Origin of the sequence: Streptomyces showdoensis (assembly GCF_039535475.1) — a bacterium.
Taxonomy (GTDB): Bacteria; Actinomycetota; Actinomycetes; order Streptomycetales; family Streptomycetaceae; genus Streptomyces; species Streptomyces showdoensis.
This window is the reverse complement of the sequence record NZ_BAAAXG010000026.1, coordinates 1,357,243-1,414,913: the sequence shown is the minus strand read 5'-3', so window position 1 is coordinate 1,414,913 and position 57,671 is coordinate 1,357,243. Positions and strand designations below refer to the sequence as shown.

At 71.9% G+C, this 57,671-nt stretch carries 42 protein-coding genes, 1 tRNA gene, 3 rRNA genes, 3 pseudogenes and 1 riboswitch (1 of these 50 running past the window's edge); of the genes and pseudogenes, 24 read left to right on the top strand and 25 right to left on the bottom strand.

What is annotated here, in order from left to right; translation table 11 throughout:
- The 6 genes from ABD981_RS19200 to ABD981_RS19175 all read right to left on the bottom strand — a co-directional run.
- Window positions 1–333: the 5' portion of a hypothetical protein gene (locus ABD981_RS19200; RefSeq protein WP_131723890.1), read on the bottom strand. Its footprint begins 144 nt before the window's first position; only the first 333 of its 477 coding nucleotides appear in the window; the start codon lies at window positions 331–333; its stop codon lies beyond the left edge, outside the window.
- Window positions 334–418: 85 nt separating this feature from the next.
- A complete protein-coding gene (locus ABD981_RS19195; RefSeq protein ID WP_123954672.1) occupies window positions 419–916 on the bottom strand; it encodes a hypothetical protein in 498 nt (165 codons plus the stop codon).
- Window positions 917–1,279: 363 nt separating this feature from the next.
- The gene (locus ABD981_RS19190; RefSeq protein WP_123954673.1) at window positions 1,280–3,934 is read right to left on the bottom strand and encodes a bifunctional DNA primase/polymerase; all 2,655 of its coding nucleotides are present in this window, start codon (window positions 3,932–3,934) and stop codon (window positions 1,280–1,282) included.
- A complete protein-coding gene (locus ABD981_RS19185; RefSeq protein ID WP_046909063.1) occupies window positions 3,931–4,230 on the bottom strand; it encodes a hypothetical protein in 300 nt (99 codons plus the stop codon). The genes ABD981_RS19190 and ABD981_RS19185 overlap by 4 nt, the downstream gene beginning before the upstream one ends.
- Window positions 4,227–4,514 (bottom strand): hypothetical protein, encoded by a 288-nt coding sequence (locus ABD981_RS19180; RefSeq protein WP_123954674.1) that lies wholly within the window; start codon window positions 4,512–4,514, stop codon window positions 4,227–4,229. The genes ABD981_RS19185 and ABD981_RS19180 overlap by 4 nt, the downstream gene beginning before the upstream one ends.
- Entirely contained in the window at window positions 4,511–4,798 is a 288-nt protein-coding gene (locus ABD981_RS19175; protein WP_046909064.1) for a helix-turn-helix domain-containing protein, read from the bottom strand. The genes ABD981_RS19180 and ABD981_RS19175 overlap by 4 nt, the downstream gene beginning before the upstream one ends.
- 283 nt (window positions 4,799–5,081) lie before the next feature.
- Between ABD981_RS19175 and ABD981_RS19170 the strand changes: the two genes are divergently transcribed.
- The 3 genes from ABD981_RS19170 (at window position 5,082) to ABD981_RS19160 (ending at window position 7,562) form a co-directional block, all read left to right on the top strand.
- Window positions 5,082–5,516: a hypothetical protein gene (locus tag ABD981_RS19170; RefSeq protein ID WP_131723891.1), complete on the top strand. Its 435-nt coding sequence runs from the start codon at window positions 5,082–5,084 to the stop codon at window positions 5,514–5,516.
- 155 nt (window positions 5,517–5,671) lie between these two features.
- The gene (locus ABD981_RS19165; RefSeq protein WP_131723892.1) at window positions 5,672–5,923 is read left to right on the top strand and encodes a hypothetical protein; all 252 of its coding nucleotides are present in this window, start codon (window positions 5,672–5,674) and stop codon (window positions 5,921–5,923) included.
- A gap of 16 nt (window positions 5,924–5,939) precedes the next feature.
- A complete protein-coding gene (locus ABD981_RS19160; RefSeq protein ID WP_046909066.1) occupies window positions 5,940–7,562 on the top strand; it encodes a site-specific integrase in 1,623 nt (540 codons plus the stop codon).
- 323 nt (window positions 7,563–7,885) lie between these two features.
- Here ABD981_RS19160 and sigJ read toward each other — a convergent pair whose 3' ends face one another.
- Window positions 7,886–8,758, bottom strand: coding sequence for an RNA polymerase sigma factor SigJ (gene sigJ / locus ABD981_RS19155; RefSeq protein WP_046909067.1), 873 nt, complete (start codon window positions 8,756–8,758; stop codon window positions 7,886–7,888).
- Between the two features lie 186 nt (window positions 8,759–8,944).
- Between sigJ and ABD981_RS19150 the strand changes: the two genes are divergently transcribed.
- The 8 genes and pseudogenes from ABD981_RS19150 (at window position 8,945) to ABD981_RS19115 (ending at window position 16,414) form a co-directional block, all read left to right on the top strand.
- On the top strand, window positions 8,945–9,448 hold the full coding sequence (locus ABD981_RS19150) for a rhodanese-like domain-containing protein (protein ID WP_382748427.1): 504 nt from the start codon (window positions 8,945–8,947) through the stop codon (window positions 9,446–9,448).
- Between the two features lie 75 nt (window positions 9,449–9,523).
- Window positions 9,524–9,597, top strand: a tRNA-Met gene (locus ABD981_RS19145).
- 164 nt (window positions 9,598–9,761) lie between these two features.
- Window positions 9,762–10,211: a hypothetical protein gene (locus ABD981_RS19140; protein ID WP_131723893.1), complete on the top strand. Its 450-nt coding sequence runs from the start codon at window positions 9,762–9,764 to the stop codon at window positions 10,209–10,211.
- 83 nt (window positions 10,212–10,294) lie between these two features.
- Window positions 10,295–11,329: a PLP-dependent cysteine synthase family protein gene (locus tag ABD981_RS19135; RefSeq protein WP_046909070.1), complete on the top strand. Its 1,035-nt coding sequence runs from the start codon at window positions 10,295–10,297 to the stop codon at window positions 11,327–11,329.
- Window positions 11,326–12,597: an MFS transporter gene (locus ABD981_RS19130; protein ID WP_046909071.1), complete on the top strand. Its 1,272-nt coding sequence runs from the start codon at window positions 11,326–11,328 to the stop codon at window positions 12,595–12,597. Before ABD981_RS19135 ends, ABD981_RS19130 begins: the two co-directional genes overlap by 4 nt.
- 103 nt (window positions 12,598–12,700) lie before the next feature.
- Window positions 12,701–13,991, top strand: a pseudogene (locus ABD981_RS19125) (PP2C family protein-serine/threonine phosphatase).
- 179 nt (window positions 13,992–14,170) lie between these two features.
- Window positions 14,171–14,317, top strand: a riboswitch (cyclic di-AMP (ydaO/yuaA leader).
- Window positions 14,318–14,328: 11 nt separating this feature from the next.
- The gene (locus tag ABD981_RS19120) at window positions 14,329–15,405 is read left to right on the top strand and encodes a M23 family metallopeptidase (RefSeq protein ID WP_046909072.1); all 1,077 of its coding nucleotides are present in this window, start codon (window positions 14,329–14,331) and stop codon (window positions 15,403–15,405) included.
- A 61-nt stretch (window positions 15,406–15,466) separates the two neighbouring features.
- The gene (locus ABD981_RS19115; protein ID WP_046909073.1) at window positions 15,467–16,414 is read left to right on the top strand and encodes an aldo/keto reductase; all 948 of its coding nucleotides are present in this window, start codon (window positions 15,467–15,469) and stop codon (window positions 16,412–16,414) included.
- 19 nt (window positions 16,415–16,433) lie between these two features.
- Here ABD981_RS19115 and ABD981_RS19110 read toward each other — a convergent pair whose 3' ends face one another.
- The 4 genes and pseudogenes from ABD981_RS19110 to ABD981_RS19095 form a co-directional block, all read right to left on the bottom strand.
- Entirely contained in the window at window positions 16,434–17,729 is a 1,296-nt protein-coding gene (locus ABD981_RS19110) for a PrsW family intramembrane metalloprotease (protein ID WP_046909103.1), read from the bottom strand.
- Window positions 17,730–17,892: 163 nt separating this feature from the next.
- On the bottom strand, window positions 17,893–18,612 hold the full coding sequence (gene trmB / locus ABD981_RS19105; RefSeq protein ID WP_123954681.1) for a tRNA (guanosine(46)-N7)-methyltransferase TrmB: 720 nt from the start codon (window positions 18,610–18,612) through the stop codon (window positions 17,893–17,895).
- A gap of 128 nt (window positions 18,613–18,740) precedes the next feature.
- Window positions 18,741–19,943 (bottom strand): L-2-hydroxyglutarate oxidase, encoded by a 1,203-nt coding sequence (lhgO, locus tag ABD981_RS19100; RefSeq protein ID WP_046909104.1) that lies wholly within the window; start codon window positions 19,941–19,943, stop codon window positions 18,741–18,743.
- 73 nt (window positions 19,944–20,016) lie between these two features.
- Window positions 20,017–21,448, bottom strand: a pseudogene (locus ABD981_RS19095) (NsdA family TPR-like regulatory protein).
- A 616-nt stretch (window positions 21,449–22,064) separates the two neighbouring features.
- Here ABD981_RS19095 and ABD981_RS19090 point away from each other — a divergent pair.
- Window positions 22,065–24,173: an asparagine synthase-related protein gene (locus ABD981_RS19090; RefSeq protein WP_046909076.1), complete on the top strand. Its 2,109-nt coding sequence runs from the start codon at window positions 22,065–22,067 to the stop codon at window positions 24,171–24,173.
- Between the two features lie 130 nt (window positions 24,174–24,303).
- Window positions 24,304–27,504 carry an ATP-binding protein gene (locus ABD981_RS19085; RefSeq protein ID WP_046909077.1) on the top strand — a complete coding sequence of 1,067 codons (3,201 nt, stop codon included), beginning with the start codon at window positions 24,304–24,306 and terminating at the stop codon, window positions 27,502–27,504.
- Window positions 27,505–27,586: 82 nt separating this feature from the next.
- Here ABD981_RS19085 and ABD981_RS19080 read toward each other — a convergent pair whose 3' ends face one another.
- Both ABD981_RS19080 and ABD981_RS19075 read right to left on the bottom strand, forming a co-directional pair.
- Window positions 27,587–29,602: a sigma-70 family RNA polymerase sigma factor gene (locus ABD981_RS19080; RefSeq protein WP_046909078.1), complete on the bottom strand. Its 2,016-nt coding sequence runs from the start codon at window positions 29,600–29,602 to the stop codon at window positions 27,587–27,589.
- A 221-nt stretch (window positions 29,603–29,823) separates the two neighbouring features.
- Entirely contained in the window at window positions 29,824–30,600 is a 777-nt protein-coding gene (locus tag ABD981_RS19075) for a TetR/AcrR family transcriptional regulator (protein ID WP_240495305.1), read from the bottom strand.
- Between the two features lie 353 nt (window positions 30,601–30,953).
- On the opposite strand from ABD981_RS19075, the gene ABD981_RS19070 reads away from it, so the two are divergent.
- Together ABD981_RS19070 and ABD981_RS19065 are read left to right on the top strand one after the other, a co-directional pair.
- Complete coding sequence (locus ABD981_RS19070) at window positions 30,954–32,330, top strand: NAD(P)/FAD-dependent oxidoreductase (protein ID WP_123954677.1); 1,377 nt, start codon at window positions 30,954–30,956, stop codon at window positions 32,328–32,330.
- Window positions 32,331–32,436: 106 nt separating this feature from the next.
- Window positions 32,437–34,101, top strand: a complete 1,665-nt coding sequence (locus ABD981_RS19065; protein WP_046909081.1) for an ATP-binding SpoIIE family protein phosphatase — start codon at window positions 32,437–32,439, stop codon at window positions 34,099–34,101.
- Between the two features lie 8 nt (window positions 34,102–34,109).
- On the opposite strand, the gene ABD981_RS19060 is transcribed toward ABD981_RS19065, so the two are convergent.
- The gene (locus tag ABD981_RS19060; protein WP_205628213.1) at window positions 34,110–35,387 is read right to left on the bottom strand and encodes an MFS transporter; all 1,278 of its coding nucleotides are present in this window, start codon (window positions 35,385–35,387) and stop codon (window positions 34,110–34,112) included.
- 142 nt (window positions 35,388–35,529) lie between these two features.
- Here ABD981_RS19060 and ABD981_RS19055 point away from each other — a divergent pair, with 142 nt between their 5' ends.
- The 4 genes from ABD981_RS19055 (at window position 35,530) to rrf (ending at window position 41,806) form a co-directional block, all read left to right on the top strand.
- The gene (locus ABD981_RS19055) at window positions 35,530–36,096 is read left to right on the top strand and encodes a MarR family winged helix-turn-helix transcriptional regulator (protein WP_046909083.1); all 567 of its coding nucleotides are present in this window, start codon (window positions 35,530–35,532) and stop codon (window positions 36,094–36,096) included.
- A gap of 576 nt (window positions 36,097–36,672) precedes the next feature.
- Window positions 36,673–38,198 (top strand): 16S ribosomal RNA (locus ABD981_RS19050).
- A gap of 283 nt (window positions 38,199–38,481) precedes the next feature.
- Window positions 38,482–41,603: ribosomal RNA gene (locus ABD981_RS19045) — 23S ribosomal RNA — on the top strand.
- An 86-nt stretch (window positions 41,604–41,689) separates the two neighbouring features.
- A 5S ribosomal RNA gene (gene rrf / locus ABD981_RS19040) occupies window positions 41,690–41,806 on the top strand.
- The 16S, 23S and 5S rRNA genes sit together here, the layout of an rRNA operon.
- An 82-nt stretch (window positions 41,807–41,888) precedes the next feature.
- On the opposite strand, the gene ABD981_RS19035 is transcribed toward rrf, so the two are convergent.
- Genes ABD981_RS19035 through ABD981_RS19020 form a run of 4 tightly spaced genes read right to left on the bottom strand, consistent with a single transcriptional unit; the run spans window position 41,889 to window position 45,502 of the window.
- Window positions 41,889–42,560 (bottom strand): response regulator, encoded by a 672-nt coding sequence (locus tag ABD981_RS19035; protein ID WP_345529927.1) that lies wholly within the window; start codon window positions 42,558–42,560, stop codon window positions 41,889–41,891.
- Window positions 42,557–43,780: a sensor histidine kinase gene (locus ABD981_RS19030; RefSeq protein ID WP_345529925.1), complete on the bottom strand. Its 1,224-nt coding sequence runs from the start codon at window positions 43,778–43,780 to the stop codon at window positions 42,557–42,559. Before ABD981_RS19030 ends, ABD981_RS19035 begins: the two co-directional genes overlap by 4 nt.
- Window positions 43,781–43,790: 10 nt before the next feature.
- Complete coding sequence (locus ABD981_RS19025) at window positions 43,791–44,591, bottom strand: ABC transporter permease (protein ID WP_345529923.1); 801 nt, start codon at window positions 44,589–44,591, stop codon at window positions 43,791–43,793.
- The gene (locus tag ABD981_RS19020; protein WP_345529921.1) at window positions 44,588–45,502 is read right to left on the bottom strand and encodes an ATP-binding cassette domain-containing protein; all 915 of its coding nucleotides are present in this window, start codon (window positions 45,500–45,502) and stop codon (window positions 44,588–44,590) included. The genes ABD981_RS19025 and ABD981_RS19020 overlap by 4 nt, the downstream gene beginning before the upstream one ends.
- Window positions 45,503–45,711: 209 nt before the next feature.
- Here ABD981_RS19020 and ABD981_RS19015 point away from each other — a divergent pair, with 209 nt between their 5' ends.
- Entirely contained in the window at window positions 45,712–46,269 is a 558-nt protein-coding gene (locus ABD981_RS19015; RefSeq protein WP_046912524.1) for a GNAT family N-acetyltransferase, read from the top strand.
- Here the strand turns inward: ABD981_RS19015 and ABD981_RS19010 are convergent.
- The 6 genes and pseudogenes from ABD981_RS19010 to ABD981_RS18985 form a co-directional block, all read right to left on the bottom strand.
- Window positions 46,266–47,624 (bottom strand): P-loop NTPase family protein, encoded by a 1,359-nt coding sequence (locus ABD981_RS19010; RefSeq protein WP_425586419.1) that lies wholly within the window; start codon window positions 47,622–47,624, stop codon window positions 46,266–46,268. The genes ABD981_RS19015 and ABD981_RS19010 overlap by 4 nt on opposite strands.
- 187 nt (window positions 47,625–47,811) lie before the next feature.
- Window positions 47,812–49,204: pseudogene (locus ABD981_RS19005) on the bottom strand (ATP-binding protein).
- A gap of 20 nt (window positions 49,205–49,224) precedes the next feature.
- On the bottom strand, window positions 49,225–50,778 hold the full coding sequence (locus ABD981_RS19000) for an SCO6880 family protein (RefSeq protein WP_046908542.1): 1,554 nt from the start codon (window positions 50,776–50,778) through the stop codon (window positions 49,225–49,227).
- A complete protein-coding gene (locus tag ABD981_RS18995; RefSeq protein ID WP_046908543.1) occupies window positions 50,775–52,127 on the bottom strand; it encodes a membrane protein in 1,353 nt (450 codons plus the stop codon). Before ABD981_RS18995 ends, ABD981_RS19000 begins: the two co-directional genes overlap by 4 nt.
- Entirely contained in the window at window positions 52,117–52,914 is a 798-nt protein-coding gene (locus ABD981_RS18990) for a hypothetical protein (protein ID WP_046908544.1), read from the bottom strand. The genes ABD981_RS18995 and ABD981_RS18990 overlap by 11 nt, the downstream gene beginning before the upstream one ends.
- Window positions 52,915–53,029: 115 nt before the next feature.
- Complete coding sequence (locus ABD981_RS18985; protein ID WP_046908545.1) at window positions 53,030–53,338, bottom strand: hypothetical protein; 309 nt, start codon at window positions 53,336–53,338, stop codon at window positions 53,030–53,032.
- A gap of 346 nt (window positions 53,339–53,684) precedes the next feature.
- Here ABD981_RS18985 and ABD981_RS18980 point away from each other — a divergent pair, with 346 nt between their 5' ends.
- From ABD981_RS18980 to ABD981_RS18965, 4 genes are all read left to right on the top strand, one after another.
- Entirely contained in the window at window positions 53,685–54,707 is a 1,023-nt protein-coding gene (locus ABD981_RS18980) for a C40 family peptidase (protein ID WP_382747318.1), read from the top strand.
- Between the two features lie 194 nt (window positions 54,708–54,901).
- Window positions 54,902–55,612 carry a phosphatase PAP2 family protein gene (locus tag ABD981_RS18975; protein ID WP_046908547.1) on the top strand — a complete coding sequence of 237 codons (711 nt, stop codon included), beginning with the start codon at window positions 54,902–54,904 and terminating at the stop codon, window positions 55,610–55,612.
- A 284-nt stretch (window positions 55,613–55,896) separates the two neighbouring features.
- A complete protein-coding gene (locus ABD981_RS18970; RefSeq protein WP_046908548.1) occupies window positions 55,897–56,715 on the top strand; it encodes an SCO4651 family lipoprotein in 819 nt (272 codons plus the stop codon).
- A gap of 129 nt (window positions 56,716–56,844) precedes the next feature.
- Window positions 56,845–57,030: a hypothetical protein gene (locus tag ABD981_RS18965; RefSeq protein WP_382747305.1), complete on the top strand. Its 186-nt coding sequence runs from the start codon at window positions 56,845–56,847 to the stop codon at window positions 57,028–57,030.
- 244 nt (window positions 57,031–57,274) lie between these two features.
- Here the strand turns inward: ABD981_RS18965 and ABD981_RS18960 are convergent, their stop codons facing one another.
- A complete protein-coding gene (locus ABD981_RS18960) occupies window positions 57,275–57,655 on the bottom strand; it encodes a metal-sensitive transcriptional regulator (RefSeq protein ID WP_046908550.1) in 381 nt (126 codons plus the stop codon).
- Window positions 57,656–57,671 lie beyond the last annotated feature (16 nt).

Sequence of the window (57,671 nt, the reverse complement as noted above, 5' to 3'; positions counted from 1 at the left end):
GACGCCGTTGAGCTCGCGCCGGATGGCGTTGAGGTAGTGGCCGAGGACCGCCACCTGCGCGAGCGCCTCGTCCCGGTCGTGCTCGGCCTCTCGGATGGCGTCCTCGGCCGCGCGTAGTTGCTCTGCGCGGTCCTGGAGTGCGCGCTGCTGGCCCTGGGTGGTGCTGCGCAGATGGTCGCTGGCGGCGAGTTCGTCGTGGGTGTACTCGGCGAGCAGGGCGCCCTCGGTGGAGCTCAGGCGGTCGACGCGGGCGAGGAGGATGAGGAGTGTGTCGCGCTGCTCGGCACGGGCGCGAGCTCGCGCAGCGCGCTCGGCCATGGTCCGAGGGGTCATCGGTTGGGTCCCTTCTGCCAGCAGGTGAACAGGTGCCAGAGGACTGCGAGGGGGATCTGCACGGCGAGCCACGCCTGCCACCAGGTCACGACTCGGCCCCGGTGGCGTCGCCCGCGGTCCTGCACTCCGGGTACTCGCGGCCGAGGTGGTAGCGCGGCACGGTGCACTCCGGCTGGCCCGGCATCGGCACGGGGCCGTACCAGGTGTGCTGGCCCTCGGTCTGAGGGATCGGCTGCCCGCAGTGGGCGCAGATCATCGAGTGCGGGCGGTTGTCGATGTCCCAGATCCAGGCGGCGCAGACGGCGGCGACCTGGAGCAGCTCGGTCCGGATTTTCGCGGGGTCCCGCTCGGCCTTCGCCTCGGCGACCTCCTCGTCGAGGATGTCCGCCCAGGTGCCGTAGCCCGCGCCGAAGGCGTCCTGGCACAACTGGCGGGCGCGGTCGGCATCGTCGCGCTGGCTCTCGTTGCCGGTGCCGTCGGGGTGCTTCTGGTCGCCGAACCTTGCGAGCTGGGCCTGGCGCTCGGCGTCGATGGCCTCGGCGAAGGACTTCAGGCCGGCGGTGATGAAGAGGGTGGGGTACATGCGAGTCTCCTTGCTTCGGCTGCTCGGGTTCTGCGGGTAGTGCGGGGAGTTGCGGGAGTTGCTGCGGGGAGATCGTCGGTGCGCTGTACCGGGGTTGAGCTGCGATGTAGCGGGAAGTGCGGGAAGTTGCGGGAAGTTCCCCTTCACCCCTCATGCCGGAGCCACTCCAGCCGTCGTGATCGACACGACGTGGTCGTGATACGCAGTACGTGTGTGGTGCGCGTGCGGTAGAAGGAGCGGCGGGAACTCCCCGCAACTCCCCGCCTCCCCGCGTGTGCGCTGGTGGCGGCCGGTACGGGGGGCTTGCGGAAGTACCCGCAGGCCCGGCAGGACTTCCCGCACTACCCGCACCGGCCGTCACGGTCAGCCCTCGTGCGTGCCGGTGCCGCGGTCGGCGTGGGCCTCGACCCGCCACAGGTTCTGCTTCTTGTGGGAGTCGTAGACCCGGACCACCTTGCGGGTGCCGAAGAACCGGCCCGCCCGGGACTTGAGCCAGAGCCCGAGCTGCTTGGCCGAGGGCACCTCGCCCTCGCGCAGGCGCGGGACGTGATCGGGGAGCCCCGCGATCACCTTGCCGACCGGGATCGAGTCGCGGCCGAGCTGCTCGTCCCACATCTCTAGGAAGGCAGTCCACTCGGCGAGCTCGTCGTCCTGGTCAAGGGCGGCGTCGCCCTGGTCGGCGTTGAAGCCGCCGATGCCGAGGTACCCGAGGAGGCCGGCGAGCATGGTGGCCCACTCGGAGTAGTCGCCTTTCCGGGTGCGGATGAGCGGGGCCCCGGCGGCGAGCCAGGACCGGACAAGCGTGACGAGTGCGGCGACGAGCGTGGACGCGTTGGCGCGGAGCCACGGGCGCAGGTCGCCGACGGTGAAGCCGTCGCGCTGGTCGGGGTCCGGGCAGTTGGGGTCGAGCCGGACCCACATGACCCTGCGGCCATTGTCGGCACTCGTCCGGAGGCCGTTGCCGGTCGCCACCCACACGCGGTCGTTGCGCATGACCACCTTGCCGGTGGCGCCGAGGATGCGGTCGCCCCATGTTTCGCCGGTGAGCAGCGCGGAGAGGACCGAGCTCCGCATCACGTAGCCGTTGGGCAGGTTGTCGAATGCGACGACCGGTGACCCGGTGGTGTAGAGCTGCGTGGTGATGCTCTTCCGGAGCTCGGTGTCGTTCTCCGGCCACGCCGTGTCGGCCACCCCGTAGCAGTGCGCGAGCAAGTCCTTGAGGAGCGACTTGCCGGACCCCGGGGACGTCGCGGAGATGACGAACATCGGGGTAGGCCCGTGGAAGTGCGGGCGCAGGATCGGCGTCAGGAGCGCGGCCATGTAGTGCGCCCGGTCGGACGGCGCCACCCAAGGGAAGTCGGCCAGGACCTGCCCGAGGACGATCTCCTTCGCCCGCTCCAGACTCTCCATCGTGACGGTCTGCTGGAGGCGGCGCACCGGCACGCGCGGAGCCAGGAAGAGGCCAGTTGCCCGGTCGTATCCGGGGGCGGTGACGAGGGTGCCGTCCGGCCGGACGACGGGGGAGGTGATGATGCCCCGGAGCAGAGGCAGCGGCCAGTCCTTCCGGCCGAGCAGGGTGCCGCAGCTCTTCGGCATGAGGAGCTCGCGTTCCTCGGTCGGCGTGCCCTCGGCGTCCCGCCTCACCATGTAGGTGGTGACGTGGTCCGCGAGGTATGCGCGCAGGTTGTCGGTGGCCAGCTGATGGACGACCGGGTCGCCGAGGTCGTCCCGGTGCACCCAGCAGGGGCCCGTGGACCTCTTGTAGAGGTCGGGCAGGCGGCCGGCCGCCATGAGCGCGAGGACGCCGTCGAGGCCGTCGGCCTCGTTGGTGATGTCCAGCTCGGGCCGGTCCGGGACAGCCTGCAGGTGCCGGTCCGGCGCCTCGCCCTCCTCCGGCTCGTATGCCGGGTCGAGGGCGGCCGAGCCGTCGGAATACGTCTCTACCGGTCGTGCCGGAGTGAGGCGCCGGCGCTCCGGCACGGAGCCGAACCCCTGGCGGCGGAGCTCGGCCGCCGCTGCCTTGTGGTCGCCGCCGTGCCGCAGCAGCGCGTAGGCGCCGAACTTGGTGTAGGGCACCTCGGCCTGGAACTCCGAGGACGTCGTGAAGACGTACAGCCGGTCGGCGGCCGGGTCGCGGCCGGTCGTCGCCTTCGGCCCGCGGGCGCCGTCGGCCCACCCCCAGTAGGTGGTGCCGCCGACGGACCGGATCGGCCGGAACACCCCGTCGAGGATCTCCTCCCAGGTGGCGCGCTGCTCAAAGTCCTCGCCGGGGCGCAAGCCGCCGCCGGGTAGCGGAGGCCGGTTGCTCTTCGGCGCGCTCTTCTGCGTCTCGGCCTTCGGCAGGGCGTCGAACATCCGGCAGACGGAGCGGACGGCGTCCAGCTCGTCGGCGGGGATGGTCGGGATGGTGCCCGGACCCCCGGCTGCGCGCAGGTACGGCCGGCCGGAGGCATGCACGGTCCCGCCGGACGGCTCGACGAGGCCGTAGCCGCCCTCGCCTCGCGTCTCGACGAGCACGCGGACAATGCGGGTGCCGGGCTTCTCGGCGACGCGCTGCCGCTCCTCGGGGGTGTACTCGTCCTCGCGGGCGAGGCGGCTGGCGAGCTTGGTGTTCGGGGGGACCGGGGCGCCGTCCACGTGGACGCGGTAGTGGATCCCGCCGGACGGCGACTCGGTGGCCCACCCGTTCTGGATGGTGGCCCAGACGTCGCCGAGGCCGGACGCGTCCATGACCTCGGTGACCTCGTCGAGGACACCCTCTCGGACGGCCAGGCCCTCGAACTCGATCATCTCGACGTGTCCGGAGACGGCGCCGTAGACGACGGCGATGCCGCCGGGGCGGCCCCCGCCGAACCACTGGTCGTGGTCGGCGGGGGTGCTGCGCTGGACCTTGAACGGCATCCAGCTGCGGACGGACGGGGACTTGGTCCCGTCGGCCTTGATCGGGAGGACGCACAGACCTGCGGCGTGCAGCTCGGCCGCAGTGGCCCGCAGGTCTGTGGTCTGCTCGTCACTCACTGGGCGGTCTCTCCAGGGTGGTACTGGGTGAGGTGGTACTTCTTGACGCGCTCGATGAACCCGGCGACCCGGGCGGCCCCGGCCCGGACGGGGGAGCCGTCCGGGCCCGGGACACGGTCGGTGGCGCAGACGGGGCCCTCGACGCGGTGGGTGCAGTCGGGGCGCAGGCACTCGTACCGGGCGCGCTGCCCCTCCATGTCGACCCACAGGGCGCCGTCGAACGGGCCGCTGCTGGCCGGATTCGTCTGTCCCGCGTTGGTCTTCGCGTTGTCAGTGGCGCGTGCGATGCTGTTCACGCTGCGGCCCCTTCGGGAGCCTGCGCCGATTCCGCCCCCGGCTGAGACCCGGGGGCGGCGTCGTTTGCAGCCTCGGTGAGGCGAAGGAAGGCGAGAAGGTCCGCCTTGCGGACGCGGAACGCACGGCCGAAGCTCAGGACCTCGACAGGGAACTCGTCGTTCTTGATCAACTCGTAGCCGAGCGCCTCGCCGATGTTCAGTGCGCCGAATGCCTGCTGCACGGACGGCATGGCGGGGAGCGCCAGCACCTGGGCGGGGCTGAGAGCGGCGATCTTGCGGCTCATGCGGTCACCTGCGCAGGGATGTACGTGCGGCCCGAGCGTTCCACCGGGACCCAGAGGACCAGCGTGTCGACGCCGAGGACGTCGGCGATCGCCCGGGCCTTGACCTCGGGAACGGTGCGCTGGGTGCCGGCCATCAGGCCGCCGATGGTGCCGTGAGCCACGTGGGCGGCCTTTGCCAGCTGGCGGCTGTTGATCGACTCCCCGGTGCCGGTGCGCTCCATGAGCATGCGGAGCCGTTCGGGGCTGAACACTGCATAGGTGGTGGGAGGCGGGTTCTTGCGCATAGGCGTCCTCCAGACAGTCGGAGCGTTCAACGAGTTGAACGCCAGTGAGTGCAGCGTTCCATGAGTTGAACGGGATGTCCAGCTGGTTGAACGCTCAGCCTGTTGTGGGGGAAACGCGAAGGAACCGGCCAAACAAGGGGTGCCACCTAGCGGCCCGTGGTCGCCGTGCTGAACAATCCGTTCAGTGAGTAGAACGGAGACCCTGGTACGTCGAACGCATGACAGTGCAAGGGATGAACGGCGCTCTGTAGCTTCACCCCACAGGAGTGGCAGGATGTGCCCCATGGCGGCGTACGAAGATCAATCGGCTCCGGGTCCTCGGGAGCCTGAACAGAGGCGGCAGCTGGCGGACCTAGTCCACACCCGGCGCCTAGAGCTGGGGGAAGGGCTAACCCCCTTCGCCCAAAAGGCAGTTGACCCGATCAGCGGGGAGCGGGTGACGCGCGGCTGGATTCATCGCCTGGAGAAGGGCGAGCCGATCATTCCGCCGCAAGTTGAGCAGCTCCGCGCCCTGGCGGCGGCATGCGAGCTGGAGCTCTGGCACCTCCAGGATGCGGCGTCCGCCCAGTTCCACGGCGTCGAGGCCCTTAAGGGCGGGTCATCCGAGAGCCGGGCCTACGTTCACAAGTTGGACCAGATTCCCGCCGACCAGCGGCAGAGGCTTCTCGACTTGATCGACTCGCTTGTGCCGCCCGAGGAAGGGGGGTTGCCCCACTGACCACGCATGTTTCGCGCGCGCACCGGTGGGTGCATATGCCTAACGCATGGAGTTTCCGATTCCGGGGTGCGATCATGTCGCGACGCACGGCAACCGTCAGTGCGTAGGTCTAAGGTGGCAATCGAACGCTTGAGCGAGAGAAGGGGACCGATCGCATGACGACACCCACGGGGGAAGCGACTGGTTCCTCGTCTGCGGTACGCGCCTGGTACTTCTTCAGCGAAGCTGTGCCCGAGACCGAAATCATCGTGCCGATCGTCACCCCCAGCGGTATCGCCTTCGCGGTTCGACCCGGAGCCATGCCCGAGCAGACGCTCGACCGGCTGAACGAGGCGGCAGACCACCTGCTGTCCGTCGGCCTCGCAGCGATCCGGCTGCCGCGCCAGACCCCGCCGCCCGAGCCGTGACCGAAGGAGGACCCCCATGCCAGCTGCACGCCGGTCAGGTTCGATCGCGCGACGCTGTGAGTGCCGAGGAGCCGATGGGAAGCTCCTCAGTCAGGCATGCCCCAAGCTGAAGCGGAAGAACCACGGCAGCTACCTCGTCCGCCTGGAACTGCCGGCAGCCGCGGACTCGAACAAGCGGCGAGCCTTCCGGCGAGGCGGGTTCACCCGGGTCGACGACGCGAACGACGTCCTGTCCCGCGTCCAGTCCATCCTCAATCTCGCCGGCGACGACGAGGCCGACCTCGTCCGCGTCGCCGACTTCCTCGCCGGCCTATCTGCCAGCCGTGCGGACATCCCCGACATCGCCGAGGTGCAGCGACGCCTCGGCGTCGGCGTACCCCTGGACGGTAAGTCCACGGTGGAAGCGTGGCTCGACCGCTGGCTGATGAGCAAGAAGACCCGAGCGAACACGACCGCCGGCTATTCGTCACACGTTCGCGTCCACCTCAAGCCCCGCATCGGCCACATCCGGCTCGACCGTCTCAGCGTCGGGCACCTCCGGGAGATGTTCGACGCCATCGCGGACGAGGCCGACGTGGTCGCGGCCGAGAACGCGGCCCGCCGCGAACAGGTCGAACGGGCCAAGTGGCACCGCCCCGGCCGGCCTCCCGCGAAGGAACGCGAGCGCCTGGCGGCCGAGCGCGCCAAGCTCGAAGAGATGCCACCGTTCCGGAAGGTCACGGGCCTCGGGAGCCGCCACGCCATCCGGCGAACACTGCGCTCCGCGCTGAACGCGGCGATCGCCGAGCAGCTCCTCACCTTCAACCCGGCCCGTCACGTCGAGCTGGACAGCTACAGCCGCCCCAAGGGCCTCCTCTGGACCGACGAGCGGGTGGCCCGGTGGCTGGCGACGGGCTTCATCCCGAGCCCCGTCATGGTCTGGACGCTGCAGCAGCTCGGCCAGTTCCTCGATGAGGCAGAGGCGGAGCGGCTCTACTCGATCTTCCACGTGATCGCCTACCACGGGCTGCGCCGCGGGGAAGGGGTCGGCTCCGGCTGGGAGGACACCTTCCTTGACGCCGAGCCGCCGAGAATCGAGGTCCTCAAGGAGATCGTCCTCTACGACGGTACGCCGACCGAGACCGCGCCCAAGACGGACAGCAGCACCGCTGCGGTCATGCTCGACAGCGGAACGGTTGCAGTCCTGCGGGAGCGCCGCCGCCAGCAGCTCGCCGAGCGCGATGCGTGGAACGAGCAGGCCGCCCGTCTCCGGGCCGAGGGCAAGGAGGCACACGACTGGATCGACACCGGCAAGATCTGGACGGGCCTTGACGGCTCCTGGCTGCACCCGGACGACGTATCCGCCGAGTTCCAGCGGATCCGCGAGCGGGCAGGCCTGCCGCCGATCAACCTTCGCGACCTCCGGCACGTGGCCGCGGGCATCGTCAAGGCCGGCGGCGGAGACATCGACGACGCCAAGCGGAAGTTGAGGCACTCCACGATCGTCCTGACCAGCGACACGTACATGGAGCTGTTCACGGAGTACGAGAAGGACCTCACGGAGCGCTCGGCCGCGGCGGTCCCGCGGGCGCGGAAGGCGGCCCCCGAGGAGTCGCTTGAGGAGGCGTCAGGGGCTGACGAGGAGGGGCATCTCCCGTAGACTTGGGGGAGTAGTGGAAGGGCCTCTGACCTGCGGGTCAGGGGCCCTTCTTGCTGGCGCGCTGCTGGCGCGAACGCCACGCAAGTCCCCGGGGCGAGCCGGGGTGAAACGGGGTGAGGCTTCGTCAGGCGAGCCGCCGGAGCCCGCGCTGACCAGGTACAACGGGTCTACGAAAGGTGGGCCGGGGTGGGCCGGGGTGAAATCCGTTGGGGAGGGTTCAGACTTTTAATCCATTGGTTGTGGGTTCGAGTCCCACACGGCCTACCGAAACGAAACGCCCCGCCCGGTTCCCACCGGGCGGGGCGTTTCGTCGTGACGGGGCGTCAGCCGGTCAGGCCGAGGGAGGCCAGGCGTTCCGGGTCCGCCACGATGTCGATCTCGACGATGCGGTCGCCGGCGATCGTGAAGGCCATGAGGCCGACCGGGCGGCCGTCGGCGAGGGAGACCAGGCCGGCCGCGCCGTTGACCACGACCGGGCGGGAGGCGTGGCGGAAGCGGGCGAAGGTGAGGGCCTGCGCGGTGACCGTCTCGGCGCCGCGGACCAGCTTGGAGGCGGCCCCGAGCCGGGTGCCGCCGTCCGCGCGGAGGACCACGTCGGGGTCGAGGACCGCCAGCAGGCCCTCGAAGTCGCCGCCCCGGGAGGCCGCCAGGAAGGCGTCGACGACCTCGCGCTGGCGGGCCAGGCCGGGGCCGGGGGCCGGGGCGGCGCCCCGGACGCGGCGGCGGGCGCGGCTGGCGAGCTGGCGGGCGGCGGCGGGGGTGCGGTCGACGAGGGGTGCGATCTCGTCGAAGGAGACCGCGAACATGTCGTGCAGCACGAAGGCGAGGCGCTCGGCCGGGGTGAGGGTCTCCAGGACGACGAGGAGGGCGAGCCCGACCGAGTCGGCGCGCAGCGCCTCCTTCTCGGGGTCGGCGACGCCCTCCTCCCGTACGACCGGGTCGGGCACGTAGTGCTCCAGCGGGTCCTCGCGGCGGGCGGCGCGGGAGCGGAGCAGGTCGAGGCAGACCCGGCCGACGACGGTGGTCAGCCAGCCGCTGAGGTTCCGCACGTCGCTCGTGTCGGAGCGGCTCAGCCTGAACCAGGCCTCCTGGACGGCGTCCTCCGCCTCGCTGAGCGAGCCGAGCATCCGGTAGGCCACCGCGCGCAGATGGCCCCGGTCCGCGTCGAAGCGTGCGGCCAGCAGGTCCTCGTCCATCGGTGCCTCTTCCCCTTCGCGTCCGGTCACACGGGTATGACGGACGGGACGCCGCGGATGTGACAGGTCCCGGTACGTGAGATCCCCGCCGGGACCGGCCGAACGGCCGGGATTCCCCGGGCGAAGCCTCCGAGCGCCGTGGATCGGCCCTTCAGCGGGGTGATCGTCTTCCTTAGATTTATGGCCATGACGACGACATCGACGCAGGTCAGCCCCGTGAACGCAGTCCTCCGCACGCCGCCGGCCAGCCCCGCCGCCGCGGCCGCCTACTTCTCGGCGAGCCTCGCTTTCCACGCCGACGTCTCCGATGTGGCCGGCGCCCTCGCCGACGCCCGCGCCACCGGCACGGACCCCGGCTTCGTCGTGATCGACTCGCGTTCCACGGCCTCCTGGGACCAGGGGCACGTGCCGGGCGCGGTGCACCTGCCGACCGCCCTCATCGCGGAGCAGGCCGAGCAGCTCCTCGACAGGGCCGTCCCGGTCGTCACGTACTGCTGGGGCCCCGGCTGCAACGGCGCCACGCGCGCCGCGCTCGCCCTCGCCGAGCTGGGCTTCCAGGTGAAGGAGATGCTGGGCGGCTTCGAGTACTGGGTGCGCGAGGGCTTCGCCTACGAGACCTGGGAGGGCGGCGAGCAGAAGGCCGCGGACCCGCTCACCGCGCCGGTCGACTCGGACGACTGCGGCTGCTGAGCGGGCCGTGGCGGCACCCCGCGGACCATGGATTTCGTGACCTGGGCATTCATGCCGTAAGGTTGGGTTCACCGACGCGGGGTGGAGCAGCTCGGTAGCTCGCTGGGCTCATAACCCAGAGGTCGCAGGTTCAAATCCTGTCCCCGCTACTCAGTAGCACGAAGGCCCGGATCCGGAAGCGGATCCGGGCCTTCGTCGTTCCCGCGCATGCCCGGGGCGGCCGGGAAGGCAATATGCCTGCAAGTAAACGGTGGCCAAAACCGGGTCCGTGTCTTTGCGCGCGGTGCGTGCGCCACGTAACCTCACGCGCACCATGAGTGACCAGAGCGTGACGGAGCTGCGACATGCGGGACGGCGGGCACCCGCCGTGCTGCTGCTGTTCGCGCTCGTCGCGCTGATCGCGGGCGTCTGCCACGGCACGCACGGGCACTCGCTGGCGGCTCCCGCGGCCGCGGTGGCCGTGCCCCCCGCGGCCCTCACGCCCGTCGGCGGAGCCGTGGCGCCCGCCGCCGCGGCCGCCTTCTCCGCTCCCGGGCTCCCGCACGGCTGCGAGCGGTCCGGGGACGGGTGGTCCTTCGACGCGCACCTGCCCGCGCAGTCCGCCGGGGCGCAGTTCCCCGCGCCGGACGCCGGGGGCGCCGTCCTCCTCGCGTACGACGAGGTGTTCCCCGAGGCCCCGCACACGCGCTGCGTCCGGGGCCGGGCCGGGCCCGGTCCTCAGCCGGGCCGGCTGCTGATCGCCCTCGGGGTGGACCGGAACTGAGCCGGGTCGCACGACTTCGCGACCCCGCTCCTTCCGCACGCCCCGCAGGCCGGGGCTGCCCCACCCCGAGGACGTAACCCCCCATGAGCAATCCCGCCAACCTGCTCTCCGTCGCCCGGCAGACCGTCGGCAACACCCCCGTCCTGTGGATGGACGACGGCTACTGGGCCAAGCTCGAAGGCTTCAACTTCGGCGGCATCAAGGACCGCGCCGCCCTCCACATGGTCGAGCAGGCCCGCCGCCGCGGGGAGCTGCGGCCGGGCGCCCCCATCGTCGAGTCGACCTCCGGGACCCTGGGTCTCGGGCTCGCGCTCGCCGGGATCCTGCACGGCCACCCCGTCCACGTCGTCACCGACCCCGGTCTCGAACCGATCGTCGAGCGGATGCTCACCGCGCACGGCGCCCACGTGCACGTGGTGCCCGAACCCAGCCCGCACGGCGGCTGGCAGCAGGCCCGGATGGACCGGGTCGCCGAGCTGCTGCTCGCCCTCGACGGGGCCTGGTGGCCCAACCAGTACGGCAACCCCGACAACCCGCAGGCCTACGGCGGGCTCGCCGCCGAGCTCGGCGAGCAGCTGGACCGGGTCGACGTGCTGGTCTGCGCGGTCGGCACCGGCGGCCACTCGGCCGGCATCTCCCGCGCGCTGCGCGCCACCACCAGCCCCGCGCTCGAACTGGTCGGGGTGGACTCCATCAACTCCACCGTCTTCGGCCTCCCGGCCGGCGAGCGGCTGATGCGCGGGCTCGGCTCGTCCATCCACCCGGGCAACGTCGACCACGAGGCCTTCGACGAGATCCACTGGGTGGCCCCCGCGGAGGCGGTACGGGCCGCCCGGCGGCTCGCGTCCCGGCAGTTCGCCACCGGCGGCTGGAGCGTGGGCGCGGTCGCGCTGGTCGCGGGCTGGCTGGCCCGCACCCGGCCGCGCGGCACCCGGATCGCGGCGGTCTTCCCGGACGGGCCGCAGCGCTACTTCGACACCGTCTTCAACGACGAGTTCTGCGCGAAGCACGGGCTGCTCGACGGTCCCGTGCGGGAGGACCCCGCCGGGTACGCCGAGGGCGAGCCGGTCAGCGGCTGGACCCGCCGGGTGCTGGAGCGGGCGGAGCGGGTCCGTTGAGCACGACGACCGCGCCCTCCCCGGGAGGGATCTGGAAGCAGAGCCGCAGCTTCGACCCGGCGGTGCGGCTGCTCTTCCTCAACCAGCTCACCATCAACCTCGGCTTCTACATGCTGATGCCGTACCTGGCCGCCCACCTGGCCGACGGCCTGGGCATGGCGGCCTGGGCGGTCGGTCTGGTCCTCGGCGCGCGGAACCTGTCCCAGCAGGGCATGTTCCTGGTCGGCGGGGCGCTCGCCGACCGGCTCGGCTTCAAGCCGCTGATCGTGGCCGGGTGCGCGCTGCGGACGGTCGGGTTCGGGGCGCTGGCCTTCGCGCAGTCGCTGCCGATGCTGATCGCCGCCTCGCTGGCGACCGGCCTGGCGGGGGCGCTGTTCAACCCGGCGGTGCGGGCCTATCTGGCGGCGGAGGCGGGCGAGCGGCGCGTGGAGGCGTTCGCGCTGTTCAACACGTACTACCAGGCGGGCATCCTGCTCGGGCCGCTGGTCGGGGTGGCCCTGACCGGGGTGTCGTTCCGGCTGACCTGTGTGGTGGCGGCGGTGCTGTTCGCCGGGCTCACCCTCGTCCAGCTGCGGCACCTGCCGGTGCGGAAGGAGGCGACGGTGCCGGCGGCAGCGGCGGACGGGCGGGAGCGCGGGCAGTTCCGGACCGTGCTCGCCAACCGGGTGTTCTGGCTGTTCTCGCTGGCGATGACCGGCTCGTACGTGCTGTCCTTCCAGGTCTACCTGGCGCTGCCGCTCGCCGCGGACAGCACCACCGTGACGACGGTGCTCTTCGTGGTGTCGGCGCTGGTGGCGCTCGTCGGACAGCTGCGGATCACCGCCTGGTGCAAGCGGCGGCTCAGCCGGGAGCGGTGTCTGGTGCTCGGGCTGGGGCTGATGGGCGTGGCGTTCCTGCCGCCGGCGCTGCTCGGCGGCGGGCGGTCGCTGCCGGGGCTGCTGCTGTGCGCGGCGCTGCTCGCGGCGGCGAACGCGGTGCTCTACCCGTTCGAGATGGACACCGTCGTCGCGCTCTCCGAGAACCGCTGGGTCGCGACCCACTACGGGCTCTACAACACCGTCTGCGGGATCGGCATCACCCTGGGGAACCTGGGGACGGGCGTCCTGCTCGACCTCACCGGCTGGTCGGCGGTGCCCTGGCTGACGCTGTGCGCGGTCGGCCTCGGCTGCGCGGCGGCCATGGCGGCGCTGGCCCGGGGCGGGCGGCTCGCGGTCCGTCCCGCCGTACGCCAGTCGGCCGCGCGGGAGTCGCCGACGGGCACCGGCTGACCGCACCCTGGGGAGGGCGCGGGTCCTCCCGTCGCCCTCGGGGCGGGCCCGGGTCCGGACGGGCCGGGTCCGGTCGGGCCCAGGTCCAGGCGGGAGAGCAGCGGTGGCGCGAGTGGCGGTGCGGCACGGGCCCGGTGGCGGGGGCGGCGACGGCCGCGGGCCGTACCCCGTCGCCCGCCGGGTCATCCGCGCCCTTCCCCCGCTGATCATCGTGGGCGGTGTCTGCTTCGACCTGGCGACACCGCCGGAGTACACCGCGGCGCCGCTGTTCTCGGCGGCGCCGCTGATCGCCGCCCCGTTCTTCTCCACGCTGACGACGCTCCTGACGGGCATCGCCGCGGTCCTCGCCAGCGTCGGTCTGCACGCCTACAACGGCACGACCGACCACATCTCCTCGCTCACCGAGACGCTGACCGTCCTCACCGTCTCGGCGCTGGCGATGCTGATCAACCGGGTGGTGCGGCGCAGCGGCGAGCGGCTCGCCTCGGCGCGGGTGATCGCGGAGACGGCGCAGAAGGCCGTGCTGCCGACGCCGGCCGAACGGATCGGCGGGCTGCAGATCGCGGCGCGGTACGAGGCGGCGCAGGCCGACGCGTTCATCGGCGGCGACCTGTTCGCCGTCCAGGACACCCCGTACGGGGTACGGCTGGTCGTCGGCGACGTGCGGGGCAAGGGGCTCGACGCGGTGGAGGCCGTGGCGGTGGTCATCGGCGCCTTCCGCGAGGCGGCCGAGCAGGAGCCGACGCTGGAGGGCGTGGCGGAGCGCCTGGAGCGGGCGCTGGACCGCGAGGGCACGCGGCGGGCCGGGCTCGACGCCTTCGAGGGGTTCACTACGGCGGTCCTCGCGGAGATCCGGCGCGACGACGACGGCGACGGCGGCGAGGGCGACGGCGGCGAGGGCGGCTCCAGTGGCGAAGGCGGTGCCGGTGGGGTCGTGCGGGTCGTGAACCGGGGGCATCCCGAGCCGCTGCTGCTGTACGGGGACGGGGGGCTCGGCCGGCTGCAGCCGAGCGAGGCGGCGCTGCCGCTGGGGATGGGGGAGCTGGCCGTGTGGCCCGACCGGGCGGACGAGACGCCGTATCCGGCGGGCGCGACGCTGCTGTTCTACACGGACGGCCTCTCGGAGGCCCGGGACGCGCGGGGGGGTCTTCTACGATCCGGCCGAGCGGCTCGCGGGGCGGCTCTTCCCCGGTCCCGAGGAGCTGCTGGACGCGTTGGTCGCGGACGTGCGCCGGCACACGGGCGGGGGCTCGACGGACGACATGGCGCTGCTGGCGGTGAGCCGTCCGGCGGCGGGGCAGCCGGAGCGGCGGCGGACGATGCCGGTGGTGCCGCCGGGGGGGCGCCGCCGGGGGACGGTGACGGGACGTAGTCGGGGGGTGTCACTCCGATAACAATTGATACACCGTCAGATCGGGGGTGTGGCGCAGATCCCGTCTGACCGGGGGTCAACTCGGGCCATTCCCTCTCAATTGCGCTAACGATCAAGGGGGACGGCTTGGAATCGGGAGCCCGTGTCTATTAACGTTCGATAACGCAGCGCGGTCGTCCCAGCCGTCGCAAGAGACGGCACCGTGCGCGCGCGCCGAATTCCGCAAGGGAACCGGGGAACCACCACTTGGGGTGAATCGGGCCACGTCGCACCCGTGCGGCACACCCGTAGGAGACCTTCCTGCTCCGAACCCGTCAGCTAACCCGGTAGGCGAGAAGGAAGGAAAGGAGAGCGCCTCCGTGGCGTCCGACACCCCTGCTCCCGAAGCCCCCTTCGACTCTTTCGGTGCCTACGGCCCCGCGGGCACGGGCGGGGAGGAATGGAACCCCACCGAGGACTCGCTGCGGGCCCAGAGCCGCTCCGGCGGCCGGCACCGGGTCGTCAAGCAGCGCTCCAACTTCGCCCGCTCCTCCACCGTCCTCGGGGTCGGCGTCATCGCCGCCGTCGGTGCCGGCGGCCTGGCCACCGCCCAGGAGAAGCCCCCGGTCGCGATAGCCCTGCCGGACCTCGACCTGCCCGACGCCTCCGCGCTGCCCGGCATCGGCGACCTGATCGGCGGCTCCGAGAAGAGCTCTGGCGAGAGCACCGGGGTCACGAACAACCCGCAGCCGCTCACCGCCCTCACCTACACCACGCCCGCCGACGCGAGCTCCGCCGACGCCCCCGCCGGGACGAAGCAGCAGGCCGACGCCGGCGAGGCGCTGCGCGCCCGCATCCTCCAGCAGGCCGAGCAGCAGCAGGCCGCCGCGGACGCCGCGGAGAAGGAGGCGGCGCAGAAGGCCGCCGCCGAGAAGGCGGCGGCGGAAGCCGCGGCCAAGGCCGAGGCGGCGGAGAAGGCGGCGGCCGAGGCGAAGAAGAAGGCCGAGGCGGAGGCCGCCGCGAAGGCCGAGGCCGAGCGCCTGGCCAAGCTGGCCGCCAGCTACGCGCTGCCCACCTCCTCGTACACGATCACCTCCACCTACGGCCAGGCCGGCTCGATGTGGTCCTCCGGCTACCACACGGGCCTGGACTTCGCCGCGCCCACCGGCACCCCGGTCAAGGCCGTGCACAGCGGCACCGTGAAGTCGGCCGGCTGGTCCGGCTCGTACGGCTACCGGATCGTCCTGGAGCTCGAGGACGGCACCGAGATCTGGTACTGCCACCTGTCCTCGATGACGGTCGGCGCGGGCCAGTCCGTCGGTACCGGCGAGACCATCGGCCGGGTCGGCGCCACCGGCAACGTCACCGGTCCCCACCTCCACCTGGAGGTCCACACCCCGTCCGGCGACGGCGTCGACCCGGCGGGCTGGCTGCGGTCGAAGGGGCTCGGCGTCTGACGGCCGGCCGTCCCGCGGGGGAAGCGGAATAGGCCCGGCCGCGCGGGGGGTTGACCACTCCATGACCTCTCTCCGCAAGCTGGGCTCTTCCGACCTGCACGTCTTCCCGCTCGCCCTCGGCGGCAACGTCTTCGGCTGGAGCGCCGACGAGGCGCAGTCCTTCGCCGTGCTCGACGCCTACACCGCCGCGGGCGGCAACTTCGTCGACACCGCCGACACCTACTCCTCGTGGGTGGAGGGCAACGAGGGCGGCGAGTCCGAGACCGTCATCGGGCGCTGGCTCGCCTCCCGCGGCAACCGCTCCGACGTCCTCGTCGCGACCAAGGTCGGCGCCCACCCCCGCTTCAAGGGGCTGAGCGCGACCACCATCAAGGCCGCCGCCGAGGAGTCGCTGCGCCGCCTCGGCACCGATTACATCGACCTCTACTACACGCACTTCGACGACGAGTCCGTGCCCGTCGAGGAGATCGTCACCGCGCTCGACCAGCTGGTGAAGGACGGCAAGGTCCGGGCCGTCGCCGCCTCCAACATCTCCCCGGAGCGGCTGCGCGCCTCGCTCGACTTCGCCGAGGCCGAGGGGCTCGCCCGCTACGTGGCCCTGCAGCCGCACTACAACCTGGTCTCCCGCGAGACCTACGAGGGCCCCCTCCTGGAGACCGCGGAGCAGGCCGGTCTCGCCGCGGTGCCGTACTTCGCGCTCGCCTCCGGCTTCCTCACCGGCAAGTACCGCCCGGGCACCACCGTCGCCAGCGTCCGCGCCGGCAGCGCGGCCGGACACCTGGAGACCGAGCGGGGGCAGAAGGTGCTCGCCGCGCTCGACGCGATCGCCGAGGCCCACGACGCCGAGGCCGCCACCGTGGCCCTCGCCTGGCTGGCCTCCCGCCCGACCGTCGTCGCCCCGATCGCCTCGGCCCGCACGGTCGAGCAGCTCCCGGCCCTCGTCGCGCTCGCCGACCTGGAGCTGACCGCGGCGGAACTGGCCGCGCTGGACGAGGCCTCTGCCGTCTGACCGGCTCCTGGAGGACCCCTCAGCTGCGGTACGGGTTGTAGCCGCCGTAGTCCAGGTACTGCGGCGGCGCCCAGACCCGGCCGGTGGCCCGGGCCGCGTAGGTCAGCGCGGGGGAGGCGACCTGGCGGCGCTGCCACAGGTGGTGCAGCAGCTCCTGCTCGCGGGCCGCGAAGTCCGGGGCCGCCTGGCCGAGTCCGGCCCGGTGGCGCAGGAAGGCCAGGGTGGTCGCGAAGGTCTCGTACTCGCCGACGGCCTGCGCCCCCGGCTTCCCGTACGTCCGGGCGGCGAAGCCGCGGGCCAGCGCCCGGGCCCGCATCGAGGAGAGCGCGAGCGGTTCGTCGCGCGCGAGCCATCCGGCCGACGCGTAGGCCGGGAGCTCGCCGGATATCGTGCGCAGCTCCTTCTGCCGGCTCCATATCGCGAGCCAGGTGAGCAGGGCGAAGACCGGGACCATGAACATCCCGTACACCGCGAGGAACGCCAGCGGGTGGAAGCTCGCCGAGCCGTTCCACAGGGCGTGCATGCCCATGGCGAGCAGCAGGCCGGCGAGCGGGAGCAGGACCAGCCGGGTGCGGCGGAGCCGGGCGGTGGCCGGCAGCAGGGCGGCGAAGCCGAAGCCGAGTCCGGTGAGCGAGGTGAACAGCGGGTGGGCGAACGGCGACATGATGATCCGGACCAGGAAGGTCCCGACGGTCATGGAGCCGATCCCGGTGGCGCCGATCTCCTGGTCCTCGCCGAAGGCGTTGCCCAGATAGAGGATGTTCTCGGTGAACGCGAAGCCGGTGGCGGTGAACCCGGCGTAGACCAGGCCGTCGACCGGGCCCGTGAAGTCCCGGCGGCGGAAGAGGAAGAGCAGCAGCACGGCGGCGCCCTTGGCGGTCTCCTCCACGACCGGCGCGACCGCGGTCGCGCCGAGGGTGTCGGCCGAACCCTGGTCCGCGGTGACGCTGCTGATCCACTCCACGGCGAAGGAGTTGGCCAGGATCGCCACCAGCGTGGAGGCGAACGCGCCCCAGGCGAGGGCGAACAGCAGGTTCTTCCACGGGGCCGGCTCGACCCGGTCGAGCCAGCGGAACGCGGCCATGAGCAGCGGCACGGGCAGAACGGCGAGGCCGAGCCCGACGAGGAAGCCCGCGGTGCCGGTCTCCTCCCGCACCAGCGCCAGGATCGCCAGGGCGCACAGCGCGAGCAGGGCGATCAGGGTGACGGCCCGCAGCAGCTTGCTGCGCCAGAAGGCGCGGCGCGGCTTGTACCGCCACTTGGCCCGCTCCGGGACCGCGGTGAAGTCCGGCTGGTCGGTCTCCAGCGCGGGCACGGGGGCGGGCGCGGGGACGAACGCCGTGGCGGGGGCGGGCTCGGCGGCGGGCTCGGTGGCAGATCCGGTGATCGGGTTCGACGACACGGAACGACCCTAACGAGCGTCACCGACAGCGGCGAGGGAGTTCCCCCAGCCTGTGGAAAACCCGCCCCCGCCGGGGTCAGCGCCGGCGGAACAGCAGGTCGTGGACGACGTGCCCCTTGTCGAGGCCCTGCCCCTCGAACCGGGTCAGCGGCCGGTGGCCGGGCCGGGGCGCGTAGCCGCCGTCGGCCTGGGTGTTCTCGAAGTCGGGGTGCGCGCTGAGCACCTCCAGCATCTGCTCCGCGTACGGCTCCCAGTCCGTGGCGCAGTGCAGCACGCCGCCGGGCTTGAGGCGGGGCGCGAGCAGGGTGAGGAACTCGGGCTGGATGAGGCGCCGCTTGTGGTGCCGCTTCTTGGGCCAGGGGTCCGGGAAGTAGACCCGGCAGCCGTCGAGGGACTCGGGCGCCAGCATCTCGCGCAGCAGGATGATCGCGTCGCCGTTGGCCACCCGGACGTTCTCCAGGCCGTTGCGGTCGGCGAGGCCGAGCAGGTTGCCCTGGCCGGGGGTGTGGACGTCGACCGCGAGGATGCCGGTGCCGGGGTCGGCGGCGGCCATCTGCGCGGTGGCCTCGCCCATGCCGAAGCCGATCTCCAGGACGACCGGCAGCTCGCCGAACATCTCGGTCAGGTCGAGCCGGCGCTTGCCGTCGATGTCGAGCCCCCAGTCGGGCCACCGCTTCAGCATGGCCTCGGCCTGGCCCGCGGTGACGCGGCTGCGGCGGGGCTGGAAGCTGCGGATCCGCCGCTCGAAGTGCGCGCCCGCCGGGTCGGGCGAGGGGCCCTCGCCCGGCGCGAACATCCGGCTGCCGCGCCGCGCGACGGGCTGGGCGGCCCCGCTGCGGTCGGCGGGGGCGGTGTGCGGGTGGTTCTCTGGCTGCTCAGACACAATGCCCCGATTCTACGGCGCACGCGCCCGCGCGGTGCCGGCTACAGGAGCGCCAGCGCCCGGCCCGCCACCTCGCGCCCGATCGGCAGGGAGGCCGTCGCCGCCGGCGACGGGGCGTTCAGCACGTGGACCGTCCGGACCGACTCGCGGATCAGGAAGTCGTCCACCAGGGTGCCGTCCTTCAGCACCGCCTGCGCCCGTACGCCCGGAGTGGCCCGCCGCAGGTCGCGCTCCTCGACGATCGGCAGCATCCGCCGGACCGCCTCGGTGAAGGCGCGCTTGGACAGGGAGCGGTGCAGTTCGCCCGCCCCGTACCGCCAGTGCGCCTTGGCGATGGCCCAGCTGCCCGGCCAGGCGAGGGTGCCGGCCAGCTCGCGCGGGCGGACCACCGACCAGCCGTAGCCCTCGCGGGCGAGGGCCGGGACCGCGTTCGGCCCGACGTGGACGCCGCCGTCGATGCCTCGGGTCAGATGGACCCCGAGGAAGGGGAAGGCCGGGTCCGGCACCGGATAGACCAGGCCGCGCACCAGGGAGGGGTCGGCCAGCTCGTAGTACTCCCCGCGGAAGGGGACGATCCGCATCTCCGGGTCGTCGCCTGCGAGCCGCGCCACCTGGTCGCAGTGCAGCCCCGCGCAGTTCACCAGGACCCGCCCGCGGACCACCCGTCCGGCGGCCGAGCGCACGGCCACGCCCCAGGGGCGCCGGTCGACGGCCGTGACCGCCGACCCGTACAGGATGCGCGCCCCGGACTCCTCGGCCAGCTTCGCCGCCACCGCCCCGTAGTCGACGATGCCGGTGGTGCCGACGTGGATCGCGGCCACGCCCCGCACCCGCGGCTCGTACTCGCTGATCTGCGCCGGGCCGAGCTCGCGGACCGGGATCCCGTTCTCCCGGCCGCGCTGCACCAGGGCGTGCAGCCGGGGCAGCTCCTCGCGGTCGGTGGCGACGATCAGCTTGCCGGTGACCTCGTGGGGGATGCCGTACTCCGCGCAGAACTTGACCATCTCGGCCGCGCCCTCGACGGCGAACCTGGCCTTGAGGGAGCCCGGCCGGTAGTAGATGCCGCTGTGGATCACGCCGCTGTTGCGCCCGGTCTGGTGGCGGGCCGGGGCGTGCTCCTTCTCCAGGACGGTGACCCGGGTCCCCGGCGCGGCGCGCGTGATCGCGTACGCCGTCGACAGACCGACGATCCCGCCGCCGATCACCAGCACGTCACAGTCGTAGTCATAGCGGACAGACACCAGCGCCACCTCCCACCCCTGATAGTGCACTGGCCCACTGACAATCCCGCTAAACCGATCATGTCTGGGACGCGCGTCACGCCGGGGCCACGAGGAGCGGGCGGGCCCGCTCCCGGAGCTCCATGACCCGGGGCTCGTCCCCGTACGGTTCGAGCCGGGTCAGCAGGTCCCGCACGTACTCGGTGGTGCGGGCCGAGGAGATCCGCCCGGCGACCTCCACCGCGCGCGTGCCGGCCGCGCAGGCCGCGTCCAGGTTGCCCGACTCCAGCTCGGCCACCGCCGACACCACGAGCCGCAGCCCGTGCGAGCGCACGTACTCCTCGGTCGGGCGGGACAGGGCCTGCTCGGTGAAGCGCCGCACCTGGCGGGGCAGCTTCAGGTCCCGGTAGCACTCGGCCGCGTCCGCGCAGAAGCGGTCGTACGAGTAGAAGCCCAGCCACGTCGGGTCGGCGTCGCCCTCCCGGGAGCGCTCCAGCCAGCCCTCGGCGGCCTTCAGCGCGGCCGCGGCCGCCGCCCCGTCGTTCGCCTTGGCGTGCGCCCGGGCCTCGACGAGCCGGAAGAAGGACATGGTGCGGGCGGTGGCGAGGCCCCGGTTGCGCTCCAGCGCGGCCTGCGCGAGGTCCACGCCCTCGTCGGCGAAGCCCCGGTAGGTCGCCTGGAGCGACATGGAGGCCAGCACGTACCCCCCGAGGGGGACGTCGGCCGCCGCGCGGGCGAGCCGCAGGGCCTGGATGTAGTAGCGCTGGGCGGCCTCCTGCTGGCCGGTGTCGAAGGCCATCCAGCCGGCCAGCCGGGTCAGCTCGGCCGTCGCGCCGAACAGGGCGCGCCCCACCTCGTCCGAGTAGGAGCCGAGCAGCAGGGGCGCCGCGTCCACCCTTAAGCACTCGGGCACCATCGAGGAACGCCAGTCCCCGCCGCCGTACTTGGAGTCCCAGCGACGCGCGTCCTCGGCGGCCTCGCGCAGCTTGGCGACGTCGCTGTGGCCCACCCGCGCGTGGTCGCCGGGCTCGCCCGTCGTGGGCGGCCGCAGCGCCTGGCGCTCCACCGACGGGTCGGCGGGCGTGATCAGCCAGCGCGAGGCGGGGGGTCGCGTACGCGCTCACGGCGAAGGAGCCTGCGAGCGACTGCCAGATCCCGCCGCCGCCCCGGCGGCCGGCGAGATCCAGCCGGTACAGCTCGGTGGCCGAGCGGACCGCCTCGCCGACGTCGCGCGGGAAGGCGAGCCCGACCTCGGGCGCGGGGTCGGCGTCGGCCAGCCCGATCTCGTGCAGCGGCACCGGCCGGCCGAGCTTCTGGCCGATGGCGGCGGCGATCAGGTGCGGGGCGGCGCCCTGCGGCACCATCCCCTTGGACACCCACCGGGCCACCGACGTCTTGTCGTAACGAAGCGTCAGTCCCCGCTGCGCACCGAGATCGTTGACGCGCCGGGCGAGCCCGGCATTGCTGATTCCCGCGAGGGCGAGAACCGTGCCGAGCTTTTCGTTCGGCCCGCGTTGCTCCCTGGACATGACGCCACCCCTCGACACGACACCCAGACGGCCGCCACGACGCCGGGCATAGGCGTGCGGCATTCGTAAACACAGCGTAGTTCGCCGCATCCCTACCGTTAAGGGGCGGTGTTCCGTATGGCGAGATTGTTGTGTGATGGGCTGAGCGGCCCGGCCACGGCCGCCGCTCGTGCTCCCGCCGTGTGGCCGTGCGCCCGCTCGTGCGCTCTCGCCGGTCCCCGGGGGGAGCGCTTCCATGAGTCCTGCGTGGGTCGGCCCACTTGGCCGAGGACCGTTGTCCGGGTCCGGTGGGCTGGGGGACACCGCCGCCCCATTCCCCGCGGGCGGCGGACGGCTCCGGGAGGCGACCGCCTCCCGGACTGCCGCCGGCACCCGCCGGGCCGGGAGCCCTCCGCGGAGAGCGTTTCCGAGCCGTTCGAGGGCCGCCGCCGGTCCGAGAATGGCCGAAAGTTGCCGTTCGTCCGATCGATGCCGGGCACCTGTCCGGTGGTCGGGCGCCGGAGTCCGGGCCGGACGCAACTGGCCCATGCCAGGGGCGCATTCGCGCTGCTGCGATGCCTCGTGCGCGCCCTCGGCATGGCAGCATGTCCTCCACTCGACCTTTGTGGAGGCGGCGATGCGGTGGCTGGTCGGCTGGAGCAGTGTCGCCCCGCGCTTCGGCGCCCCGCCCGGCTCGGCCGGGACCGTCGGCGACCCCGCCGAGGGACGCACGGTGCACCCGGTCGGCGCGCAACTCCTGTGGGGCGACCCCGATCCGCTGTGGGCGGTCGGCGACTGGCGCCCCGACGAGGTGCGCGTGGTGACCTTCGACGCACACACCCGCCTCGCCGTGCTCGGCTGCTGCGCCGCGAGCGACGAGGAACTGCGGCGCGGCCTGCTCACCGCGCGCGGGGGCGCACTGCGGCACCTGACCGCGTGGGCGGGTGGTTACACCGTCGTCGTCAAGGTCGGCCGCCGCATCACCGTCACCGGTGATCTCGCGGGCGCCCGGCCGGTCTTCCACACCCCGTGGGCCGGCGGCACCGCGTACGGCACGGCGGCCCTGCCGCTCGCCGACCTCACCGAGGCGCAGCTCGACATCGGCCACCTCGCGGCGCTGCTCGCCTGTCCCGAGACGCCCGAGGCGCTGCGCGACTCCACCCCGTACGAAGGGGTGCGCCGGGTGCCGCCCGGGCACGCGCTCATCCTGCGCGAGGGCTCGCGCGAGATCACCGGCTACGACCCGGTCGCCTCCCTCGCCGTGGCCGCCCCCGAGGCCGACCCCCGGCAGGCGGTCGAGGGCGTGCGGGACGCGCTGGTCGAGGCCGTCCGGGCCCGGCTCACCGCGCCCCGGCACGCGCCCGAGATCCCGCTGCCCGACCCGGGGCCGGTACCCGGCATGGGCCCCGCCGACCGGCGCGCGGCCCGCGGCGGCGGCCCGGCCCCCGGGATCGGCGCCGACCTGTCCGGCGGCAGCGCCTCCGGCACCCTCGCCCTGCTCGCCGCCGGGCTCCCGGGCGTCCCCGGCACCGTCCTCGGCCACGGGACGGGCGCCGGCGAGCGGCTGCTCGCCGTCACCTTCAACGACCTGGCCGGCGCGGGCAGCCCGGAGGAGCTCGCCCGCGCGGGGGAGATCGCCGCCAACCCGCGGCTCCACCACGTGGTCGTCGCGGCCGGCGAGGAGGCCCTCCCGTACGCGGAGCTCGACGGGCCGCTCACCGACGAACCGGGCCCCTCCCTCGTGTCGGCCGACCGGCACCGCAGGCGGCTCGCCGGCGGCAGCGCCGACCACTTCACCGGCTTCGGCGCCCGCCAGGTCCTGGACGCCCACCCGGCCCGCCTGGCCGACCTGCTGATGGACCGCCGGCGCCGCTCCCTGGTGCGCCCGGTGACCGCGCTCGCCAAGGCGACCGGCCCCTCGGCCGGGGCGCTCCTCGTCCCCCTCCAGGTGTACCGGGCGGCCCGCCGGCTCGCCCGTACCCCCTACCGCACCGGCCTGGAGGCCGCCGCCACCCGCGTCCTGGAGGCCAACCGGTCGCCCGGCGGGACCTACGGCCCCCTGGAGGCGTCCCTCTCCGCCCTCGCCTGGTCCCGGCCCGGCCCGGCCGCGCGCTGGCTGACGGGGGAGGCGTTGGCCGAAGTATCGGTTCGCCTGAACCGGGCGGCGACCCTCCCGGCCTCCGTCCAGCGCCCCGGCGAGGCCCGCGCCCGCGCCGCCCTCGCCCGTGCGGCGGCCGACCACCGCGTCCTCGAACAGGCCGCCGAGATCCGCAGCCAGCGCCTGCACGCCCCCTTCCTGGACAACCAGGTCGTACGGGCCTGCCGCGAGCTGCCCGAATCGCTGCGGGTCCAGCCCGACGCCCGCGCCACCGTCCTGCGCACCGTCCTCGCGGGCGCCGGCATCCGCGAGCTCCCGACCGGCTGGGGCGCCCCGCACCCGGCGGTCCCCGCCGCCGCCACCCGTGCGGGCCTGCGCGCCGCCCTCCCGCACCTGATCGCCCTCTTCGACGCCCCGCTGCTCGCCGACGCGGGCCTGATCGAGGCCCGGGTGGTCCGGCGCGCCCTGCGCGCCGCCGCCGACGGCGAGCAGGTCCCCCTCGACGGCCTCGCCGACCTCGTCTCCACCGAACTCTGGCTCCGCCGCCTCCTCGCCCGCCGCGGCTCCTGCTGGACGGGCACCGCGGCCCCCCGGCACCGCGCGGTACCGGGCCCGCTGATCCCCTCGGCACGCTCACTCCCGGCGTGAGGCAGGCCGACAGCCCTCGGCCCGGCCCGCGGGCGTGAGGGAGGCCGCCAGCCCTCGGCCCGGCCCCCGGCCCGCGCCGCTCCGGGGAAACCCCGAGGCGTCCGGGAACCCCAGCCGCGACAATGTCCCGGTGCGGTATCTCATCCTCGGCACCACCGACGCCCTCGACGCCCACGGCACCTCCCTCCCCCTCGGCGGGGCCCGGCTGCGGGCGCTGCTCGCCGCGCTCGCGCTGCGCGGGGGCCGGACGGCGTCCGTCGGGGAGCTCGTCGACGACGTGTACGGGAACGAGCCGCCGCACGACGCGCCCGCCGCCCTCCAGGCGCTCGTCGGACGGCTGCGGCGGGTCCTCGGGAAGGACGCCGTCGCCTCGGGACCCGGCGGGTACCGGCTGGTGGCCGGGACCGAGGACATCGACCTGTACGTGTTCGAGCGGCAGGTGCGCGAGGCCGGCGCCCGGCTCGACGCGGGCGACCCCGGGTCCGCCGCCGCGCTCCTGCGCTCCGCCCTCGCCCTCTTCCGCGGCCCCGCCCTCGCCGACCTCCCCGAGCACGCGGGCGTGCGCCCCGAAGCGCAGCGGCTGGCCGCGCTCCGCCGGCGCGTCGAGGCGGACCTGCGGCGCGGCGCCACCGCGGGGCTCGTCCCGGAGCTGACCGAGCTCACCGCCACGCACCCCTACGACGAGACCTTCCGCGCCCAGCTCATCCGCGCCCTGCGCGCCGAGGGACGCCCGGCCGACGCCCTCGCCGCGTACGAGGACGCCCGCCGCACCCTCGCCGACGCACTCGGCGCCGACCCCGGCCCGGAGCTCGCCGCCCTGCACGCCGAACTCCTCGCCGGGGAAGCGCCCCCGGCCCCGCGGGCGCCCGCCGCCCCGGCCGCCGAGCCGGGCAACATCCGCCCCCGGCTCACCTCCTTCGTCGGCCGCGAGCCCGATCTCGCCGCCCTCCGCGCGGACCTCGACCGCTCCCGGCTCGTCACCCTCACCGGACCCGGCGGCTCCGGGAAGACCCGCCTCGCCGAGGAGGCCGCCCTCCGGGCCGTCGGCCCCGCCGCGTGGAGCGCCGAACTCGCCCCGCTCGACGACCCCGGGGCCGTGCCGGGCGCCGTCCTGTCCGCCCTCCGGCTGCGCGAGACCAACCTGATCACCCGCGACGGCCAGCCCCTCCAGGACGACCCCACCTCCCACCTCGTCGAGCACCTGGCGCACCGCCCGCTCCTCCTCGTCCTCGACAACTGCGAGCACGTGATCGGCGCCGCCGCCGCCCTCGCCGAGACCCTCCTGACCCACTGCCCCGAGCTGCGCATCCTCGCCACCAGCCGCGAACCCCTCGGCGTCCCCGGGGAGTCGGTCCGCCCCGTCGAGCCGCTCCCGCCGCAGCCGGCCCACCGGCTCTTCGCCGAACGCGCCCGCGCGGTGCGGCCCGGCTTCCGCGTGGAGGACGACCTCGCGGCCGTCGACGAGATCTGCCGCCGCCTCGACGGCCTCCCCCTCGCCATCGAGCTCGCCGCCGCCCGCCTGCGGCTGCTGACCCCGCGCCAGATCGCCGACCGCCTCGACGACCGCTTCCTCCTCCTCACCTCCGGCTCCCGCACCGTGCTGCCCCGCCAGCAGACCCTGCGGGCCGTCGTCGACTGGTCCTGGGAGCTCCTCGACGCGCCGGAGCGCGCCCTGCTGCGGCGTGCCTCCGTCTTCGCCGGCGGCTGGGACCTGGCCGCCGCCGAGGCCCTGGACCCGGACGGCCCGGCCGACACCCTCGACGTCCTCGGCGCCCTCGTCGAGAAGTCGCTGGTCGTCGCCGCCCCCACGGACGACGGCGAGATGCGCTACCGCCTCCTGGAGACCATCCACGAGTACGCGGTCGAGCGCGCCGCCGAGACCCCGGAGCCGCTCGCCGCCGCCGAGGCCGCGCACACCGCCCACTTCACCGCCCTCGCCGAGACCGCCGAACCCCTGCTGCGGTCGGGGGAGCAACTGCCCTGGATCGCCCGGCTCGAACGCGACCTCGACAACATCCGTGCCGCCCTGCACCGTGCCGCGGTGACCGACCCCGACGAGACCGCGGTCCAGCGGCTGGTCTTCGCCATGGGCTGGTTCTGGTGGCTGCGCAACTACCGGCCCGAGGGCCTCGGCTGGGTCGAGCGGGCGCTCGCCCTCGGCACGGACCCCGAGGAGCGGACGGACCCCCGGTTCTGGCCCCGGATGCGGCTGCGCATGCTGCACTTCTTCCTCGCCGTGGAGAGCCAGACCGCCGGCGACTACCGGGAGGACCCGGAGGCCGTCGCCGTCGTCGCCCGGGTGCGGGCCGCGTTCGCCACCGACCCCGGCCCCGAGTCCGCCGGCTTCCCCGGGCTGCTGTGGCCGCTCACGGCCTACCTCACCGACGAACCCGCCGACGTCCGCGCCCTCCTGGACACCGCCGTGGCCAACGCCCGCCGCCACGGAGGGGAGTGGGAGACCGGTGTCAGCCTGATGTTCCGCGCCCACATGGCCGTCGACATGCCCGGCGGCATGGCGGGGGTCGACGCGGACCTGGCCGAGCTGCACGTCCTCTCCCGCAAGGTCGGCGACCGGTGGATGCGCGCCCAGGTCGCCAGCGCCGCGGGCGAGGCCAACATCATGCGGGGCCGGTACGCGCAGGCCCGCGAGGCGTACCGGGAGGCGCTGGCCCTGGCCCGCGAGGTCGGCGCGCACGCCGAGGCGCCGTTCCTCCTCGCCCGGCTCGCCGAGCTCGCCTTCCGCGAGGGCGACACGGCGGCCGCCACCAGGGGCCTCGACGAGGCGGAGGCGGAGGCCGAGCGCCTGCACACGGGCGACACCCGGACGTACGTGGGCTTCCTGCGCGCCTACATAGCCCTGGACGACGGGGACGTGCCGACCGCCCGCCGCCATGTGGAGGCGGCCGGCGCCCTGGTCGCCGCGGGCAGTCCGCCGCCGCACTTCGTGGCCGTGCTGTCCGGGCTCGCCGCCCGCATCGAGGCCCACGAGGGCGGGGGAGCGGCCGCCGTCGGCTCCGCGCGGGCTGCGTTGCGCGGCGCCCAGGAGACGCAGTGCTCCGAGTTCATCACGGCGGGCCTCGCCGAGGGCCTGGCCACCGCCCTCGCGCTCGCCGGCGGACTCGCCGTGGCGGTACGGATCCTGGGCGCCTGCGACGGATGGCGGACGGAGACCCCGCGCGGCACGGCGGAGCTGCGCGAGACCGAGGCCGTCATGGACCGGGCCCGCGCCGAGCTCGGCGAGACGGCCTGCGCGGCGGCCCGCGCCTCGGGCCACGGCCTCGGCATCGACGAGGTGCTGGCCCTCGCGGAGCCGTACGGGACCGGGGCGTGAGGGCGGGGCCGTACGGGACGGACGCGTCCGGCGCCGGCAGCGGCTCCGCGGGCGGCCGGGCCCGAGGAGCGTCCGGGATCTCTCAGGAGCAGGTGATCTGGGACTGCGCCCAGTCGGCGACGGCCGCCCGGCCGAACGGCGTGTGCTCCTCGACCACCAGGCGGATCTGCCGGCGGCCGGCGATGCCGACGTGCACCGGGACCGTCGGGTCACCGGGGCGGATCACGTCGGAGCGCCACAGCCGCTCGCCGTCGGCGTACACCGCGAAGCGCACGCCGCCGACCCCGAGGGGCACGGTGATGTCGTCGATGCCGACCACCGCGTCGTAGCTGGTGCACTGCCGGTTGAGGTCGATCAGCAGCGAGGACGGGGCGTGCACGCTCACCCCGTGCGCGTACGGGGTGCCGTCCATCGAAAGGCGCGAGCGCTGCCACATCCAGCTGCTCTCGCTCAGGCTGACCTCCGGCTTGGTGCCGTCGCCGAAGATCCCGTACTCCAGCCGGCTGACCTGGTAGACGGCCGGCGCCGGGGGCGGCGGGGGCGGCGACGGCTTCGCCGAGGCCTTCGGCGGGGTGGGGCTGGGGGTCGGCTTCGGGGTCGGCGTGGGCTTGGGGCTCGGCTTCGCCGTCCTCGACGGGGTCGGCTTCGGCGTGGGGGTGGGCGTCGGCTCCGGCGCGGGCGGCGGTGCCTGGACCGGCGGGGGCGTCGGCTTCGGGGTCGGCTTCGGCGCGGGCGGCGCCGGTTCGACGGGGGCTACGGGGACGACCACCGACGGCGAGGCCGTGGGCGCGGCGACCGGTTGCGGCTCGGACCCGGTCAGGGCCCAGACCAGACCGGCGGTCGCGGCGACGGCGGCGACCGCGGCGATGCCCGCCTTCGCGGGGATGCCGAGGCCCTCGGCGGCGGCCGCGGACGAGGCCCCGGCCGAGCCGGTGGCGGTGCCCGTGGCGGCCGCGGCGGCACCGGCCGCGCCGGCCCCGGCCACCCCGCCGGCGACGACACCGGCGGCCTTGAGCGCGTACCCGGCGGCGAACCAGCCGATGACGGCGACCGGCAGCAGCGCGGGGATGCCGGCGTTCACGTGCGCGAGTTCACCGGCGGCCAGCCGGCACTTGGCGCACTCGTCGAGGTGCTTGCGCAGCCCGCGCTCGGCCCGCATCCGCAGCCCGCCGCGCGCGAAGGCGCCGAGCCGGTCGGCATAACGGGCGCAGTCGCCGCCGGCGGTGAGCGACTGGCTGACGTGCGCCTGCAGATAGGCCTGCTTGAGCCCCTCGCGGGCCCGGCTGGCGAGCACGGCGGTGGCGTTGGCGGTCAGACCGAAGAGCGGGGCGACCTCGCTGGGCGACTCCTCCTCGACCGTGGTGTGCCAGAGCACCGCCTGCCAGCGCTCGGGCAGCGACCGGAACGCCTGCATGGCCAGCGACTGTTCGGCCTCGTGCATGGCCAGGACGTCGGCGCCCAGGTCGAGGCCCGCTCCGAACGTCGCCGTCTGGTCGGCGACCTCGGCGCCGCGGGCGGCTTCGGCGGCGAACACCGCGAAGTCCTCGACCAGGTGCTCGCGCCGCTGCGTCTTCGTCCAGTTCGCCGCGACCCGGCGGACGGTGGTCAGCAGGTAGGCGCGCACGGCCTGTTCGGGCCCGGCCCCGCCGCGCACCGCCTGGAGGGTGCGGGCGAAGACCTCGGCGGTCAGGTCGTCGGCGGTGTGGGCGTCGCGGCAGCAGGTCCTGGCGTAGCGGCGCACGGCCTCGGAGTGGCGCCGGAACAGCTCCTCGTACGCGCTGTCGTCGCCGTCCCTCATCCACTGGACGAGCTCGGCGTCGGAGGGCGGCAGGTCGTGCGGCGGCAGTACGGTGTCGGGCTCGTCGGCCGGGAAGGGCGCCGGAGTCCCGGCGGGGGCCTTGCCCTCGCGCTGCTGCGGCACGCTCGCCTCGGCAGCGGCAGCGGCAGCGGCAGCGGCAGCGGCAGCGGCGGGGCCGGCGGTCGCGCCGGCCGAGGAGCCGATCGGTCCGCCCTGGCTGGGCACCTGGGCGGAAGACGGGCCTCCGGTCCCCGTGGTGCCACCGGCGCCCGGCGTCTCGTCCCGACTGTCACCGCTCATCGCGGAAGCCCCCGTATGCACGCTCGGACCCGAACTCCGGTCAAGCCTGCCACAGAGCGCGGGCATGCCGAACCCCCGCGTCCACTTACCACTCGTCCGGGGCGACTTCCCGTATCCGGGCGTAACCGCTCATCCGTTCGTGTGAGGGTCGGCGGCCACTCGGACCGCCGACCCGTCACCCCGGTGTTCGATCAGGGCGCGTGCTCACGCGCCCCGCGTGCCTACCGCGAACGCAGACCCTCCAGAAGGATGTCCAGCAGCCGCGACGAGGCCGCCGCCTGCTGCGCCGCGTCCGGCAGCGCGGGCGCCGCGGTGGCTATGACCAGCAGGACGTCGGACACCGAGACGTCCGGCCGCAACTCGCCCGCCTCACGCGCCCGGTCCACCAGCCGGCCCACGACCTCCAGGAGCTCCGCGGCCCCCGCGTCGCCCTGCTCGGCCACCGGCACCGCGCGCGGCGTGACCACCCGCTGCTCGGCGAGGTCCCCGTACCCGTTCGCCAGGGACGGGACGGACGCGACGGAACCGACCGGCACCACGGAGACGCGCTGCGCCGGAACCCGCGCCGCGTCCTCCGGCGCACCCGCCGGGAGCAGCACGTCGTCCACGCCCACCCGCAGCACCTGCGGCGGCAGCAGCCGACCGGCGCCCGAGGCAACCGAGGTGCGCAGGAACCGGGAGAGGGCCGACCACGGCTCGTCCTCCTGGCCCAGGGCCGTCCGCGCCTGCTCCGTGAGCCGCGCGGTCTCCTCCTCGGCTATGCGCCGGACCAGCACGTCCTTGCTCGGGAAACGGCGGTAGACCGTGCCGACGCCGACCCGGGCGCGGCGCGCCACGTCCTCCATCGGAGCCCCGTAGCCCAGCTCGCCGAAGACCTCGCGCGCGGCACGCAGCACGTGCTCCAGATTGCGCTGCGCGTCCACGCGCAGCGGCGCCGACCGCCCGTTCGACGCGCTCTGCGCCGTACGGACCTGCCCATACGAATCCTGAATCTGCATAAGCGTTCCCCCGCTCATGATGTCTCCCCCCGGAGACTCCCCGCCCTGACACGGAGCGGCGACCGCACCGCGCTCGTGGTCCACGCACGGCGGTCCGACACTCCGACGAAGTACGAACATAGTTGAGTCCGGGTCAATTCAGAAGGGGCAGTTCCGTACGGTGCGCCCCCCGATCGGAGCAAGGACCGGAACCCTCCCGATTCCGACCCCCCGGCCCACCGGCCGTCCCCATCCTGACCTGCGCGGTTCACCACCGGCACGCCCCATTCGCCACCCCACGCCTCCGCCCCGCTCCGGTCACACAATTTGCCGGGCCTGTGGACAAACCCCGGACGGCGTTGCGTCATGGGACAGTGACCGAACCTGTGCGCGTTCTCGTTGTCGGCGGTGGCTACGTCGGGATGTACACCGCGCTGCGCCTCCAGCGGCAGCTGAAGGCCGAGCTCAGAAGCCGCACGGCCGAGATCGTCGTGGTCACGCCCGAGCCGTACATGACCTACCAGCCGTTCCTCCCCGAGGCCGCCGCGGGCTCCCTCTCCCCGCGCCACGTCGTCGTCCCGCTCCGCCGGGTGCTCGACCGCTGCCGGATCATCATCGGCGAGGTCCACTCCGTCGACCACTCCAAGCGCACGGCGACCCTGTCCACCCTCGCCACCGACGAGGAGGGCGCCGGGAACGTGCAGCTCGGCTACGACGAGCTGGTCATCGCCCCCGGCTCCGTCTCCCGCGCGCTCCCGGTCCCCGGCCTCGCCGACCACGGCATCGGCTTCAAGACCGTCGAGGAGGCCATCGGCCTGCGCAACCACGTCATCGAACAGATGGACATCGCCTCCTCCACCCGCGACCCCGCGATCCGGGACGCCGCCCTCACCTTCGTCTTCGTCGGCGGCGGATACGCGGGCGTCGAGGCCCTCGCCGAACTCGAGGACATGGCCCGCTACACCGCGCGGTACTACCACAACCTCAAGCCCGAGGACCTGCGCTGGGTGCTCGTCGAGGCCTCCGACCGGATCCTCCCGGAGGTCGGCGAGGAGATGGGCCGCTACGCCATCCGCGAGCTGCGCGCCCGCAACATCGACGTCCGCCTCGGCACCCGCCTGGACACCTGCGAGGGCCGCGTCGCCGTCCTCAGCGACGGCACCCGCCTGCCCACCCGCACCGTCGTGTGGACCGCCGGCGTCAAACCCGCGCCGCTCGTCGCAGCCACCGACCTGCCCCGCAACGAGCACGGACGGCTGCGCTGCACCGCCCGGCTCACCGTCGAAGGCGTCGAGCACGCCTGGGCCGCCGGCGACGCCGCCGCCGTCCCCGACGTCACCGCCGGGGAACCCGGCCGCGTCTGCGCGCCCAACGCCCAGCACGCCGTCCGGCAGACCAAGGTCCTCGCCGAGAACATCGCCGCCTCCCTGCGCGGCGAGCCTCTCAAGGAATACGCACACAAGTACGTCGGCTCCGTAGCCTCGCTCGGCCTCCACAAAGGAGTCGCCCACGTCTACGGCCGCAAGCTCAAGGGCTACCCGGCCTGGTTCATGCACCGCGCCTACCACCTCAGCCGGGTCCCCACGTTCAACCGCAAGGCCCGCGTCCTGGCCGAATGGACCCTCTCCGGCCTGTTCAAACGCGAGATCGTCTCCCTCGGCTCGCTGGAACACCCGCGCGCCGAATTCGAACTCGCCGCCGCACCCCCACCCGCGCCCAAGCCCTCCGGCGAGGACGAGCCCTCGGGCTGACATCACTGTCAGTGCACTCGTCCACACTGGACGTGTGACCATAGGTGGGCTCACACCTGCACAGAGTGACTCTGCACGGCAACGACACCACGAGGCATACAGATCCGTGAACTTCACCCGTTGGAGCGCCCGGCTCCCCGGTACGCAGCGCCGCGCGGCGCGGGGGACCGAAGGTTCCGTGCCCGCTGCCCGCGGTGAGTACGGGCCGCAGATGGAGCATCCCGCCGCCGACGCGCCGGGCGCCGAGTCCGTCGACGCCGCAGAGGTCCCCGCCCTGGAGGACTTCACCGTGCGGGAGATCGTCGGCCGCCTCCCCGGCCTCGTCGCGCTCGCCTACGGCCCGGAGCACCGCATCGCGTACGTCAACGACGCGTACGCCGCCGCCTTCGGCCCCCGCCCCGCCGGCGCCACCGTCGCCGACACCTGCCCCGAGGCGGAGGAGCTCGGCCTGATCCCCCTCATGGACCAGGTCCTGCGCAGCGGCAAGCCCCGCACGGTCAAGAGCCGCCGCACCCACGACGGCGGCTCCTACACCGTCACCTGCCTGCCCGTCGAGAGCCCGCGGCTCCCCGACGGCGGCGTCCTCGTCCACGCCGCCGACGTGACCGACCACGCCGAGGCCGCCGAGCGGCTCCGCGCCAGCGAGCGCCGCCACCGCGAGACCGCCGTCACCCTCCAGCGCTCCCTGCTCCCGCAGGAGCTGGAGCAGCCCGACGACCTGCGCATCGCCGCCACCTACCAGCCCGGCGTCGCCGACGCCGCCGTCGGCGGCGACTGGTACGACGTCATCACCCTCGGCGCCGGCCGCACCGCCCTCGTCATCGGAGACGTCATGGGCCGCGGCGTCCGCGCCGCCGCCGTCATGGGCCAGCTGCGCACCGCCGTCCGCGCCTACGCCCGCCTCGACCTGCCCCCGCACGAGGTGCTCCAGCTCCTCGACGGCCTCGCCGCCGAGATCGACGCCAGCCAGATCGCCACCTGCGTCTACGCCGTCCACGACCCCAACGAGGGCAAGCTCGTCTACGCCTCCGCCGGCCACCTCCCGATCCTCGTCCGCGACGAGGACGGCACCGTCCGCCGCGCCGAGGACCCCACCGGGCCCCCGCTCGGCACCGGCGGCTGGCTCCACACCTCCGGCACCATCGCCCTGCCGCCCGGTTCCACCGCCGTCCTCTACACCGACGGCCTGGTCGAACGGCGCCGGGAGGACATCGACGAGGGCGTCGCCGCCCTGGAGCGCGCGCTCTCCGGTGCCACCGGAACCCCGCAGGTCGTCTGCGACCGGCTGCTCCGCTCCCTCGGCATCACCGCGGAGCACGATGACGACGTCGCCGTCCTCGTCGTCCAGCACCCCGCCCGCAAGGGAGCCACCGCCGAGCTCTTCCACAACGCGGCCCTGGAGCTGCTCGGCGGGGTGGAGGCCGCGCCCCGCGCGCGGGCCTTCGCCTCCGGCGTGCTCGCCAGCTGGCGCTTCCCGGTGGAGCTGTGCGACCTCGGCGTCCTCGCCACCAGCGAGCTGGTGGCGAACTCCCTCCAGCACGGCACCCCGCCCATGCGCCTGCGGCTGCGCCGCACCGACCGGCGCCTGATCATCGAGGTGACCGACGGCGACGACCACCTGCCGCGCCGCCGCAGGGCGGAAACGGAAGACGAGGCGGGTCGCGGGATCTCCATCATCGCGACGATCGCCTCGTCCTGGGGGAGCCGCCGGACTCCCGGCGGCGGTAAAGCGGTGTGGTGCGAGTTCGCCCTGCCGGACCCGCCCTCCTGAAGAGGGGGTCAGGCGGACGCGGTCTCCTTCGCGGGCTGGTGCTGAGCCACCACCCGCGAGGGCTTCGCAGCCAGCGACGGCTGGTTCTGCACCGGCGTGAGCTGCTTGCCGAGCCGGACCGCGAGGAACGTGATCCCGAGCGAGAACAGCACGAAGGTCACGATGTACGGCCCGTGCAGCGCGGCCCCCATGGGCCCGCCCACGGCCGGACCGACCGCCAGCGCGAGCTGCTTCACCAGGGCGAAGGCCGAGTTGTACGTACCGACCATCGACTCCGGCGCCAGATCGGCCACCAGCGGCGCCACGGTCGGCGACAGCATCGCCTCGCCGAGACCGAACAGGGCGTACGTGGAGATGAACGCCGCCGTCGCCATCGCCTGGCTGCCGTGGCCCAGGCCCGCGTACCCGGCGATCAGCCACGCCACGGTCCAGATCAGACCGACCGCCGCGATGACCCGGGTCCGCTTGCGGCGCTCGACGAACTTCAGCACCAGGAACTGGGCGGCCACGATGACGGCCGTGTTGGCGGCCAGGGCGATGCCCAGCGTCGACGGCGCGATGCCGGCGGCCTCGGTGCCGTAGGCCGCGAGACCCGACTCGAACTGTCCGTAGCAGGCGAAGAAGAGCACGAAGCCCAGCACGCACAGCTGCACCATGGCCTTGTGCTGGAGCAGCGCCCGGACCCCGCCGCCCTTCTCCGCGGCCGGCCGCGCGCCCTGGAGCGCGGGCGAACCGGGCATCCGGACGGTCAGCGCGATGGCGCCGAGGACCAGGAACATCACGGACTCGATCGAGAACAGCAGCAGGAAGCTGTCCGGCCGGCTCACGTCGACCAGCTGGCCGCCGATGAGGCCGCCGACGCCCAGACCCAGGTTCTGCAGGAAGAACTGCATGGCGAAGGAGCGCGTACGGGTCTCCGGCGTCGAGCACCAGACGATCATCGTCGCCAGCGCCGGCTGCATCACGGCCGTACCGGCACCGAGCAGCGCGGCGGCGCCCACGGCCGCCGGCACGGAGGACGCGAGGCCCATCCCGAGCGCGCCGACCGCGGCGAGGCCGGAGGCCACGAGCAGCACGGGCACCGGCCCGCGCCGGTCGATGGCGCGACCGCTGAAGGGGAGGACTACGAGCGCGGCCATGGCGAAGACGGCCAGCACGACGCCCGCCGTGGTCGCGCCCAGATCCCGCACCTGAGCGACGTACACATAGAGGTACGGCACGGTGAAGCCGAGTCCGAACGCGCTCAGCGCGCTACCTGCCTGAATCCGGCGCATCGCGGCGCCCATCGCCTTGGTCACACTCACCCACTTCGGTCGCGGGTTCAGGCCTGTAGCTCTGAACCCTGAAGACTTCAACACTAAAATTAGATCCTTAACAATACACATAGAAGGACTTCAACGCCAACGACCCGCGTGGGATACTCGCCGCATGTCCGACACCCCCGAGCAGTCCGGCCCGCAGCCACCGCAGGAGCCGACCCTCGACGAGCAGATCGCCGCCTACCAGCGCGAGTTCCGCGACCTCGACCCCCAGGTCGAGAAGGTCGTCTCCGCCCTGGGCCGGCTGAACCGCCGGATGAACGTGGCGTACGGCCGCCAGGTCGCCGACCTCGGCATCAGCAACGCGGAGTGGGAGGTCCTCAAGACCCTCGTGCTCTCCGGCGCCCCCTACCGGCTCGGCCCCGGCGAGCTCGCCAAGCGCCTCGGCCTCACCCCGGCCGCGATGACCCACCGCATCGACCGCATGGCGGGCGAGGGCCTGGTCACCCGCGACCGGGACGAGAACAACCGGGTGCGCGTGATCGTCGAGCTGACCGACGAGGGTCGCCAGAAGTGGCTGGAGGCCATGCGCATGGCGACGGACTTCGAGGAGGAGCTCCTCCAGGACCTGTCGACCGAGGAGCGGGGCGCCCTGGGCGAGATGCTGATCCGCCTGCTCCGCCGCGTGGAGCTCACCCAGCCGGACGCCGGCGGGCGGCTGACGGACCTGGACTGAGGCCCCGACCGAGGGCGCGACAGGGGCCGCGAAGCGGGGGTTGACACCCCCCTGGGGGACGCGTAGTGTTCTCCGAGTTGTCACGGAGCCGGAACGGTTCCGGAACAGCCATCCCGCCGCTCACGCGGCAACCTCAACTCCGCGCGATCTCCCAACCGGGACGAATTTCGGCATGCCGAAATTCATTTCGAAAGACTCGATTATGAGTCGCCGGGAAAATCCGCTAGAGTTTGAGACGTCGGAACGGCCCAACAGCCGGAAAGACAAATCCCGCCGACTGGGAATCAGACGCCGAAAGGATCTGATAGAGTCGGAAACGCAAGAACGAAGGAAGCGCCCGGAGGAAAGCCCGAGAGGGTAAGTACAAAGGAAGCGTCCGCACCTTGAGAACTCAACAGCGTGCCAAAAATCAACGCCAGATTAGTTGATACCCCGTCCATCTTCGGATGGTCGAGGTTCCTTTGAAAAAGTCCACCCTCCGGGGTGGCACACAGCGAGGACGCTGTGGACAGCAGGCCCTATTCCGGCTTGTCTGTCCCGCTCAACGCGAGTGTCTAGCCGGATTACCGGCAAACATTCACGGAGAGTTTGATCCTGGCTCAGGACGAACGCTGGCGGCGTGCTTAACACATGCAAGTCGAACGATGAAGCCCTTCGGGGTGGATTAGTGGCGAACGGGTGAGTAACACGTGGGCAATCTGCCCTTCACTCTGGGACAAGCCCTGGAAACGGGGTCTAATACCGGATACGACCTGCCGAGGCATCTCGGCGGGTGGAAAGCTCCGGCGGTGAAGGATGAGCCCGCGGCCTATCAGCTTGTTGGTGAGGTAACGGCTCACCAAGGCGACGACGGGTAGCCGGCCTGAGAGGGCGACCGGCCACACTGGGACTGAGACACGGCCCAGACTCCTACGGGAGGCAGCAGTGGGGAATATTGCACAATGGGCGAAAGCCTGATGCAGCGACGCCGCGTGAGGGATGACGGCCTTCGGGTTGTAAACCTCTTTCAGCAGGGAAGAAGCGAAAGTGACGGTACCTGCAGAAGAAGCGCCGGCTAACTACGTGCCAGCAGCCGCGGTAATACGTAGGGCGCAAGCGTTGTCCGGAATTATTGGGCGTAAAGAGCTCGTAGGCGGCTTGTCACGTCGGGTGTGAAAGCCCGGGGCTTAACCCCGGGTCTGCATCCGATACGGGCAGGCTAGAGTGTGGTAGGGGAGATCGGAATTCCTGGTGTAGCGGTGAAATGCGCAGATATCAGGAGGAACACCGGTGGCGAAGGCGGATCTCTGGGCCATTACTGACGCTGAGGAGCGAAAGCGTGGGGAGCGAACAGGATTAGATACCCTGGTAGTCCACGCCGTAAACGTTGGGAACTAGGTGTTGGCGACATTCCACGTCGTCGGTGCCGCAGCTAACGCATTAAGTTCCCCGCCTGGGGAGTACGGCCGCAAGGCTAAAACTCAAAGGAATTGACGGGGGCCCGCACAAGCAGCGGAGCATGTGGCTTAATTCGACGCAACGCGAAGAACCTTACCAAGGCTTGACATATACCGGAAAGCATTAGAGATAGTGCCCCCCTTGTGGTCGGTATACAGGTGGTGCATGGCTGTCGTCAGCTCGTGTCGTGAGATGTTGGGTTAAGTCCCGCAACGAGCGCAACCCTTGTCCTGTGTTGCCAGCATGCCCTTCGGGGTGATGGGGACTCACAGGAGACCGCCGGGGTCAACTCGGAGGAAGGTGGGGACGACGTCAAGTCATCATGCCCCTTATGTCTTGGGCTGCACACGTGCTACAATGGCCGGTACAAAGAGCTGCGATGCCGCGAGGCGGAGCGAATCTCAAAAAGCCGGTCTCAGTTCGGATTGGGGTCTGCAACTCGACCCCATGAAGTCGGAGTTGCTAGTAATCGCAGATCAGCATTGCTGCGGTGAATACGTTCCCGGGCCTTGTACACACCGCCCGTCACGTCACGAAAGTCGGTAACACCCGAAGCCGGTGGCCCAACCCCTTGTGGGAGGGAGCTGTCGAAGGTGGGACTGGCGATTGGGACGAAGTCGTAACAAGGTAGCCGTACCGGAAGGTGCGGCTGGATCACCTCCTTTCTAAGGAGCACAGTACCGATTGCAGGCAAACGTTCTGCACGGTCAGCTCATGGGTGGAACGTTGATTAGTTGGCGTGAGTGACCTGAAGGTCTCCTAGTACTGCTTCGGCGTGGAACGGGGAACACGGATGGTGCTCACGCTTGGCACGTTGTTGGGTATCTGAGGGTACGGCCGAAAGGTCTGCCTTCGCGATGCCGGCCCCAGTGAACTTGATCCGTATGGGTCAGGGTGATGGGTGGCTGGTCGTTGCTTGAGAACTACACAGTGGACGCGAGCATCTGTGGCCAAGTTTTTAAGGGCGCACGGTGGATGCCTTGGCACCAGGAACCGATGAAGGACGTGGGAGGCCACGATAGTCCCCGGGGAGCCGTCAACCAGGCTTTGATCCGGGGGTTTCCGAATGGGGAAACCCGGCAGTCGTCATGGGCTGTCACCCATGCCTGAACACATAGGGCATGTGGAGGGAACGAGGGGAAGTGAAACATCTCAGTACCCTCAGGAAGAGAAAACAACCGTGATTCCGGGAGTAGTGGCGAGCGAAACCGGATGAGGCCAAACCGTATGCGTGTGAGACCCGGCAGGGGTTGCGCATGCGGGGTTGTGGGATCTCTTTTTCACAGTCTGCCGGCTGTGAGACGAGTCAGAAACCGTATGGATAGGCGAAGGACATGCGAAAGGTCCGGCGTAGAGGGTAAGACCCCCGTAGCTGAAATTCATGCGGCTCGTTTAAGAGACACCCAAGTAGCACGGGGCCCGAGAAATCCCGTGTGAATCTGGCGGGACCACCCGCTAAGCCTAAATATTCCCTGGTGACCGATAGCGGATAGTACCGTGAGGGAATGGTGAAAAGTACCGCGGGAGCGGAGTGAAATAGTACCTGAAACCGTGTGCCTACAAGCCGTGGGAGCGTCGGATGCAAGCTTGCTTGCATCTCGTGACTGCGTGCCTTTTGAAGAATGAGCCTGCGAGTTTGCGGTGTGTTGCGAGGTTAACCCGTGTGGGGAAGCCGTAGCGAAAGCGAGTCCGAATAGGGCGATTCAGTAGCACGCTCAAGACCCGAAGCGGAGTGATCTAGCCATGGGCAGGTTGAAGCGGAGGTAAGACTTCGTGGAGGACCGAACCCACCAGGGTTGAAAACCTGGGGGATGACCTGTGGTTAGGGGTGAAAGGCCAATCAAACTCCGTGATAGCTGGTTCTCCCCGAAATGCATTTAGGTGCAGCGTCGTGTGTTTCTTGCCGGAGGTAGAGCACTGGATAGGCGATGGGCCCTACCGGGTTACTGACCTTAGCCAAACTCCGAATGCCGGTAAGTGAGAGCACGGCAGTGAGACTGTGGGGGATAAGCTCCATGGTCGAGAGGGAAACAGCCCAGAGCATCGACTAAGGCCCCTAAGCGTACGCTAAGTGGGAAAGGATGTGGAGTCGCAGAGACAACCAGGAGGTTGGCTTAGAAGCAGCCACCCTTGAAAGAGTGCGTAATAGCTCACTGGTCAAGTGATTCCGCGCCGACAATGTAGCGGGGCTCAAGCGTACCGCCGAAGTCGTGTCATTGCAGCAATAAGCCCCAACGGGTGCTGTGATGGGTAGGGGAGCGTCGTGTGCCGGGTGAAGCAGCCGCGGAAGCGAGTTGTGGACGGTTCACGAGTGAGAATGCAGGCATGAGTAGCGATACACACGTGAGAAACGTGTGCGCCGATTGACTAAGGGTTCCTGGGTCAAGCTGATCTGCCCAGGGTAAGTCGGGACCTAAGGCGAGGCCGACAGGCGTAGTCGATGGACAACCGGTTGATATTCCGGTACCCGCTTTGAAACGCCCAATATCGAGCCCATTAATGCTAAGGCCGTGAAGCCGCCCCGGAGCCTTCGGGCAAAGGGGAGTGGTGGAGCCGCTGACCCAAGGTGGTAGTAGGTAAGCGATGGGGTGACGCAGGAAGGTAGTCCAGCCCGGGCGGTGGTTGTCCCGGGGTAAGGGTGTAGGCCGTGTGATAGGCAAATCCGTCACACATTAAGGCTGAGACCTGATGCCGAGCCGATTGTGGTGAAGTGGATGATCCTATGCTGTCGAGAAAAGCCTCTAGCGAGTTTCATGGCGGCCCGTACCCTAAACCGACTCAGGTGGTCAGGTAGAGAATACCGAGGCGTTCGGGTGAACTATGGTTAAGGAACTCGGCAAAATGCCCCCGTAACTTCGGGAGAAGGGGGGCCATCACTGGTGATCGGATTTACTCCGTGAGCTGGGGGTGGCCGCAGAGACCAGCGAGAAGCGACTGTTTACTAAAAACACAGGTCCGTGCGAAGCCGTAAGGCGATGTATACGGACTGACGCCTGCCCGGTGCTGGAACGTTAAGGGGACCGGTTAGCTCTGTTTCGACAGGGCGAAGCTGAGAACTTAAGCGCCAGTAAACGGCGGTGGTAACTATAACCATCCTAAGGTAGCGAAATTCCTTGTCGGGTAAGTTCCGACCTGCACGAATGGCGTAACGACTTCTCGACTGTCTCAACCATAGGCCCGGTGAAATTGCACTACGAGTAAAGATGCTCGTTTCGCGCAGCAGGACGGAAAGACCCCGGGACCTTTACTACAGTTTGATATTGGTGTTCGGTTCGGCTTGTGTAGGATAGGTGGGAGACTTTGAAGCCGTGACGCCAGTCATGGTGGAGTCGCCGTTGAAATACCACTCTGGTCGTGCTGGATGTCTAACCTCGGTCCGTGATCCGGATCAGGGACAGTGTCTGATGGGTAGTTTAACTGGGGCGGTTGCCTCCCAAAGGGTAACGGAGGCGCCCAAAGGTTCCCTCAGCCTGGTTGGCAATCAGGTGTTGAGTGTAAGTGCACAAGGGAGCTTGACTGTGAGACCGACGGGTCGAGCAGGGACGAAAGTCGGGACTAGTGATCCGGCGGTGGCTTGTGGAAGCGCCGTCGCTCAACGGATAAAAGGTACCCCGGGGATAACAGGCTGATCTTCCCCAAGAGTCCATATCGACGGGATGGTTTGGCACCTCGATGTCGGCTCGTCGCATCCTGGGGCTGGAGTCGGTCCCAAGGGTTGGGCTGTTCGCCCATTAAAGCGGTACGCGAGCTGGGTTTAGAACGTCGTGAGACAGTTCGGTCCCTATCCGCTGTGCGCGTAGGAATATTGAGAAGGGCTGTCCCTAGTACGAGAGGACCGGGACGGACGAACCTCTGGTGTGCCAGTTGTCCTGCCAAGGGCATGGCTGGTTGGCTACGTTCGGGAGGGATAACCGCTGAAAGCATCTAAGCGGGAAGCCTGCTTCGAGATGAGTATTCCCACCTCCTTGAGAGGGTAAGGCTCCCAGTAGACGACTGGGTTGATAGGCCGGATGTGGAAGCCCAGTAATGGGTGGAGCTGACCGGTACTAATAGGCCGAGGGCTTGTCCTCAGTTGCTCGCGTCCACTGTGTTAGTTCTGAAGTAACGAACTCGCCCCTCCTGTGGGGGGTGCGGCTTGAGTTCAACTTCATAGTGTTTCGGTGGTCATAGCGTTAGGGAAACGCCCGGTTACATTCCGAACCCGGAAGCTAAGCCTTTCAGCGCCGATGGTACTGCAGGGGGGACCCTGTGGGAGAGTAGGACGCCGCCGAACAATCATTGTGGGAAAGCCCCGCACCTTATGGTGCGGGGCTTTTCTGCGTTCAGGGGCCGTTCAGAGGCCGGATTCGAGCCGCTCAGGCCGGCTGTACCAGGCCCGTGTCGTAGGCCAGGATGACGGCCTGGACCCGGTCGCGGGAGCCCGTCTTCGACAGGATCCGGGTCACGTGGGTCTTCACCGTGGACTCGGCCAGGTGCAGCCGGGTGGCGATCTCCGTGTTGGTCCAGCCCTGGCCGATGACCGTGAGGATCTCGCGTTCCCGGTCGGTCAGGGCCGACAGACGAGGGTCCTGCTCCCGGGGCTGCCGTGCCGTGGCCGACGCCGGCAGGTGGTGCACGTACGCGTCCAGGAGACGGCGGGTCAGGGACGGAGCCACCACAGCGTCGCCGCTCGCCACCGCGCGGACGCCGGCGAGGAGTTCCTCCGGCTGGGCGTCCTTCACCAGGAAGCCGCTCGCACCGGCGCGCAGGCCGTCGTACGCGTACGCGTCCTGGTCGAAGGTGGTGACGATCAGGACCCGGGTGCGGGCGCCGGTGGCGACGATCCGGCGGGTGGCCTCGATGCCGTCCAGGCCCGGCATCCGGACGTCCATCAGGACCACGTCCGGACGGTGCCGGTCGACGAGACGGACGGCCTCGGTGCCGTTCGCGGCCTCGCCGACCACGGTCATGTCGTCCTGGCTCTCCAGCAGCATGCGGAAGCCGAAGCGCTGCATCGCCTGGTCGTCCGCGATGAGAACGGTCGTCACGAGGGGGAGTCCTCCCGGGGAAGTCGGAGCCGAACGCGCCAGCCGCCGGTCGGCGGCTGGCCGCATTCGAGTGTGCCGTCGTAGAGCGCCGCGCGCTCGCGCATTCCGGCCAGGCCCTGACCGGCCGTGCCGGTCCGCCTGCCCGAGGCCCTGCCCGAGGCCGGGGCCGTCCCCGTGCCCTTGCCCGTGCCCTTGCCCGTGTCCTTGCCCGTGTCCGTGACCGTGGCGACCAGGGCGTCCCGGGTGTACGTGAGCTCCACCGTCGCCTCCGCGCCCGGGCCCGCGTGCTTCAGCGTGTTCGTGAGGGCTTCCTGCACCACCCGATAGACCGTCAACTGCGCTCCGGGGGACAGCGCGTGGTCCACCGGGGGCAGCTCGGCGCGGACCGGGAGGCCCGCGCCGCGTACGCCGGCGATCAGGGGTTCCAGATCCGCCAGGGTCGGCTGGGGGTCCCGTACCCCGGTCGGTCCGCCGTCCTCCCGCAGCACCCCGAGGAGGCGGCGGAGGTCGGCCAGGGCCTCGCGGCTCGTGATGCCGATGGCGTCCAGGGCCTGGGCGGCGCGTTCGGGGCTCTTGGCCGCCGCGTACCGGCCGCCGTCGGCCAGGCCCGTGATGACCGACAGGCTGTGGCCGATGATGTCGTGCATCTCCCGGGCGATGCGGGCCCGTTCGGACGCCGCCGCCAGACGGACCTCACGGTCGCGCCGCTCCTCGCGGGAGCGGACGGTGACGCCGAGGAGGACGGCGAGGGCGTACGTGAGGAGGGCGGGGAGGAGACGGCTGCCCCAGGAGTCCTGGGGGAAGCGGACGGCGCCCACGGCCAGGGGGGCCACGAGGAGCGCGGCCGGGGACAGCAGGGCGCGGGGCGGGCGGGTGCGGGCGAGGTGGAAGAGCGGGATCGCCTGGAGGTAGGCGGCCTGGAGGAAGGCCCCCGAGGCGGCGCTGACCACGGCCGCGCAGGCCAGTACGGCGAGGACGGCCGCGGGGTGGCGGCGGCGCGCGTACAGCGGGAGCGTCATCGCCAGGGTCGTGCCGGTCACCAGCGCGGCCGGGACGGTCGGGTCGGCGGCGGTGCTGCGCCAGCCGCCCGACGCGTCCACGAGCGCGGCGCCCGTCCAGAACAGGGCCAGGGCCGCGTCCCACACCCGGGGGCGGGACGCGTCGAAGTCCCGTACCCGGGAGGTCAGTCCGTTCAGGGCGCCGCTCAGGTCCGTGGTCATCGCGCCATCCTCATACGTCGCGGCGCCGCAGCGACAGCGCGGGGACGGCGAGTGCCGCGGCCGCCCACAGCAGCAGCGTGAGGAGTGCGGCGCCGGGCGTGGGTGCTCCGGGGGCCGGGGTGGCCGTGCCGAGGGCGCCGGCCGCCTGGACGGGGAAGTGGCGGACGGCCGTCTCCACCCACGCGTACGGGAGCGTCGCGAGGACCTGCGGCAGCACCAGCACTCCGCCGATGAAGGCGCCCAGCGCGCCCGGTACCGAGCGGAGCGCGGCGCCCAGGCCGAGGGCGACGAGGCCCAGCAGGGTGCCGCCCGCGGCGTTGCCCGCGAGTGCGGTGAGGACGCCGTCGTCGGTGAGGGAGGCGGCCTGGTCGGTGTCGTCGAGGAAGACCTGGGCCACGGTGAAGGTCAGCAGCGCCGTGGCGAGGGAGAGCGGGAGGACGGCCGCCGTGTAGGCCGCGGCCTTCGCCCACAGCACCGGCAGGCGGCGCGGGACGGCGGTGAACGTGGCGCGGGCCAGGCCGGTCGCGTACTCGCCCGCCGTCAGCAGGATGCCGAGGACGGCGAGGGAGACCGCGCCGAGCTGCGAGCCGTACAGGGTGAGGACGACCGTGTCGACGTCGGCGTCGCCGCCGCCGGAGGTGTACGTGGCGCCCATCAGGACGCCGACGCCGAGGACCAGGGCGACCGTGGCGAGGAGGGTCGCCCAGGTGGAGCGGACCGTCCACAGCTTGTGCCATTCGGCGTGCAGGACGCGGGCGTGGGTGACGCGAGGGTACGTGGTGGGTGTGGTGGGGGTGGTTGGGGTGGTCATGCCGGGGCTCCCTGGTACTCGACGGAGTCGTGGGTGAGGTCCATGAACGCCTGCTCCAGGGAGGCGGTCTGCGGGGTGAGTTCGTACAGCGGTACGCCGTGGGTCGCGGCGGCGCGGCCGATCTCCGGGGCGTCCAGGCCCGAGACGTGGAGCGTGTCGGGGGCGTCGAGGGGGTCGACGGTGATGCGGGTCGCGCCGGGGAGCAGCCCGCGCAGGCGGTCGGCCTCGGGCGTGACGACCTTGACGGTGGAGCCGCCGGCCTGGCGGACGAGTTCGGCGACGGTGGTGTCGGCGAGGAGCCGGCCCTTGCCGATGACGATCAGGTGGTCGGCGGTCAGTGCCATCTCGCCCATCAGGTGCGAGGAGACCAGGACCGTGCGGCCTTCGGCGGCCAGCGAGGTGAGGAGGGTGCGGATCCAGCGCACGCCCTCGGGGTCGAGGCCGTTGACCGGCTCGTCGAGGATGACGGCGGCCGGGTCGCCGAGGAGGGCGGCGGCGATGCCCAGGCGTTGGCCCATGCCGAGGGAGAAGCCCTTCACCCGGCGGTCGGCGACCTCGGTGAGACCGGTGACGGCCAGGACGTGGGCGACGCGGGAGCGGGGGATGCCGTGGGTGAGTGCGAGGGCCGTGAGGTGGTGGCGGGCCGAGCGGCCCGGGTGCAGGGAGCGTGCTTCGAGGAGGGCGCCGGCCCGGGTGAGCGGGGCCGGGTGCTCGGCGTAGGCGCGGCCGGCGATCGTGGCGCGGCCGCGGGTGGGGGCGTCGAGGCCGAGGAGCATGCGCAGGGTGGTGGACTTTCCCGCGCCGTTGGGGCCGAGGAAGCCGGTGACGGTGCCGGGGCGGACGGTGAAGGAGAGGTCCTGGACGACCGTTCGGGTGCCGTAGCGCTTGGTGAGTTCTTCCGCTCGGATCATGCTTCCGACGGTAGGGAGGGGGGTGGGGCGGGGCGTCGGACCTCGGGTGGGGGAGGGGGTGCGGGCGTAGTACCGGGGTACGACGGGGTGGGTCGGTTGTGGGGTGGATGCGGGTTGGTTGCGGGTCGGCTTTGGGTGGGCTCTGGGTGGGGGTGGGGCCTGACAAAAGCCCTTGTCAGGTGGGGTGCCGGGTCGCCAGGATTTCGGGCATGGACTTTTCTATACGTGTGATCCGGGCCGACGAGTGGGAGCCGAGCCGCGAGATCCGGCTGGCCGCCCTCCAGGACCCGGTGGCCTCCATCGCCTTCCTCGACACCTACGAGGACGCCGTCCAGCGGCCCGACTCCTTCTGGCAGGAGCGCGCGGAGGGCGCGTCCGACAGCGGGGGCGGCGGGGTGCGGCAGTTCGTGGCCGAGACGCCGGACGGGCGCTGGGTCGGCACGGTGACCGTGCTGGTGGAGCGGCCGACGGGCGAGGTGCGGTTCGGCGAGGCGGCCACGGTCGACCAGACGCACATCGTGGGCGTGTACGTGCGGCCGGAGGCGCGCGGTGCCGGCGTGATCGACGCGCTGTTCCGGGCGGCCGTGGAGTGGTCCTGGACGCTGCCGGAGCCGGCGATCGCCCAGGTGCGGCTGTACGTCCACGAGGAGAACGCGCGTGCCGCGGCGTTCTACCGGCGGTTCGGCTTCGCGCCGACGGGCGGGAAGGTCGCGATGCCGGGGGACGACGGCACGTACGAGTTGGAGTACGCGTTCCCGCGTCCCTAGGCGGTGGCGGTGGGGAGGGGGTCGGGCCAGCGGGACCTGGCCTGTTCCCGTGAGCGCATCAGGGCGAGGGTCGGCAGGCCCTGTGCGGCTCCGTCGGCGAGGAGTTCGGGGAGCCGGGGGAGCGGGGCGACGGCCGCGATGTCGTCGAGGACGAGGCTCAGTGGTGGGTCGAGCCGACCGTCGGATGACCGTGCGGCCATGCGGCGGCCGTGCTCGACCACGCTTGCGACGAGCGCGGTGAGCAAGGGCATCGCGCCCGGGTGGGTGCGCGGATCCTCGATCGGTTCACCCACCACGTAGAGGGTGCCCTGTTCGGCGACGAAAGATGCGAGCGTCAGGGAATCCGTTCGATTCGCCGTGCAGGCCTCTCTGATGTGGATCGAGGAGAGCGCGGAGAGGGTACGGGCCGTCAGTTCCTGGGCCGCCTGGCGGCGTTCGGGGTGGGCCGTGAGGGCGGATTCCAGGAGGCCGGCCTGGCCGGAGCTCGCCTTGGGGTGGGTGCGGAGGATCCGGACCGGGTCGTGGGCGTCGGTGCCCTGGGCCCAGCGGTGGACCTGCTTGAACGGGCGGCCGTCGATCGCGGCGGCGTGCAGCCAGCCGCGCAGGAGCGTTTCCGCGGTGTCGGCGAGGGCCGCGTCCAGGCGGGCCTGGGGGCGGACGGGGGCGAGCAGCGCGGCCGCCCGCTCCCCTGCCACGGCCGGGTCCTCGCAGCCTTCGGCCGGGTTCCAGTGGAGGCGGGCCGGGGTGTCGCAGAGGTGGCCGGGGTCGTAGACGAGGACGGGGCCCAGCTTGCCGCGGGCGTCCTTGGTCTCCGTCCACAGGGTGGGGTCGGAGGTGACGACGAGGACGGCGCCCTCGGCGTCGCGTACGGCTTGGGCGGCGGTGGGGCGGCGGGTGGCGGCGGGGGCGTAGACGAGGCGCGGGGTGGTGGTGTCCGTACGGGGCGCCGGGACCGCCTGAGGCTGAGGGTCCGGGGTGGGACGGGGGTCCGGGGTGGGACGGGGGTCCGGGGTGGGACGGGGGTCCGCGGGGTCCGGGACCTCCGCGGGGGAGGGAGGTGTCCGGACTGCGACCTTCACTTCGCTTCGCTCGTTACGGGCGCCGCCACGTCCGGACACCTCCCTCCCCCGCTCCGGCCCCGGACCCCTTCCCGCCGTCGTCGTCTGCTCGTACCCGCCCGCCCTGCGGTTCGCGCGGACCGCCTTCCAGCGGGCGAGGGTGCCGAGGGTGAAGACGGTGAGGACGGCCAGGATCATCGCCTCGCCGATGGCCAGGCCCCAGAACAGGCCGTAGCCCGGGAGGGCGGTGGCCGGGGTGCCGGGCCAGGCGGCGGGGAGGTCGGTGGGGGCGGTCATGAGGGAGCGGAGGGCCTGGGGGGGTGCGGGCGAAGGTGACGCCCGGGGGCCAGCCGCCGTGGGTGAACAGGGCGGAGAGGCCGGTGGCCGTCCAGATGAGGACGGCCAGGCCGATGAGGAGGGCCAGGAGGCCCACCACCAGGCCGTCGGGGATGCCGCCGGCCTGGTGCCGTTCCCTTTGCATGTCTTACGCCACCGTCGACTGGGGGTCGTTCATCTGCTGCTCGATGAGGATCGCGCGCTGCTCGGTCTCCCATTCGAGTTCCGGGTCGGTGGTGGACGACTCGGTCATCGCGCGGTCCGTGTAGACCAGGGGGCGTTCGCGTTCGGTGATGAGGTGTTTGACCACCTGGACGTTGCCGTTGACGTCCCAGACCGCGATGCCGGGGGTGAGGGTCGGGATGATCTCCACCGCCCAGCGGGGCAGGCCGAGGACGCGGCCGGTGTTGCGGGCCTCGTCGGCCTTCTGGGCGTAGATCGTGCGGGTGGAGGCCATCTTGAGGATCGCCGCCGCTTCCTTTGCCGCTGCTCCGTCCACCACGTCGGAGAGGTGGTGGACGACGGCCACGAAGGACAGGCCGAGGCGGCGGCCGAACTTCAGGAGGCGCTGGAACAGCTGGGCCACGAAGGGGCTGTTGATGATGTGCCAGGCCTCCTCGACGAGGAAGATGCGCTTCTTCCGGTCGGGGCGGATCCAGGTGTGTTCCAGCCACACGCCGACGATCGCCATGAGGATCGGCATGGCGATGGAGTTGCGGTCGATGTGGGACAGGTCGAAGACGATGAGGGGGGGCGTCCAGGTCGATGCCGACCGTCGTGGGCCCGTCGAACATGCCGCGCAGGTCGCCGTCGACCAGGCGGTCGAGGACGAGGGCGACGTCGAGGCCCCAGGCCCGTACATCGTCTATGTCGACGTTCATCGCCTCGGCGGATTCCGCCTCGGGGTGGCGCAGTTGCTCGACGATGTCCGTGAGGATCGGCTGGCGGTCGGTGATGTGCTCGTTGACGTAGGCGTGGGCCACCTTGAGCGCGAAGCCGGAGCGCTCGTCCAGGCCGTGGCCCATCGCCACCTCGATGATGGTGCGCAGGAGGGCGAGCTGGCCGGTGGTGGTGATGGAGGGGTCGAGGGGGTTGAGGCGGATGCCGTCGTCGTTGGCGACCATCGGGTCCAGGCGGATGGGGGTTATCCCCAGCTCCTGGGCGATGAGGTTCCATTCGCCGACGCCGTCCTCGCCCTGGGCGTCCAGCACCACGACCTGGCGGTCGCGGAAGCGGAGCTGGCGCAGGACGTAGGTCTTCTCCAGGGCGGACTTGCCGTTGCCGGATTCGCCCAGGACCAGCCAGTGGGGGGCCGGCAGCTGCTGGCCGTACAGCTGGAAGGGGTCGTAGATGTACCCCTTGCCGCTGTAGACCTCGCGGCCGATGATCACGCCGGAGTCGCCGAGGCCGGGGGCCGCGGTCGGCAGGTAGACGGCCTGGGCCTGGCCCGTGGAGGTGCGGACGGGCAGGCGGGTCGTCTCGACCTTGCCGAAGAGGAAGGAGGTGAAGGCTTCGGTGAGGACGGACAGCGGATCTCGCATCGGTCTGTGCCCCTTCGGCCCTAGCGGCGGATGCCGGTCGCGAACGGCAAGGTGTTCACAAAGGCCCGGTGGTGCTCGCGGTCGCACCACTCCAGCTTGAGGTACGACTTGCCGGCGGAGGCCCTGATCGTGCGCTTGTCCCGGGCCAGGGCCTCGGGCGAGCGCGACGATACGGTGATGTACCCGACGAGGTTGACGCCCGCAGCGCCGCTGGCGAGATCTTCACCCCGCTGGTCGAGCCGGCCGTGGGCGGCGATGTCGCGGGGGTCGACGGTGCGGTTCATCTTGGCCTGCCGGGAGGCCTCCGCCTCGTCGTTGGTCTTCTCCGTGAGCATGCGCTCGATGGCGACCTCGGTGGGCTCCAGGTCCATGGTGACGGCGACCGTGCGGATGACGTCGGGGGTGTGGACGAGGAGCGGGGCGAGGAAGTTGACGCCCACGGGGGTCATCGGCCACTCCTTGACCCAGGCGGTGGCGTGGCACCAGGGGGCGCGGGTGGCGGACTCGCGGGTCTTGGCCTGGAGGTAGGTGGCCTCCATGGCGTCCAGCTCGGCCGGCCAGGCGTTCCGCTTCGTCATCGCCTGGATGTGGTCGATGGGGTGGTCCGGGTCGTACATGGAGTGCACGAGGGAGGCGAGCCGGGACTGGCCAAGGGGCTGGCGGACGCGGATGTCGGCCTCGGCGAGGCGGGCGCAGATGTCGGTGAGCTCGCGGGCCATGACGACGGCGAGTCCGGCGTCGCGGTCGAGCTTGCGGGCGCCGGAGGCGTGCCGGGCGGCGCGGGCCATGGCGTTGGCCTCGGCGGCGAGTTCGCGGGTGTAGTGCATGCAGGCCACGAGGTAGGCGCGGTGCTGCTCGCTGGAGGTGGAGACCATCGACTGGAGCTGCTCGTACGACTCCTGGAGCCAGCCGGGGGCCTGGTGGTCGCCGCGCTGGGCGACGTCCTTGGCGTGGGCGTCGGGGTCGGCGGGGAGGGTGCGGGCGAGCATCTGGAGGCGGGTGACGAAGCCGTCCCCGTTGGCGACGTGCTTGAGCAGGGTGCCGAAGCGGTCGACGAGGGCTTCCTGGTCCTCCGAGTCGCGCAGGCCCACGCCGGGGCCCTCGATCTCGATGGCGGCGGTGACGGTGCGGCGGTCGGCGTGCAGCAGGACGGCGATCTCGTCCGGGCCGAAGGGGGCGGCGAGCCAGCCGATGCGGCCGATGCCGGGCGGCGGGCCGATCTCGACCTCGCGGCCGTCGAGGCGGGTGCCGGCCTCGATGGTGCCGGAGCGGTAGGCGGTGCCGCGCTTGAGCATGCGCTTGTAGCTGCGGTTGATCTCGAACCACTTGTAGAAGGTGCGGTGCTTGTACGGGACGTAGACCGCGGCCAGCGCGAGCATCGGGAAGCCCGTGAGCAGGGCGATGCGCAGGGACAGGACGGGGACGATCAGTCCGCTCATCATGCCGAGGAAGGCACCGGCGATGATCAGCGCGATCTCGCCGGTCTCGCGGTTCTTGCCGACGATCGCGTTCGGCCGGGCGCGGCCGATCAGATACGTGCGGCGGGGCGAGACCGGCTGGGACTGGGTCGTCAACGCCCTCCACCTCCTGAGTTCTTGCTGTTGCTGCTACGGCTGGTGTGCGGGGTGCCCGCGGTGGGGCTGCCGCTCCGGGGCGGGGGCGGCGGCGTGGCGGAGCCGCCCGAGGAGCTGCCGCGGCTGCTGTGGGCGGCGACGCCGCCGGAGAGCGGGTTGGCCGGGCGGGGGGCGCCGCCGCCCTGACCGCCGCCCTGGCCGCCGTCGCCTCGGGTGCTGTGGGTCTTGATGCCCTGGGAGACGAGGGAGGCGGGGGAGGAGATGACGGCGGCCGCCGTGTTCTCGCCGGCGCGGTGGAGGCGGTTGTTGCGGGAGGCGACGATCTCGTCGCCGAAGCCGGGGACGAAGCGGTAGATCATGGCGGAGGCGAAGATCGCCAGCAGGATGATCGCGAGGCCGGACACCACGGCGGAGAAGGAGTCCGGGCCGGTGCCGGAGGAGAGGGCGCCGGCGAGTCCGAGGACGATGACGATGACCGGCTTGACCAGGATCACCGCGATCATGATGCCGGCCCAGCGGCGGACGTGGCCCCACATGTTCTTGTCGACGAGCCCGGCGTAGACGACGACGCCGAGGAGGGCGCCGACGTAGAGCAGCACGGCGCGCAGGACGAGTTCGAGGTAGAGCACGCCGGCGGCGAGGACGGTCACGAGGGAGACGATGATCAGCATGATCGGGCCGCCGCCGATGCTGTCGCCCTTCTCCAGGGCCTGCTTGAAGCTGCCGAAGAAGACGTCGGTCTGCTGGCCGGTGCCGGAGGCGATGACCTCGGTGATGGCGTCGGTGGCGTTGACGACGGTGTACAGGATGAGCGGGGTGAAGGCGGACGCCAGGACGGTCAGCCAGAGGAACCCGATCGCCTCGGAGAGCGCGGTGGTCAGCGGCACGCCGCGGATGGCGCGCTTGGCGACGGCGAGCAGCCAGAGGAGCAGGGTGAGGAAGGTGGCGGCCGCGAAGACGATGGCGTAGCGGCCGAGGAACTGCATGTTGGTGAAGTCGACTTCGGCGGTCTGCTTGACGGCGGCCGAGAGGGTGTCGACGACCCAGGCGGCGGCCTTGGCACAGCCGTTGGCGAGGGACGCGAGGGGATCGGGGTTGTTGGTGGGGTCGGTGATGCGGGGGCCAGAGCCGCCCGCCTTCTGGCCGTTCTCGCAGTACTCCCGCGCCTGCCCCACGATGAGCGCGCAGGGGTTGTTGCTGGCCCCCGGCGAGGGCGTGGAGCTCGGGGTGGTGGTCGGCGTGGGGGTCGGGGCCGCGTAGGCGCGGGAGGCCAGCAGGACGAGCGTGGCGGGGACGGCGGCCACGGCCGTGCCCAGCACGCGCAGCGGGAAGCGTCGGTCAGCGGGCATAGGTGAAGCCTCCGTAACCCTCGACGGCCTTGGCGATGTCGTCCGCGAGGGAGGCGCGGTTGTCGCCGTTGACGGGCGTGGGGCCCTCGGCCTGCTCCGAGCCGACGATCTTCCAGTCGTCGCCGACCCAGCGGAGCTTCTCGGTGAGGGTGAACCACGTCGATGTGACCGGCTTGGTCGAGCCCTCGCCGGCGAGTCCCACGAGTCCGGTGGACCAGACCTCCACGGTGGCGGTGTCGCCGGTGAAGTCCTTGACCTTCGTGCCGACCGGGACGGTCCGGGAGACGAAGGTCAGTCCGCTGGGGGCGGTGCCGTTGGCGTCGAGGCCGATCTCGGCCAGGAACGCGGTCGAGTAGGAGGTATCGAGGTTCCTCACCAGCGCGTCCGCGACGGCCGGGTCGTGGGTGGCCCGGACGATGCTCTCGCGGGGGCCGCGCTGGAACATGTCCACCGAGCCCAGCGCCACGGCGTAGTTGGCCGCCGCGCTCTGCGCGCCCTGTTCGTCGCGTGCGAAGCCCGCCGGGATGTCGCCGTTGCGGCCGGTGACCGGGCGGGTGCCGGTGGCCGCGGTGGGGGCGGCGGAGCGGGCGCCGGCGCCGGGGGTGCCGGACGGGGTGTCGGCGGGGCCGCCGTCGCCGCGGTTGGCGAGGGCGATGGCGGCGATCAGGAGGACCACGACGCCGACGACCGCGACGAGGGAGCGGGAGCTGCGGGCGGGTGGACGGGGTGCGCCGGTCTCAGGGAGGCGGGTGCGGGTCTGGCCGTCGTGTTCGTCGCCGAGGCTCATGCCGGGTACGCCCCTTCGGCCGTTCGCGGGTACGGCAAAGACCCTGCTGGTGGCCGCGTGGGCGCGGCGTGGTGACTGGACATCAGGGAACGCGACCTCGGTGGTGAGAAACGGGTTAGACGGCCATCCCGTACACGATGGTGAAGAGCGTCCCCAGAGAGCCGATGATGAAGACGCCGGTCAGACCGGCCACGATCAGGCCCTTGCCCTGCTCCGCGCTGAAGGTGTCGCGCAGCGCGGTCGCCCCGATGCGCTGTTTGGCGGCTCCCCAGATGGCGATGCCGAGGCAGAGCAGGATGGCCACGGCCATCACGACCTCGATCATCACCTTCGCCTCGGCGCCCAGGCTCCCGAAAGGCCCCCAGTTCGGGGCGATTCCACCGATGATGGTGGTGATGTCGCCCTTCTCGGCCGCCAGGTACATGTAACTCACCGCCCCTGTTGGGTAGTTCGTCGGCCCTTGCCGGACGGCATGGGTCGTCGACCTATCTTCGCTGATGAAACCGCTCGCGTGTGACGGCTTGACGGCTCTCTTTACCCGATCACCGCACACTTGACCGATCTGACCGTCTTGACCTGCGACGGTGCGGCCGGTTTGTATGCGAAGACGCGTATGGTCACTCTGTGTATCACGGAGGGTGACTCCGGGCAATGATTGTCGTTGTGGCACCTTTGGGGCGGCGTCGGAGCCGTCGTGGGGGACGAGCGGGAGGGCCGCGCCTAGACTGGCGTGGCGGGGCGTACTGCCAGGAGCCGAGGGGTGGTTGACGGTGCGTAAGGCGCGCGGAGCGTGGCTGGTGGCCGGTGGGGTGTTCGGTGTCTGCCTCAGCTTTGTCGCCCTGATCGTCGTCGGGACCTACTCCGCCGCCGCGGGGCTCATCGGCGGGGCCGGCGGCAAGAACGGGACCGTGGCCCTCGCGAAGGGGGCGGTGCCCGCCGCGTACCAGGGGCTGGTGCAGAAGTGGGGCAACCTCTGTCCGGCCATCAACCCCGCGCTCCTCGCCGCCCAGCTCTACCAGGAGAGCGGCTGGAACCCGACCATCGTCTCGCCGGCCAACGCCCGGGGCATCGCCCAGTTCATCCCCGGGACGTGGGCCGGGCACGGCATCGACGGCGACGGGGACGGCGACCGTGACGTGTGGGACCCGGCGGACGCGATCCCGTCGGCCGCCTCGTACGACTGCGAGCTGGCCGGCTACGTGAAGGACGTGCCGGGGGACCCCACGAACAACATGCTCGCCGCGTACAACGCCGGTGCCTACCGGGTCATCAGGTCCGGCGGCGTGCCGCGGATCAGCGAGACCCAGAACTACGTGCGGATCATCCGCTCCCTGGAGAAGAGCTTCGCCCGCCCGGTCGGCCGGGTCGACCCCTCGCGGCAGGCGGCCGGGGCGATCTACTACGCGCAGCAGAAGCTCGGCACGCCGTATCTGTGGGGCGGTACGGGGACGGCGGCGCAAAATGGCCGGTTCGACTGCTCGGGGCTGACCCAGGCCGCGTACCTGGAGGTCGGGATCGAGCTGCCGCGCGTGGCCAACGACCAGTACAACGCCGGGCCGCACCCCAGCCGCGACGAGCTGCTGCCGGGAGACCTGGTCTTCTTCTCCGACGACCTGACCAATTCGCGTGCCATCAGGCACGTCGGGATCTACGTGGGCGGCGGCTACATGATCGACGCCCCGCGCACCGGGGCCGTGATCCGCTTCGACCGGATCGACACGCCGGACTACTTCGGGGCCACCCGGGTCACGGCGGACGGGGCGGCGGCCCTGCCGAAGGGACTCCCGCAGTAGCGGGGGCGCGCCCGGGGCCTGGCCGGAACCCTTCGTCGGGGCGCGGCCCTGAGCTGCGACGACCCGTCACCTTTCGATAACGTCCTCGTGATCTTGGGCGGAGAGCGGAACGCTGCCTTCGGGCGGATCGTTCACCGATCCGACCACTCCGACCACGGGGGTTGGACACCACACACAGCAAGGGGCCGCAGCAGATGGCTGGACTCGCATCGGACGGTTCGAACCCCGATGTCAGCCTGCTCTACGACATCAACGGGCTGGCGAAGGCCGCCCCTCCGTGGTTCGACCGCGTCATGGGCTTCGTGGGCGAGTACGGCATCATGCTCGGCCTCGTCCTCCTCGCGCTCGGCTGCTGGTGGAGCGTGCGCCGGCGCGGCACCCCCGCCGACTCGGTCGCCGGGCTCGCCGCGCTGATCTGGGCCCCGCTCGCGGCCGGCGTCGCGCTCCTGGTCAACATCCCGATCCGCGGCTTCGTCGAACGCCCCCGGCCGTTCAACGACCACCAGGGCCTGGAGGTCCTGGTCCAGGGCAAGACCGACTTCTCGTTCGTCAGCGACCACGCCACCATGGCGATGGCCATCGCCGTCGGGATCTTCGTCGCCCACCGCCGCTTCGGCCTGGCCGCCATCGGCCTCGCGCTGACCGAGGGCTTCTGCCGCGTCTACATGGGCGTGCACTACCCGACCGACGTCGTCGGCGGCCTCGCGCTCGGCACCGCCGCCGCCCTGCTCCTCGCGCCGCCCGCGCTCGCCCTGCTCACCCCGGTCGTCTCCGCCGTCGCCCGCTCCCCGCGCGGCGCCCGGCTGGTCCGCTCCCGGCGCGCCGCCGAGCACCTCGCGGTGGCCGAAACCGTCGGTATGCCGGAGTCCCGGCTCGGCTCGGGCGAACGGGACCTCGCCGCCTAGGGTCCGGCTTCGCCATCGCGCCGGGCCCGGCCTGGCGGGGGTGTCCTCAGGACCGGGCGGACTCCAGGTGTTGGGCCGCGTCCCCGCGGGCCCGCTCGCGTGATCTTCGGGCCGGGCCCGTCCAACCGCAGCTGCACCGGGCGATCGCGAACGAGCCGCGTTCCGTGGTCTCCGTCTGATGCACGGCATCCACCGTACTGCGCGTGACGGGCCGCGCCGACCGTCGTTATCCGGACGGGTGGGACCCGGGCGGACAACGGTACGGCGTTGGGGGTTGGCAGGCGATGCTGGTGCGGAACGGATGCTCGGGCGGCGCGTGGACCGTCGCCGCCGCGCTGATGGGGACGATGGCCGTCGGCGGCTGCGCCGCCCCCGTGGACGACGCCGAGCCGGGCGGCGACCCGGCGCAGACCGTACGCGGTGCGGCCGAGGCGCTCGCCCGGGCGGGCTCCTCCCGGGCCAGCACCTCCATGGAGATGGCCTCCGGCGGCACCCGCGTCACCATCCGCGGCGAGGGCGGCTACGACTTCCGCCGCCGCACCGGCACGCTCCAGGTGATCCTCCCCAAGGACGCCGCGGGCGAGAGCGAGCACCGGCCCATCACGGAGCTGCTCGCGCCCGGCGCGCTCTACATGAAGAACCGGGGCGCCGGCGTCCCCGCCGACAAGTGGGTGCGGGTCGACACCACCGCCCTCGACGACGGCAACCTGGTCACCGGCGGCGCCACCGACCCCGCCGCCGCCGCCGAGCTGCTGCGCGGCGCCCGCACGGTGGCGTACGTGGGCGAGGTCGACCTCGCCGGGGTGAAGGTCCGCCACTACCGGGGCGTCGCCGACATCGGCGAGGCCGCCCGGCACGCCTCCCCGCAGGTCCGCGGGGCGCTCGCCGCCGCGGCGAAAGGGTTCACCACGGACACGGTGCCCTTCGACGCGTATCTGGACGGGGAGGGGCTGCTGCGCAAGGTCCGCCACCAGTTCAGCTTCAGCAACCAGGGACGCACGGTCGCGGTCGCCTCGACCACGCTGCTGTACGGGTTCGGCGCGCGGGTGACGGTCACGCTGCCGGACCACCGGGACATCTACGCCGGGAAGATCAAGGTCTGAACGGCCCCGTCCGGGCACCCGGGCTCGGGCCGTGGTGGCCATCGCCAAATGGTCCGGACGTGTCATGTGCGGTCCGTAGGGCGCTCCCTACGCTGGGAGACCGACTCCGGCAGGAAGAGGTGAATGCGCATGGCTCCGCCGCCCGCCACCGCGACCGCGCTCAGCGACCCCGAGCGCATCGCCCTGGCCGAGATCGAACTGTGCGGTGAGCTGATCATCGCGGCCTCGGCCGCCGCCGAGGAGCGGCTGAGCGCCGACCGCATCGACGAGGTGCTCCGGGTCGGCGCGAGGCGTCCGCACCAGGGCCGTCCCTAGGCGGGCCCGGCCTCGGGCCGGAGCCTGCCGCCCGTACCGGGGTGCCTTCCGTACGGGGTGCGCCGTCCGTACGTGGTTCGCCGCCCGTACCGGGGTGCCTTCCGTACGGGGTGCGCCGTCCGTACGTGGTTCGCCGCCCGTACCGGGGTGCCTTCCGTACGGGGTGCGCCGTCCGCGCCCGGAGCCGCCGCCCGCGCGGGCCGCTCGGCGCCGGGGGCGGCGCGGGGCGTCCCGCACGGGGGGCTCAGGTGCGCATCATGCGGGCGATGGCCTTGGTGGCCTCCTCGACCTTCGCCTCGATCTCGTCGCCGCCCTTGGTCGCCGCGTCCGCCACGCAGTGGCGCAGGTGCTCCTCCAGGAGCTGGAGCGCGAAGGACTGGAGGGCCTTCGTGGAGGCCGAGACCTGGGTGAGGATGTCGATGCAGTACACGTCCTCGTCGACCATGCGCTGCAGCCCGCGGATCTGCCCCTCGATGCGGCGCAGCCGCTTGAGGTGCTCGTCCTTCTGCTTGTGGTAGCCGTGCACGCCGTGGTCGTGGTCCGTGCCGGCGGCGCCGGCCGAGGGGTCGGCCGCCGGGTCGGCCGTGGCCTCGGGGCTGAGCTGGTCCGCCTCGGTGGTCGTCATCGCGTCCTCCCGTTGT

Excerpts from the sequence above, each read along its gene's own strand:
- ABD981_RS19195 (WP_123954672.1), bottom strand. The coding sequence starts at position 916 with ATGTACCCCACCCTCTTCATCACCGCCGGCCTGAAGTCCTTCGCCGAG.
- ABD981_RS19180 (WP_123954674.1), bottom strand. The coding sequence starts at position 4,514 with ATGAGCCGCAAGATCGCCGCTCTCAGCCCCGCCCAGGTGCTGGCGCTC.
- ABD981_RS19175 (WP_046909064.1), bottom strand. The coding sequence starts at position 4,798 with ATGCGCAAGAACCCGCCTCCCACCACCTATGCAGTGTTCAGCCCCGAA.
- ABD981_RS19170 (WP_131723891.1), top strand. The coding sequence starts at position 5,082 with ATGGCGGCGTACGAAGATCAATCGGCTCCGGGTCCTCGGGAGCCTGAA.
- ABD981_RS19165 (WP_131723892.1), top strand. The coding sequence starts at position 5,672 with ATGACGACACCCACGGGGGAAGCGACTGGTTCCTCGTCTGCGGTACGC.
- ABD981_RS19160 (WP_046909066.1), top strand. The coding sequence starts at position 5,940 with ATGCCAGCTGCACGCCGGTCAGGTTCGATCGCGCGACGCTGTGAGTGC.
- sigJ (WP_046909067.1), bottom strand. The coding sequence starts at position 8,758 with ATGGACGAGGACCTGCTGGCCGCACGCTTCGACGCGGACCGGGGCCAT.
- ABD981_RS19150 (WP_382748427.1), top strand. The coding sequence starts at position 8,945 with ATGACGACGACATCGACGCAGGTCAGCCCCGTGAACGCAGTCCTCCGC.
- ABD981_RS19140 (WP_131723893.1), top strand. The coding sequence starts at position 9,762 with ATGAGTGACCAGAGCGTGACGGAGCTGCGACATGCGGGACGGCGGGCA.
- ABD981_RS19135 (WP_046909070.1), top strand. The coding sequence starts at position 10,295 with ATGAGCAATCCCGCCAACCTGCTCTCCGTCGCCCGGCAGACCGTCGGC.
- ABD981_RS19115 (WP_046909073.1), top strand. The coding sequence starts at position 15,467 with ATGACCTCTCTCCGCAAGCTGGGCTCTTCCGACCTGCACGTCTTCCCG.
- trmB (WP_123954681.1), bottom strand. The coding sequence starts at position 18,612 with ATGTTCGCGCCGGGCGAGGGCCCCTCGCCCGACCCGGCGGGCGCGCAC.
- ABD981_RS19090 (WP_046909076.1), top strand. The coding sequence starts at position 22,065 with ATGCGGTGGCTGGTCGGCTGGAGCAGTGTCGCCCCGCGCTTCGGCGCC.
- ABD981_RS19080 (WP_046909078.1), bottom strand. The coding sequence starts at position 29,602 with ATGAGCGGTGACAGTCGGGACGAGACGCCGGGCGCCGGTGGCACCACG.
- ABD981_RS19075 (WP_240495305.1), bottom strand. The coding sequence starts at position 30,600 with ATGCAGATTCAGGATTCGTATGGGCAGGTCCGTACGGCGCAGAGCGCG.
- ABD981_RS19060 (WP_205628213.1), bottom strand. The coding sequence starts at position 35,387 with ATGGGCGCCGCGATGCGCCGGATTCAGGCAGGTAGCGCGCTGAGCGCG.
- ABD981_RS19055 (WP_046909083.1), top strand. The coding sequence starts at position 35,530 with ATGTCCGACACCCCCGAGCAGTCCGGCCCGCAGCCACCGCAGGAGCCG.
- ABD981_RS19030 (WP_345529925.1), bottom strand. The coding sequence starts at position 43,780 with ATGACCACGGACCTGAGCGGCGCCCTGAACGGACTGACCTCCCGGGTA.
- ABD981_RS19025 (WP_345529923.1), bottom strand. The coding sequence starts at position 44,591 with ATGACCACCCCAACCACCCCCACCACACCCACCACGTACCCTCGCGTC.
- ABD981_RS19020 (WP_345529921.1), bottom strand. The coding sequence starts at position 45,502 with ATGATCCGAGCGGAAGAACTCACCAAGCGCTACGGCACCCGAACGGTC.
- ABD981_RS19015 (WP_046912524.1), top strand. The coding sequence starts at position 45,712 with ATGGACTTTTCTATACGTGTGATCCGGGCCGACGAGTGGGAGCCGAGC.
- ABD981_RS19010 (WP_425586419.1), bottom strand. The coding sequence starts at position 47,624 with ATGACCGCCCCCACCGACCTCCCCGCCGCCTGGCCCGGCACCCCGGCC.
- ABD981_RS18995 (WP_046908543.1), bottom strand. The coding sequence starts at position 52,127 with ATGCCCGCTGACCGACGCTTCCCGCTGCGCGTGCTGGGCACGGCCGTG.
- ABD981_RS18990 (WP_046908544.1), bottom strand. The coding sequence starts at position 52,914 with ATGAGCCTCGGCGACGAACACGACGGCCAGACCCGCACCCGCCTCCCT.
- ABD981_RS18985 (WP_046908545.1), bottom strand. The coding sequence starts at position 53,338 with ATGTACCTGGCGGCCGAGAAGGGCGACATCACCACCATCATCGGTGGA.
- ABD981_RS18975 (WP_046908547.1), top strand. The coding sequence starts at position 54,902 with ATGGCTGGACTCGCATCGGACGGTTCGAACCCCGATGTCAGCCTGCTC.
- ABD981_RS18970 (WP_046908548.1), top strand. The coding sequence starts at position 55,897 with ATGCTGGTGCGGAACGGATGCTCGGGCGGCGCGTGGACCGTCGCCGCC.
- ABD981_RS18965 (WP_382747305.1), top strand. The coding sequence starts at position 56,845 with ATGGCTCCGCCGCCCGCCACCGCGACCGCGCTCAGCGACCCCGAGCGC.
- ABD981_RS18960 (WP_046908550.1), bottom strand. The coding sequence starts at position 57,655 with ATGACGACCACCGAGGCGGACCAGCTCAGCCCCGAGGCCACGGCCGAC.